At 63.5% G+C, this 57,017-nt stretch carries 47 protein-coding genes and 3 pseudogenes (1 of these 50 cut by a window edge); 14 read left to right on the plus strand and 36 right to left on the minus strand.

The genetic code is table 11. From position 1 onward, the window contains the following. On the minus strand, positions 1-2,909 hold the 5' portion of the coding sequence (locus HFRIS_RS14295; protein WP_006464102.1) for an efflux RND transporter permease subunit. Its footprint begins 235 nt before the window's first position; 2,909 of the gene's 3,144 nt are visible here — the first part of the coding sequence; the start codon lies at positions 2,907-2,909; its stop codon lies off the left edge, out of view. After that, positions 2,906-4,018, minus strand: coding sequence for an efflux RND transporter periplasmic adaptor subunit (locus tag HFRIS_RS14300; RefSeq protein ID WP_051110923.1), 1,113 nt, complete (start codon positions 4,016-4,018; stop codon positions 2,906-2,908). The genes HFRIS_RS14295 and HFRIS_RS14300 overlap by 4 nt, the downstream gene beginning before the upstream one ends. A gap of 185 nt (positions 4,019-4,203) precedes the next feature. Here HFRIS_RS14300 and HFRIS_RS14305 point away from each other — a divergent pair, with 185 nt between their 5' ends. Further along, positions 4,204-4,914, plus strand: a complete 711-nt coding sequence (locus HFRIS_RS14305; protein WP_039875822.1) for a TetR/AcrR family transcriptional regulator — start codon at positions 4,204-4,206, stop codon at positions 4,912-4,914. Between the two features lie 49 nt (positions 4,915-4,963). On the opposite strand, the gene HFRIS_RS14310 is transcribed toward HFRIS_RS14305, so the two are convergent. The 3 genes and pseudogenes from HFRIS_RS14310 to HFRIS_RS14320 form a co-directional block, all read right to left on the minus strand. Beyond that, positions 4,964-6,145 carry an acetate/propionate family kinase gene (locus HFRIS_RS14310; protein ID WP_006464107.1) on the minus strand — a complete coding sequence of 394 codons (1,182 nt, stop codon included), beginning with the start codon at positions 6,143-6,145 and terminating at the stop codon, positions 4,964-4,966. Next, positions 6,142-7,059, minus strand: a pseudogene (locus HFRIS_RS14315) (bifunctional enoyl-CoA hydratase/phosphate acetyltransferase); the annotation flags it as partial. The pseudogene HFRIS_RS14315 and the gene HFRIS_RS14310, both read right to left, overlap by 4 nt. Before the next feature lie 211 nt (positions 7,060-7,270). Then, entirely contained in the window at positions 7,271-9,283 is a 2,013-nt protein-coding gene (locus tag HFRIS_RS14320) for a putative bifunctional diguanylate cyclase/phosphodiesterase (RefSeq protein ID WP_006464109.1), read from the minus strand. Positions 9,284-9,488: 205 nt separating this feature from the next. Here HFRIS_RS14320 and HFRIS_RS25570 point away from each other — a divergent pair, with 205 nt between their 5' ends. Next, positions 9,489-9,683: a hypothetical protein gene (locus HFRIS_RS25570; RefSeq protein ID WP_006464110.1), complete on the plus strand. Its 195-nt coding sequence runs from the start codon at positions 9,489-9,491 to the stop codon at positions 9,681-9,683. Between the two features lie 160 nt (positions 9,684-9,843). After that, complete coding sequence (locus HFRIS_RS14330) at positions 9,844-11,004, plus strand: GGDEF domain-containing protein (protein ID WP_006464111.1); 1,161 nt, start codon at positions 9,844-9,846, stop codon at positions 11,002-11,004. An 84-nt stretch (positions 11,005-11,088) separates the two neighbouring features. Here HFRIS_RS14330 and HFRIS_RS14335 read toward each other — a convergent pair whose 3' ends face one another. Next, on the minus strand, positions 11,089-12,363 hold the full coding sequence (locus HFRIS_RS14335; RefSeq protein ID WP_006464112.1) for an NAD(P)/FAD-dependent oxidoreductase: 1,275 nt from the start codon (positions 12,361-12,363) through the stop codon (positions 11,089-11,091). A 334-nt stretch (positions 12,364-12,697) separates the two neighbouring features. Here HFRIS_RS14335 and HFRIS_RS14340 point away from each other — a divergent pair, with 334 nt between their 5' ends. Genes HFRIS_RS14340 through HFRIS_RS14355 form a run of 4 tightly spaced genes read left to right on the plus strand, consistent with a single transcriptional unit; the run spans position 12,698 to position 16,363 of the window. After that, entirely contained in the window at positions 12,698-13,363 is a 666-nt protein-coding gene (locus tag HFRIS_RS14340; RefSeq protein ID WP_006464113.1) for a haloacid dehalogenase type II, read from the plus strand. A gap of 48 nt (positions 13,364-13,411) precedes the next feature. Beyond that, entirely contained in the window at positions 13,412-14,479 is a 1,068-nt protein-coding gene (locus tag HFRIS_RS14345) for a phosphotransferase (protein ID WP_152486698.1), read from the plus strand. After that, positions 14,476-15,831, plus strand: a complete 1,356-nt coding sequence (locus HFRIS_RS14350; protein WP_006464115.1) for an aspartate aminotransferase family protein — start codon at positions 14,476-14,478, stop codon at positions 15,829-15,831. Before HFRIS_RS14345 ends, HFRIS_RS14350 begins: the two co-directional genes overlap by 4 nt. 28 nt (positions 15,832-15,859) lie before the next feature. Then, positions 15,860-16,363, plus strand: a complete 504-nt coding sequence (locus HFRIS_RS14355) for an Lrp/AsnC family transcriptional regulator (RefSeq protein WP_006464116.1) — start codon at positions 15,860-15,862, stop codon at positions 16,361-16,363. A 37-nt stretch (positions 16,364-16,400) separates the two neighbouring features. On the opposite strand, the gene HFRIS_RS14360 is transcribed toward HFRIS_RS14355, so the two are convergent. From HFRIS_RS14360 to HFRIS_RS14390, 8 genes and pseudogenes are all read right to left on the minus strand, one after another. Continuing rightward, positions 16,401-17,165, minus strand: coding sequence for an enoyl-CoA hydratase (locus tag HFRIS_RS14360; RefSeq protein ID WP_006464117.1), 765 nt, complete (start codon positions 17,163-17,165; stop codon positions 16,401-16,403). Between the two features lie 119 nt (positions 17,166-17,284). Continuing rightward, positions 17,285-18,481, minus strand: a complete 1,197-nt coding sequence (locus HFRIS_RS14365; RefSeq protein ID WP_006464118.1) for an acetyl-CoA C-acyltransferase — start codon at positions 18,479-18,481, stop codon at positions 17,285-17,287. Between the two features lie 29 nt (positions 18,482-18,510). After that, positions 18,511-19,035, minus strand: a pseudogene (locus HFRIS_RS25695) (endonuclease domain-containing protein). After that, on the minus strand, positions 18,927-21,314 hold the full coding sequence (locus HFRIS_RS14370) for a 3-hydroxyacyl-CoA dehydrogenase/enoyl-CoA hydratase family protein (protein WP_006464119.1): 2,388 nt from the start codon (positions 21,312-21,314) through the stop codon (positions 18,927-18,929). The pseudogene HFRIS_RS25695 and the gene HFRIS_RS14370 overlap by 109 nt, the downstream one beginning before the upstream one ends. Before the next feature lie 215 nt (positions 21,315-21,529). Next, complete coding sequence (locus HFRIS_RS14375) at positions 21,530-23,320, minus strand: acyl-CoA dehydrogenase C-terminal domain-containing protein (RefSeq protein ID WP_006464120.1); 1,791 nt, start codon at positions 23,318-23,320, stop codon at positions 21,530-21,532. Between the two features lie 18 nt (positions 23,321-23,338). Continuing rightward, positions 23,339-24,058: a TetR/AcrR family transcriptional regulator gene (locus tag HFRIS_RS14380; protein WP_006464121.1), complete on the minus strand. Its 720-nt coding sequence runs from the start codon at positions 24,056-24,058 to the stop codon at positions 23,339-23,341. 216 nt (positions 24,059-24,274) lie between these two features. Beyond that, positions 24,275-24,736, minus strand: coding sequence for a hypothetical protein (locus tag HFRIS_RS14385; protein WP_039875871.1), 462 nt, complete (start codon positions 24,734-24,736; stop codon positions 24,275-24,277). A gap of 97 nt (positions 24,737-24,833) precedes the next feature. Then, positions 24,834-25,208, minus strand: coding sequence for an RNA-binding S4 domain-containing protein (locus HFRIS_RS14390; RefSeq protein ID WP_006464123.1), 375 nt, complete (start codon positions 25,206-25,208; stop codon positions 24,834-24,836). A gap of 327 nt (positions 25,209-25,535) precedes the next feature. Here HFRIS_RS14390 and HFRIS_RS25830 point away from each other — a divergent pair. The 3 genes and pseudogenes from HFRIS_RS25830 to HFRIS_RS24840 all read left to right on the plus strand — a co-directional run. Next, positions 25,536-25,805: pseudogene (locus tag HFRIS_RS25830) on the plus strand (phage late control D family protein); the annotation flags it as partial. A gap of 80 nt (positions 25,806-25,885) precedes the next feature. Further along, positions 25,886-26,347, plus strand: coding sequence for a hypothetical protein (locus HFRIS_RS25835; RefSeq protein WP_338033743.1), 462 nt, complete (start codon positions 25,886-25,888; stop codon positions 26,345-26,347). Positions 26,348-26,454: 107 nt separating this feature from the next. Next, positions 26,455-27,465, plus strand: coding sequence for an SEL1-like repeat protein (locus tag HFRIS_RS24840; RefSeq protein WP_244436299.1), 1,011 nt, complete (start codon positions 26,455-26,457; stop codon positions 27,463-27,465). A 114-nt stretch (positions 27,466-27,579) separates the two neighbouring features. Here the strand turns inward: HFRIS_RS24840 and HFRIS_RS14415 are convergent, their stop codons facing one another. The 17 genes from HFRIS_RS14415 to lptM all read right to left on the minus strand — a co-directional run bounded on the left by HFRIS_RS14415 (position 27,580) and on the right by lptM (position 47,531). Beyond that, positions 27,580-28,755, minus strand: coding sequence for an acetyl-CoA C-acetyltransferase (locus tag HFRIS_RS14415; RefSeq protein WP_006464126.1), 1,176 nt, complete (start codon positions 28,753-28,755; stop codon positions 27,580-27,582). Between the two features lie 148 nt (positions 28,756-28,903). Beyond that, complete coding sequence (locus HFRIS_RS14420; RefSeq protein ID WP_006464127.1) at positions 28,904-30,067, minus strand: phospholipase D-like domain-containing protein; 1,164 nt, start codon at positions 30,065-30,067, stop codon at positions 28,904-28,906. Positions 30,068-30,069: 2 nt separating this feature from the next. Further along, complete coding sequence (locus HFRIS_RS14425) at positions 30,070-30,867, minus strand: endonuclease/exonuclease/phosphatase family protein (protein WP_006464128.1); 798 nt, start codon at positions 30,865-30,867, stop codon at positions 30,070-30,072. 54 nt (positions 30,868-30,921) lie between these two features. Further along, positions 30,922-31,425 carry a dihydroneopterin triphosphate diphosphatase gene (gene nudB / locus HFRIS_RS14430; protein WP_006464129.1) on the minus strand — a complete coding sequence of 168 codons (504 nt, stop codon included), beginning with the start codon at positions 31,423-31,425 and terminating at the stop codon, positions 30,922-30,924. Positions 31,426-31,476: 51 nt separating this feature from the next. Next, entirely contained in the window at positions 31,477-32,382 is a 906-nt protein-coding gene (locus HFRIS_RS14435; RefSeq protein WP_006464130.1) for a LysR substrate-binding domain-containing protein, read from the minus strand. Between the two features lie 143 nt (positions 32,383-32,525). Then, positions 32,526-33,755 (minus strand): metal-dependent hydrolase family protein, encoded by a 1,230-nt coding sequence (locus tag HFRIS_RS14440; RefSeq protein WP_006464131.1) that lies wholly within the window; start codon positions 33,753-33,755, stop codon positions 32,526-32,528. 8 nt (positions 33,756-33,763) lie between these two features. After that, a complete protein-coding gene (locus HFRIS_RS14445; protein ID WP_039875837.1) occupies positions 33,764-35,065 on the minus strand; it encodes an MFS transporter in 1,302 nt (433 codons plus the stop codon). 425 nt (positions 35,066-35,490) lie between these two features. Next, the gene (gene aspS / locus HFRIS_RS14450; protein ID WP_039875839.1) at positions 35,491-37,296 is read right to left on the minus strand and encodes an aspartate--tRNA ligase; all 1,806 of its coding nucleotides are present in this window, start codon (positions 37,294-37,296) and stop codon (positions 35,491-35,493) included. 98 nt (positions 37,297-37,394) lie between these two features. Then, a complete protein-coding gene (locus tag HFRIS_RS14455) occupies positions 37,395-38,030 on the minus strand; it encodes a DUF502 domain-containing protein (protein WP_006464134.1) in 636 nt (211 codons plus the stop codon). A gap of 18 nt (positions 38,031-38,048) precedes the next feature. Next, a complete protein-coding gene (locus tag HFRIS_RS14460) occupies positions 38,049-38,417 on the minus strand; it encodes an FmdB family zinc ribbon protein (RefSeq protein WP_006464135.1) in 369 nt (122 codons plus the stop codon). A gap of 180 nt (positions 38,418-38,597) precedes the next feature. Then, positions 38,598-39,992, minus strand: coding sequence for an alpha,alpha-trehalose-phosphate synthase (UDP-forming) (gene otsA, locus HFRIS_RS14465; RefSeq protein WP_006464136.1), 1,395 nt, complete (start codon positions 39,990-39,992; stop codon positions 38,598-38,600). Then, complete coding sequence (locus tag HFRIS_RS14470) at positions 39,992-41,881, minus strand: glycoside hydrolase family 15 protein (protein ID WP_006464137.1); 1,890 nt, start codon at positions 41,879-41,881, stop codon at positions 39,992-39,994. Before HFRIS_RS14470 ends, otsA begins: the two co-directional genes overlap by 1 nt. Positions 41,882-41,956: 75 nt before the next feature. Next, entirely contained in the window at positions 41,957-42,703 is a 747-nt protein-coding gene (gene otsB, locus HFRIS_RS14475) for a trehalose-phosphatase (RefSeq protein WP_006464138.1), read from the minus strand. Between the two features lie 198 nt (positions 42,704-42,901). Continuing rightward, a complete protein-coding gene (locus HFRIS_RS14480; protein WP_006464139.1) occupies positions 42,902-44,359 on the minus strand; it encodes a high affinity choline transporter 1 in 1,458 nt (485 codons plus the stop codon). A gap of 273 nt (positions 44,360-44,632) precedes the next feature. Continuing rightward, positions 44,633-45,547: a hypothetical protein gene (locus HFRIS_RS14485; RefSeq protein ID WP_006464140.1), complete on the minus strand. Its 915-nt coding sequence runs from the start codon at positions 45,545-45,547 to the stop codon at positions 44,633-44,635. A 319-nt stretch (positions 45,548-45,866) separates the two neighbouring features. Then, entirely contained in the window at positions 45,867-47,168 is a 1,302-nt protein-coding gene (lysA, locus tag HFRIS_RS14490) for a diaminopimelate decarboxylase (RefSeq protein ID WP_006464141.1), read from the minus strand. 132 nt (positions 47,169-47,300) lie between these two features. Continuing rightward, the gene (gene lptM / locus HFRIS_RS24845; RefSeq protein ID WP_039875843.1) at positions 47,301-47,531 is read right to left on the minus strand and encodes an LPS translocon maturation chaperone LptM; all 231 of its coding nucleotides are present in this window, start codon (positions 47,529-47,531) and stop codon (positions 47,301-47,303) included. Between the two features lie 49 nt (positions 47,532-47,580). Between lptM and cyaY the strand changes: the two genes are divergently transcribed. From cyaY to HFRIS_RS14510, 3 genes are all read left to right on the plus strand, one after another. Next, on the plus strand, positions 47,581-47,913 hold the full coding sequence (gene cyaY, locus HFRIS_RS14500; protein WP_006464143.1) for an iron donor protein CyaY: 333 nt from the start codon (positions 47,581-47,583) through the stop codon (positions 47,911-47,913). Between the two features lie 142 nt (positions 47,914-48,055). Continuing rightward, positions 48,056-48,523, plus strand: a complete 468-nt coding sequence (gene gspG / locus HFRIS_RS14505; protein WP_006464144.1) for a type II secretion system major pseudopilin GspG — start codon at positions 48,056-48,058, stop codon at positions 48,521-48,523. 210 nt (positions 48,524-48,733) lie between these two features. Beyond that, complete coding sequence (locus HFRIS_RS14510; protein WP_006464145.1) at positions 48,734-50,884, plus strand: TonB-dependent receptor; 2,151 nt, start codon at positions 48,734-48,736, stop codon at positions 50,882-50,884. A gap of 21 nt (positions 50,885-50,905) precedes the next feature. Here HFRIS_RS14510 and HFRIS_RS14515 read toward each other — a convergent pair whose 3' ends face one another. After that, the gene (locus HFRIS_RS14515; protein WP_006464146.1) at positions 50,906-52,441 is read right to left on the minus strand and encodes a tetratricopeptide repeat protein; all 1,536 of its coding nucleotides are present in this window, start codon (positions 52,439-52,441) and stop codon (positions 50,906-50,908) included. A gap of 213 nt (positions 52,442-52,654) precedes the next feature. Between HFRIS_RS14515 and HFRIS_RS25280 the strand changes: the two genes are divergently transcribed. Next, positions 52,655-52,972, plus strand: coding sequence for a hypothetical protein (locus HFRIS_RS25280; protein ID WP_152486699.1), 318 nt, complete (start codon positions 52,655-52,657; stop codon positions 52,970-52,972). 101 nt (positions 52,973-53,073) lie between these two features. On the opposite strand, the gene HFRIS_RS14520 is transcribed toward HFRIS_RS25280, so the two are convergent. The 4 genes from HFRIS_RS14520 to hslV all read right to left on the minus strand — a co-directional run bounded on the left by HFRIS_RS14520 (position 53,074) and on the right by hslV (position 56,754). Further along, positions 53,074-54,258, minus strand: a complete 1,185-nt coding sequence (locus tag HFRIS_RS14520; RefSeq protein ID WP_006464147.1) for a porin — start codon at positions 54,256-54,258, stop codon at positions 53,074-53,076. Positions 54,259-54,554: 296 nt separating this feature from the next. Further along, positions 54,555-54,755, minus strand: a complete 201-nt coding sequence (locus HFRIS_RS14525) for a hypothetical protein (RefSeq protein WP_039875846.1) — start codon at positions 54,753-54,755, stop codon at positions 54,555-54,557. A 29-nt stretch (positions 54,756-54,784) separates the two neighbouring features. Then, positions 54,785-56,128 carry an ATP-dependent protease ATPase subunit HslU gene (gene hslU, locus HFRIS_RS14530; RefSeq protein ID WP_006464148.1) on the minus strand — a complete coding sequence of 448 codons (1,344 nt, stop codon included), beginning with the start codon at positions 56,126-56,128 and terminating at the stop codon, positions 54,785-54,787. A gap of 89 nt (positions 56,129-56,217) precedes the next feature. Further along, the gene (gene hslV / locus HFRIS_RS14535) at positions 56,218-56,754 is read right to left on the minus strand and encodes an ATP-dependent protease subunit HslV (protein WP_006464149.1); all 537 of its coding nucleotides are present in this window, start codon (positions 56,752-56,754) and stop codon (positions 56,218-56,220) included. Positions 56,755-57,017: the final 263 nt, after the last annotated feature.

The raw sequence follows: 57,017 nt of genomic DNA on the forward strand, positions 1-57,017 counted from the left end.
CCGACGATGGCGTCGAAGCGGCCACGGCCGGCAGCGATGTCCTGCTCGATCTGGTCCACCAGGATCACCGAGTTGCGCATGATGATGCCCAGCATGGCGATGGTCCCCAGCATGGCGACGAAGCCGAAGGGCTGGCCGAACAGCAGCAACGCACCGACCACGCCGATCAGACCCAGCGGGGCGGTCATCACCACCATCAGGGTACGGCCGAAGCTTTGCAGCTGCACCATGAGCAACAGCAGTACGGCGATGAACATCAGCGGCATCTGTGCCGAGATCGAGGACTGCGCCTTGGCGTTTTCTTCCACCGGGCCGCCGACGTCGATACGGTAGCCCACCGGCAGCTCGGCGCGCAGCGCGTCGAGCTTCTGGTTGACATCGTTGGTCACGTCGATACCCTGCACGCCTGCTCGCACATCGGCCAGCACGGTGATGGTGGGCTGGCGATTGCGTTCCCAGATGACGCCGTATTCCAGCGTGTTGTGGAACTTGCCCAGGGTCGCCAGCGGCACCGGGCCGTTAGGGGTGGGCATGGACAGCGTGGCCAGGCGCGAGGGGTCGACGCGTTCGCTGCGCGGCGCGCGCAGATCGACGCTGATGAGCTTGTCGCGCTCGCGGTACTGGGTGATGGTGTAGCCCGACAGTTGCATGGCCAGGAAGTTGGAAATCTGCTGGCTGCTCAGGCCGAGCTCACCGGCGCGTTTCTGGTCGATCTCGAAGGAGACCGAACGCTGCGCCGGTTCATCCCAGTCGAACTGGATGTTGGTGGCACGGGTCTCCTTGCGCATTTCGGCGGCAACCTGTTCGGCGATGGCGCGCACCTTGGGAATCTGCTCGCCACTGATGCGGAACTGCACCGGGAAGCCGACCGGCGGACCGTTTTCCAGGCGCGTCATGCGGGTGCGCACGCCGCTGAACTGCTTGCGCAGCGGCTCTTCCAGCGCCTTTGCCAGGGCTTCCCGATCTTCCACCGACTTGGCGGTGACCACGAACTGGGCAAAGTTGGGGCTGGCCAGTTGCTGGTCCAGCGGCAGGTAGAAGCGCGGTGCACCGACACCGACGAAGCTGATGTAGTGATCGATCTGCGGCCGGTCCTTGAGCAGGGCTTCCATGCGGATGGCTTCGCGCTGGGTGGCCTCGAAGGAGGCGCGCTCGGGCAGGTGCATGTCGATCAGCAGTTCGGGCCGGTCGGAGCTGGGGAAGAACTGTTGCGGCACCAGCGCGAAGGCGGCCAGCGAACCGATGAAGAGCAGTGTGGTGGCGATCACCACGCGGCCACGGAAGGCCACGCACCAGGACACCGAGCGCCGCAGCAGGGTGTAGATGCGGGTCTGGTAGATGGGGTGATCGTGGTCTTCCTCGTCATGGCCGGCATGTGGATTGGCGGCGATCTGTTCGTCAGTGAGCGCACCCGGCTTTTCCTTGAGCATGTGGTAGCCCAGCAGCGGGATCAGCACCACCGCCGCCAGCCACGACAGCAGCAGCGCGATGGCCGAGACTTCGAAGATGGAACGGGTGTATTCGCCGGTCCCGGACTTGGCCAGGGCGATCGGCAGGAAGCCGGCCACCGTCACCAGGGTGCCGGTGAGCATCGGGAAAGCGGTGCTGGTGTAGGCGAAGGCGGCGGCGCGGCGGCGGTTCCAGCCCTGCTCCAGCTTCACCGCCATCATCTCGACGGCGATGATGGCGTCATCCACCAGCAGGCCCAATGCCAGCACCAGGGTGCCCAGCGAGACCTTGTGCAGGCCGATGTCGAACATGTACATGAACAGTGAGGTCACCGCCAGCACGATGGGAATCGAGATCACCACCACCATGCCGGTGCGGATGCCCAACGAGACCAGGCTCACCACCAGCACGATGGCGACAGCCTCGGCCACGGCTTCGAGGAAATCGTCGACCGATTTTTCCACGGCGTGCGGCATGCTGGAGACCGCCGTCAGGGTCAGGCCGGCCGGCAGGCGCTTGCGCAATTCTTCGGTACGCTCATCCAGGGCCTTGCCCAGGCGGATGACGTCGCCACCGGGCTGCATGGTCACGCCGATGCCCAGCACCGGCTGGCCGTTGGCGCGCATTTCCTGTTCCTGGGGTTCGTCGTAGCCACGGTGGATGGTGGCGATGTCACCCAGCCGGAAATTGCGGTTGTTGAGGTGGATGACCTTGTCTTCCAGTGCCCGCAGGTTGTCGAACTGGCCGGTAGGACGCACATAGACGCGGTCGTTGCCGGTGGTGATCAGGCCGCCCGGCACCACGGCGTTCTGGCCGCCGATGGCATCGGCCAGTTGCTGCGGGCTGATGCCCAGGCGCGTCATGCGGGCATTGCCGATGTCGATGTAGATGTGTTCCTGGCGCTCGCCGAAGTAATCGATCTTGGCCACACCCGGCACGTGCAACAGTTCGCCGCGCAACTGGTCGGCATAGTCGCGCAGTTGTGCGGGCGTGAAGCCGTCGCCGGCCAGTGCATAGATGTTGGTGTAGACGTCGCCGAATTCGTCATTGAAGTAAGGTCCCTTGACGCCTTGCGGCAGGGTGGCGGCGACGTCGCCGACCTTCTTGCGTACCTGGTACCAGGTCTGCGGCACCTGCGAAGCGGGCGCGGTGTCCTTGATGGTGAAGAACAGCTGCGACTGGCCGGCACGGGAATAGCTGCGCAGGAAGTCCACATCCGGCGTTTCCTGCAGCTTGCGGGCGATGCGGTCGGTAATCTGCTCCTGTACCTGACGCGCGGTGGCACCGGGCCAGTCGGTCTGGATCACCATGACCTTGAAGGTGAAGGGCGGGTCTTCGGACTGCGAGAGCCGGTTATAGGAGCCCATGCCCAGCAGCGTCACCAGCGCCAGGATGAAGGTCACCAGCGCCTGGTGCTGCAGCGTCCAGGCGGAGAGATTGAAACGGCCGGGCGCGCTCATAGGGCGAAGTCCTCGGCGTGCAGCGGGGCGACCGGCTTGACCTTCTCGCCTGCGGTCAGGGTATGGACGCCCTGCACCACCACCTTGTCAGCCGCGGCCACGCCCTGCGACAGCGAAATGCTGCGCTCGCCATAGGCCGATACCGTCACCGGACGCAGTTCCAGCTTGCCTTCGCCGCCGACGATCCAGACCGCCGGCTTGCCGCCTTGATGGAACAGCGCAGTCGCCGGCAGCAGCAATACCTTGGCCTGGCCGGAGGGAACGGCGGGCGTGATCACGACATCGCCGGTCATGCCCAGGCGCACGCTGGCGTCGGGTTGTTCCAGGGTGACCTTGACGCGGTAGGTGCGGCTCTGCAGGTCGGCGGCGGGACTGACTTCGCGCACCTTGCCCTTGAAGGTCTTGCCCGGCAACGCGGCCAGGGTGACGGTAGCGGGCTGGCCAGGTTGCAGGCCGGCCAGTTGGCGGTCGGCGACATCGGTGACCACATCCACCGCGCCCGACCAGGCCAGCGAATAGACCGGCTGACCGGGGTTGAGCACGTCACCGGTATTGGCCTGTTCGGCGCTGATGACACCGTCATGCTGGGCCACCAGGGTGGTGTAGTCGCGCTGGTTGCCGGCCACCGAGGCACGTGCCTGGGCCGCCTGGAACTGCGCCAGTGCAGCGGCGCGGGCATCCTGGCTCTGTTCCAGTTGCTGGGCGCTGATCAGCTGTTCGCGGGCCTGGGCGGTATCGCGCTGCAACTGTTTCTCGGCGGCGTCCAGGTGCTGGCGTGCCGAGGCCAGTTCGGCGCGGGCGGAGGCGGCATTCTGATCGGCATCCGACGGGTCCAGGCGGGCCAGCACCTGGCCCTTGCGCACCACGTCGCCCAGGTGCACGCGGCGCTCCACCAGCTGGCCGGCGACACGGAAGGACATCGAGGTCACATAGCGCGACTGCACCTCGGCCGGGAGATGCAAAGGCTGTCCGCCGTCCCGTTCCTGCGGCTGCAGGATCACCACTTCGCGCGGGGCGTCGGCCACCGGCGCCGGCTTGCTGCAGGCCGACAGGGTCAGTACCAGGGCCGCCGCGGCCAGGCCGAGCGGTACGCGCCGGGGTAGAGACAGATGCAGGGGAAGGACACGGGGACGCGGATCGGGCTTCACAGCTTTCCTTTCAGGAAGGTAGGGTCGGATCGCCGGGCGCTCCGCATCCTCGAGGGTGGTCTTTACAAAAGTTCAGCGATTCTAATGCAGATATGAATTCAGATGCAATCCTGTATTTGAATACAACAGTGTTAGAATCCTGCCCCATGACACGCGAACCAAGCCCACCACGCCAACGACTGAGCCGCGAACAAAGTCGCGAGCAGACCCGCGCAAGGCTGCTGGAGGCGGCGCACGCGGTCTTCATGCAAAAGGGATATGCGCTTACCAGCGTGGAGGATATCAGCACGGCGGCGGGCTACTCGCGGGGCGCGTTCTATTCCAACTTCGACGACAAGACCGAGCTGTTCTTCGAGTTGCTCCGGCGCGAGGGCGAGAGCATCGACCGTGGCTTCCAGCGCCTGCTCGATGGTGGAGTGACCGATCCCGATGCCCTGCGCGATGCGCTGGCCGAGCAGTATTCGGCGCTCTATCGCGACGACAAGTGCAGCCTGCTGTGGATGGAGGCGCGCATCGTGGCCCTGCGCGACGAGAAGTTCCGCCTGCAGCTCGATGTCTACCTGGAAGAGCGTTACCGCCAGATCACCTGTTTCGTGCAGGCCTATTGCGACCTGACCGGGGTCACCCCCGCCGCACCGGCGCGCGAGATCGCCATCGGCCTGATGGCGCTGTGCGAGGGCGTCAGTTTCTCCTACCGCTGTGTGCCGCACATCGTGGACGGCAAGACCGCCGAGTCGGTACTGGCGTGGTTCATGAAGGCCTCAGTGGCGGTGACCGCCACCACGGCCGCTCCATCCGCTGTCGCTGCAAAGAAGCCGCCCCGTCCCCGCAAGAAAGCAGCAGCGGCCGGCGACTAGCGCGCCGTCGCTGTCGACGCCATTGGCTCCGCGCCTTGCGCGAACACCCTCATCGCTCCTTCCCCATCAGCAGTCTGGCCGCGTCGTCGGCAATGACCTGTTCCTCATTGGTCGGGATCACCAGCACCCGCAGGCGGCTGGCCTGGCTGCTGATGCATTCCAGATGCTGTTCATTGGCGGCCGGGTCCAGCCTGATGCCCAGCCAGCCAAGCCGGCGGCAGATGGCGGTGCGCATGCGGGCGTCATGCTCGCCGATGCCGGCGGTGAAGACCAGTGCATCCATGCCGCCCAGGGTGGTGGCCAGCCGTGCCGCCTCGCCGGCGCAGCGCAACGCGAACAGCTCCAATGCTTCACGGGCCGGGATGGACTCGCTCTGCTGCAGCGTGCGCACATCGGCGCTCACGCCGGATACCCCCAGCAGGCCGCTCTGGTGATACAGCAGGTCTTCCAGCGCGGCCGGGGTCATCCCCTGCTGCAACAGGTACAGCAACACGCCGGGATCAAGCGCACCGCAACGCGTGCCCATGGGGACGCCTTCCAGCGTGGAGAAACCGGTGCTGGCATCGACACTGCGACCGTTCTGGAGCGCACACAGACTGGCGCCATTGCCCAGGTGCGCGACCACCACGTTGCCGTGTGCCTCGGGCAGGCCGCGCCGACGCAGCTCATCGGCGATATAGCTGTAGGAAATACCGTGGAAACCGTAACGCAGCACACCTTCGTCATGCAGCTTGCGTGGCAGGGCAAAGCGGCGCGCCAGCGCGTCCTGGGTGGCGTGGAACGCGGTGTCGAAGGTGGCGGTCTGCGGCAATCCGGGACGCAAACGCTCGATGGCGCGGATCAGCCGCAGGTTCTGGGGCTGGTGCAAAGGGGCCAGCGGCGCCAGGGCTTCCAGCGTGGCTTCGATGGCGGGGTCCAGCAGCACCGGGCGCGACAGGTGCAGGCCGCCATGCACCACGCGATGCCCGACCGCGCACAGGGCGCCCTGCTCATGGCCGACTTCCAGCTGGTGCAGCACTTCTTCCAGCACCTTGTCCATCGATGCTATCGGGTCGGCCTTGATCTCGATGGCCGAACGTACGCCATCGATCTCCAGACGCAATTGCAGCGGCGTCAGGTGCAGGTCCAGTTGCCCCTGCCCGATCTTGGTGGCGCGGGCCTGGTCGAGGCGAAACACGCCCAGCTTGATCGAAGACGAGCCTGCATTGAAGGTGAGCAGCCAGCGGTTCATGCGTCCTCCTGAGGGGATACCTGCACGGCGGCCCGTGCCGCCACCAGCCGGGCCAGCGCGGACGATGCCAGGCGCACCCGCAGGCTGTCGGCGCGACTGGTGAGAATCACGGGCACGCGTGCGCCCAGCACCAGGCCTGCGGCATCGGCCTGCGCCAGGTAGATCAGTTGCTTGGCCAGCATGTTGCCGGCCTCCAGGTCCGGCACCAGCAGGATGTCCACACTGCCGGCCACCGGTGAGGCTATCCCCTTGATGGTGGCGGCCTCCAGGCTGATGGCATTGTCAAAGGCCAGCGGGCCATCCACCAGCGCGCCGGTGATCTGGTGGCGCGTCGCCATCACCGTCAGCGCGGCGGCATCCAGTGTGGAGGGCATGGCCGGATTGACGGTCTCCACCGCCGCCAGCACCGCCACATGGGGACGGGGCACGCCCATCACGTGCAGCAGGTCGATGGCGTTCTGGCAGATGTCGCGCTTGTGCGCCAGCGTGGGCGCGATGTTGATGGCGGCGTCGGTGATGACCAGCGGTTTGGAATAGGTGGGGATGGCCATCGCGTACACGTGGCTGATGCGACGTTCGGTACGCAGGCCGGAGCCGGCGGCGACGACCGCGCCCAGCAATTCGTCGCTGTGCAGGCTGCCCTTCATCAGGGCGCCCACCCTGCCCTGCACGGCCAGCTCGACGGCGCGGGCAGCGGCCGCATGGCTGTGCTCGACCGCTTCGATAGGCAAACCCTGCAGCGACAGGCCGGCCTGCTCGGCGATGCGACGTATCCTGGCTTCGGGGCCGACCAGCATTGGCTCGAGCAGGCCTTCATCACGCGCTTCCAGCGCCCCTTGCAAGGCCTCGACCGAACAGGGATGGACCACGGCGACCCGCATGGGCCGGGCACCGAGGGCGTCGCGGATGAGTTGGTCGTAGCGCTGCGCAGGCGAGGCCTGGGCGGGTGGGAACATGGCATTCTCCGGGAGGCTGGGCATGCGCGGGCATGCTTGTTGTGTCGCAGCATAGCCGCCCCGGGGTGGGAGCGGCGCCCTGATCGGACAAAGCTTGATCTGCTTCAAGTTTGTCAGCGCCGCGTCATCACGGCGCATGGAGCCACAGGGGGATTGGGGGATTCCGTGCCTACACCTGCGCCAGGGCACTGACCATGCGGCGCGCCTGGTCCGCCGGCATCGGGCGGGAGAAATAGAAACCCTGCATGGCATGGCACTGCAGGGCTTGCAGGGTGCGCAGGTCGTCCTCGCTCTCGACGCCCTCGGCCACCACCTGGAAGCCGAAAGACCCCGACAACTGCAGCACCGCGGCCACCAGCGCCTGGTTTTCGGTCTGCTCGGTCAGGCCGGTGACGAAGCTGCGGTCGATCTTCACGCGCGATACGCGCATCTGGCGCAGGAAGCCCAGCGAGGAATAACCCACGCCAAAGTCATCGATGGCGATGCTCACGCCCTGCATCGCCAGCGCCACCAGGCTCTGGCTGGCGGCCTGCAGGTCCAGGGCGGTTTCTTCGGTGATCTCGATTTCCAGCATCCGGGCCGGCAGCTGGCGCGACTTCAGCATCTCCGTCACCAGTTCATCGACACTGATGCGCTCCATCTCGCGTGGCGAAATGTTCATCGATACCCGCAGGTCCGGGCGTCCGCTGGCCTGCAGGAAGGCGATCATGGCCCCGGTCTCGCCGATGATGAAGCGCAGCAACTCCTCCGACAGGCCGGCCAGCGCGGCGATCTCGATCAGGTCGGGCGGCGCGATGGCGCCGTGGCGCGGATGACGCCAGCGCAGCAGGGCTTCGAAGCCATCCAGGGTGCGACCATCATGCTGGATGATGGGCTGGAACCAGACCTCCAGCTGGCGGCGCGCCAGGGCATCGGCCAGGTCGCGCTCGACGTCGCGCTTCATCTGCAGGTGTGCGTTGAGGTCGTCGTTGAACACATGGAACTGGTTGCGGCCACGGCGCTTGGCCTCGTACATGGCGGCATCGGAGCAGACCAGCATCTCGTTGATGTCATCGCTGCGGGTGATGGTGATGCCCAGGCTCAGGCCGATGTGCCGGTGCGCCAGACGGGCGAAGGGCTGGCGGATGGCGGCGATGAGCCGCCGGGCCAGCTGTTCCGGCGGTTCAGCCTGCGGCGCCAGCGGGTACAGGATCACGAACTCGTCGCCCCCCAGGCGTGCCAGGGTGGCGGTCTCGGGCACGCTGGCCTGCAGCCGCCGTGCCACCTCGACCAGCACCTGGTCGCCGGCATCGTGGCCGTAGGCATCGTTGATCACCTTGAAACCATCCAGGTCGAGGAACATCATGCACAAGGCATGCTCCTGCCGCGCCACCATGCGCGGCGCCACTTCCATGAAACCGGCGCGACCCAGCAGACCGGTCAGCAGGTCATGCTCGGCCTGATATTGCATCTTCTGTGCGAAGCGGTGCAGGTCCTGGTGGGCCACTTCCAGCGCCTGCTTGGCGGTGGTGGCCTCGTTCTTCAGCGCGCTGGCGTGCGAGACCAGGCCTTCGCTGACCTTGGAGCCCCGGATCAGCGCGGCCAGGTAGAGCAGCACCGCTGCGGCCAGTGCCATGCGGGTGGCGCTGGTCTCGATGGTGGCCAGGCAAAAGATGATGGACAGCAGCGGCGGCGTGATGAAGCAGATCGGAATGCGAGCAAATGCGAAGCCGTGGGTCACCGCGCCGGCCGTGATGCCGCATACGCAGGTGAGATAGAAAAGAGTCTCGGGCGTGGTATAGCCTGCGCACAGCAGCGGGACGCCGGCCCACACGATGCCCGACATCAGGGCCAGGAGGCAGTGCAGTCGGAGGTTGAGTTCGGTGACGCGATCGCCATCGCCGACAGTGCGAGCACCCAGCAACGGCAGCGCCGCTGCCAGACGCTCCACCGGGATGCGGCAGGCCAGGATGCGCAACACATTGACCAGCCCCGAGCAGGCCAGCCAGATCAGGGCAATGGAGAGCTTGCCCGAGCGCCAGGCCACGAAGGTCGAGATCACGCCCAGCAGCATGTTGACCGGCATGGACAGCAGCACGGTCTGGCGCAGCGCCATCAGCTGATCGGAACGGATCAGTTGCCGCAGGGACACGGCATGGGCCGGGTCAGTGTAAGAGGCTTGCGAGTTCTGCTGGTGTGACATGGTGTTCCTGTTGCGTCCTGGAATTGCCGCCTGACAAGGCTGGTCCGGCATAACCACCGGATGGGAAGCATAGTACGCGAGCCGGACCGTATTATCCAAGCGACAAGAAGAATTCTCATCAAAACCTGCCCCGGTTGCGTTGCATCAACGAGGCATTTGCCCAAAACGGACAAGCTGGCCCTTCCGCAACCCCGAGGAAAACAAAATGAGCCACACGAGCACAGACAATGGAAACTGGTTATCGGCCGAGCAGGCCGTGTTGCCGGACGGTACCGAACGCGAAAACCTGCCGCTGGTGAAGAAGAAGCTGCCGCTGTTCTCGCCCCAGCAGATCCCGGGCGGTGACGAACTGCCGCCCCCCTCCCCCACGGCGACCGGGCCATCGACCGAGCCGGCCTGACCGGCGCCCCCGGGGACGGGGCCGCCATGGAGGTGACACGGCCAGGATGCGGGACGACGGCTACAATAGCGGCTGTTCCTGCCCTTCCCACCGTTTGCACCGTTTGCACCGTTTGCACCGCTCGCATCGTTCGTACTGCCTGCCGGTGCCGTATCACCCCATGGCTCTCGATCCCTCCACCCTGCTTATCCTCACCATCGCCCTGGCGGCGGCCGCTGCTCTCTACCTGGCGGTGGAATGGGGCGTAGTGCGCGAACGCTCGCTCCTGCTCTGGAGCAGCGGCTTCGCCATCATCGCCCTCGGTTCCTTCCTGGCATTGCTGCGCTCGCGCGGCTACCTGCTCATCGGCATCTGGTTCGCCAATGGCATGCTGATCGCCGCGCACGCCTGCTTCCTGGCCGGCGTGGCATGGTTTACCCGCACCCGGCTCTCGCACCGCTGGTGGCTACTCACACTGCTGTGGCTGGTGATGTTGTGCCTGCCTGCGCAACCCTGGTGGTCACGGGTGATGCTGGGCGTGCAGTCGTTGATGATCGCCGCCGTCACGCTGCGCGCCAGTCACCTGTTGCGACCGCATGGCGCATCGCTCAGCGTGGGCGCGGTGCAATTGCGGTATGTGCTGCTGGCGCATGGCCTGTTCTATGTCGCCAAGGCAATCGTCGCCATCGTGCCAGGCACCCTGCTGGACCTGGCGGCCTTTGGCGGCGCGGTGATCCGGATATCGCTGATCGAAGGCGCGATGGCGATCATGCTGATCGCGCTGTCGATGACCGGCACCGAGCGGTACCGTCGCGAACAGCACATCGGCCAGCTGGCGGCCCGCGATCCCCTGACCGGCCTGCTCAACCGCCGCGCCCTCAAGACCAGCGCCCCCGCGCTGCTGGCGCAGGCCAACGTCCAGCATCCCGGCGCAGTGCTGCTGATCGACATCGACAACTTCAAGCAGGTCAACGACCTGCACGGCCATGCTGCCGGTGACCAGCTGCTCGAAGCCTTGAGCATGCTGCTGCACGAGGTTTTGCCGGAGGCTGCACTGGCGGCGCGCCTGGGCGGGGATGAATTTGTGATCCTGCTGCAGGATGCCCGCACCGATCAGGTCACCCGTCTGGGGGAAAGCCTGCGACAGGGCTTTGCCCACGTCGCCGGCAAGAGCTTCCCCACACCCGACCCCGTCAGCCTGAGCGTGGGTGGCAGCGTCTTCGAGACTCCGCCGGCCGACCTGGAAAGCCTGCTGGCGCACACCGACGTGGCACTGTACGACGCCAAGCGGGCCGGCCGTGATCGGGTCGTGGTGGGGCTGGTCGGAACGCCAGAGGTCTAGGCCTGCATTGGCCGGCTGCAAGCGCTGGTGCAGGCGCTTGACCACCGCGCAGCACATCCTGTCCGGCCGCCGCCCCGCTCGCGCTCATCGCAGCCGGTCTTTGAGCCGATACCACGCCCCCACGAAGGGCAGGAACCAAGGCTTACCGAAGTGGCCGGGAATGGCTGGCCAGGCAAAATCCTTCCAGGGATTGAGATCGACATGCCCCTCCATGATCTCCGCCATCATCGTTCCCATCAGCGTCGCCATGTGAGTGCCATGACCGCTGTAGCCCATGGAATAGAACACGCCTTCGCGCTGGCCGGCACGCGGTAGCCTGTCGGCGGTCATGTCGACCATCCCGCCCCAGCAATAGTCGATACGCGTCCCGGCGAGTCCGGGAAAGACAGTGAGCATCTGCTGGCGCAGGATATCGCCACTGCGCGCATCGGAACGCGGATTGGAGGCGGCAAAGCGCGCACGGCCACCAAATAGCAGGCGCTTGTCCGGCGTGACGCGGAAATAATTCACGAAGTTCTTGGTGTCGGTATACATGCGGCGCGTCGGCACCAGTCCATCCAGCAACGACAGCGGGAGTGGTTCAGTGACGATCAAGAACGCGCCGACAGGTACGATGCGACGGCGGACCCAACCGAACGGACCGATTTGCGAGATACCGCTGGCCAGCAACACCTGCCGGGCACGTAAAGGACCACGCGCGGTGCGCACGAGATAGCTGCCGGATTGCCGTTGAAGACCAAGCACCGGCGTGTGTTCGAGATACACGGCACCATGGCGCTGTGCCGCATGCGCCAGGCCGCGTACATAGCGCCCCACATGCATGCCCGCGCTTTTTTCGAGAAGCAGCCCGCCGTGGTAGCAATCGCTACCCAACTCGTCACGCAGTTGTGCAGGGGTCAACAGCCGGGTCTGCGGATCGACGCTGGCGGCCAGCAATTCCTGGCTGCGCGCCAGCTTGTCGTAATGCTCTGGCTTGGCGGCCAGCTTGAGCTTGCCGTGACGGGCGAAGTCGCAATCGATGGACTCCTGCCTGACAAGCCTTTCGACCGTATCGACGCCGGCATCGAAGGCTCGATAAATCCGGTCGGCCAGTTCGCTGCCCAGGCGCTGCGATAGTGCCGCGTAGTCCTGGGCGAAGCCGTTGTTGCACATGCCGCCATTGCGCCCGGAGGCAGCGCCGCCGACGATGTCGGCGTCGCACACCACCACCTGAGCTCCCTTGCGTGAAAGCGCCAGCGCTGCGGACGATCCGGTGATGCCGCCACCAACCACCAGCACGTCGCAGCCGCCCTCGGGCAGTGCATCGGTCTGGCTCATGAAGGGCGGCGATGTGTCCAGCCAGTACGACTTCAGTTGCATCATGGGCTCCCACCAATATCGATCAGGACGAGGGAACAGGACCGTGACCCTCCCTCGGAAAAGATTATGGAACCGCAGTTTGCCACTGGGATTAATGCAAATTTAATTCTTCATTAAATCTGCATTAAGGCCGGTACAGGCAAGAAAGCAGGTTGCCAGGCCAAGAGGTGCAGCGCGTCTGGCACCCGGCCCGAACGCATGGCCCCGATCCAAGGAAAATGCCGGAAAGCCCAGGATTAAAAGTAGAAGCTGCTCCGATCGCCCGGCAATAAGAGATTTTTCTCTTGGCCGGGCGGCCATACTTTCTCCATCGACCACGAAGGAGATTGATCCAATGATTTTCAAGCCGAAGTTCATCAGTTTCGATTGCTACGGAACACTCATCAATTTTGAAATGGGCCCCACGGCCAGATCGCTGTTCTCCGATCGTGTCAGCGAGCAACGCATGCCGGGCTTTCTGGAAAGCTTCCGTTTCTATCGCCTGGACGAAGTGCTAGGTGCCTGGAAGCCCTTCTTCGATGTCGCGGAAAACGCCATCCAGCGGGCCTGCCACGCGCACGACGTGGAATATCGCACCAGCGATGCGCAGTCGCTCTACGCGGCCGTTCCCACCTGGCAGCCGCATCCGCACGTGGTCGAAACACTGGAGAAGATCGCACCGCATATCCCGCTGGTGATCTTGTCCAATTCGATGACCGACCTGATCCCGCACAGCGTGGCACATCTGAAAGCCCCCTTCCATGCGGTCTACACCGCAGAGGAAGCACAGGCCTACAAGCCACGCGGCCAGGCGTTTGAATACATGTTCGATCAACTCGGCTGCGGACCGGAAGAGATGGTGCATTGCTCCTCCAGCTTCCGCTACGACCTGATGACGGCCGCCGACCTGGGCTTCATGGCCAAGGCCTTCATCGACCGCAACCATGAACCCGGCTTCGATGGCTATGGCGTCAATCGCCTGACCGACTTTCGTCAGCTTGCTGGGCTGGTCGGTCTTTGATCGCTATCGCTACCGCTACCCACCCTGGCGCAACTCCAAGCGAGACCCATGATGCATCAGCAAGCTCTTGATCAAACTGCAGCATTGAGCACGGCCGCGCCGGCGATACCCCTCTCCACGCTGCACAAGCTCGCCTCTGGCCTCTACGGCATCGACGGGGAGGTCACCGTGCTGGCTGGCGAACGTGACCAGAACTGCCGCATCGACGGCCAAGATGGACTGCGCCATGTGCTCAAGATCAGCAATCCTTCCGAAGAACCCGCGGTGGTGGATTTCCAGATTGCCGCGCTTGAGCACATTGCGGTCGTCGCACCCGAACTTCCGATCCCGCGGGTAGTGCGCACGCTGGGTGGGCGAACCTCCGAACGCATTCGCCTTGATGATGGCAACGTCTGTACGGTACGCATGCTGACCTACCTGGACGGCGTGCAGATCAAGGAGACCATTCGCACAGCTGGTCAGCGGCGCGCCATGGGCAGCGGTTTGGCGAAACTGAACCTGGCCTTGCGCGACTTCTCGCATCCGGGCGCGCATCATGACCTGCTATGGAATGTATCGACCGCGCACCGCCTGGCGGCCAAGATGGAAGGCCTGATCGATCCAGGCCGCCGTCTGTTGGCACAGCGCTTCATGACTCGCTTCGAACAGGACGTGCTGCCTCTCCTGCCACAGGTGCGCACGCAGGTCATCCACAATGACTACCATCTCTACAACGTCCTGGTGGCGCCCCAGGAACAGGAGCACATCACCGGCATCATCGATTTCGGCGACATGCTGCATGCGCCATTGGTGGGCGAGGTGGGTACCGCAGCGGCGTTCCACATGACGGGCAACACCGATCCTTTCGAAGGTCCGGCACAGTTCGTGGGCGCCTATCACGCTCTGCTGCCGCTCACCGATCCCGAGCAGGAGATCGTCACCGACCTGATGGCCACGCGCCACCTGATCACGGCGCTGATCTCGGAGTGGCGTGCAGTACGCTACCCCCATAACCGGGCCTACATCATGCGCCACAACCCGGCAGCCTGGGAGGCACTGGGGCAACTGGCCGACCTCTCGCGCCAGGACGCACGCGACCGCCTGCTTTCAGAAATCCGCAACAGGAGAATCCCATGAAGAGCACAACCGACCTGAACATGGTCAACGCCTATATCCCCGGTCGGACCGACGTCGGCCCCGTGACCGAGGCCCTGATCAAACGCCGTGACGCGCTGCTGGGTCCGGCCTATCGCCTGATGTACGAGCATCCGCTGCAGATCGTGCGCGGCGAGGGTGTCTGGCTGATTGATCCGCAGGGACGCCGTTACCTCGACGTCTACAACAACGTGACCTCCCTTGGGCATTGCCACCCTGCAGTCACCGAGGCGATCTGCCAGCAGGTGCAAACCCTGGCGACCAATACCCGCTATCTGCATGAAACCATCCTGGAACTGGCCGAAAGGCTTCTCGCCACCGTACCGGAAACGGCACTGGCACACCTGATGCTGACCTGCACCGGTAGCGAAGCCAATGATCTGGCCTATCGCATCGCCAAAGTGCGCACCGGCGGCACCGGGGTGATCGTGACCGATACCGCCTATCACGGCATCACCGACGCCGTCTCGCAGTTCTCCCCCTCGCTGGGCGCCACGGTCAACCTTGGTCCGCATGTACGGTTGGTGCCGGCGCCGCGTGGTTATCACGCTCAAGGGCAGGATCTGGGCGAACGCTTTGCACGCGATGTGGAGGCAGCCATTGCCGACCTGCAACGCCACGGTATGCAGCCAGCAGCACTGATCGTCGACTCACTCTTTACCAGCGATGGGATCCTGCCCGGCCCGGCAGGCTTCCTCAGGGGAGCGGTACAGGCCATTCAGCGCGCCGGCGGCCTCTTCATCGCCGACGAGGTGCAACCTGGCTTTGGTCGCACCGGTGAGCACATGTGGGGCTTCCAGCGCCACGGCGTGGTGCCGGACATCGTGACCATGGGCAAGCCGATGGGCAACGGGCAACCGGTTGCAGGTCTGCTGGCCACGGCCGACGCGTTGCAGGACTTCGGCCAGCGCTCGCGTTACTTCAATACCTTCGGTGGCAATACCGTGTCCTGCGCAGCGGCACTTGCAGTACTCAAGACCATAGAACGCGAGGGCCTGATCGCCCATGCGCACGAGGCAGGATCGATCTTGCTTGACGGCATCGCCGCCTTGGCAGAACGTCATGAGGCGATTGGCGACGTGCGCGGCGCGGGCATGTTCGTCGGCGTGGAACTGGTCTCCGATCGCCGCTCGCGTACACCAGACCGCAGCCTTACCAGCGAGGTGGTCAACCGGATGCGCGACAAGGGCGTGCTGCTCAGCGCCTGCGCGATGGGACATAACGTATTGAAGATACGACCGCCGCTGGTATTGACGAAGGATCAGGCCGGCATGGTGATCGATGCGCTGGACGAATCGCTGATGCAAGCCAGGACCGGCTCGGCCAGCCGTTGACAGCGAGCTGCGGTGATAAGATCTCCCCATGCGTCCCACAGAACCAATCGACCGCACTGACATCAAGATTCTCGAACACCTGCTGCGCGAGGGGCGTTGTTCGAACGTGGAACTGGCCGAAGCGGTCAACCTGAGCCCCAGCCCTTGTCTGACCCGCACCAAACGCATGGAAGAAAGTGGTGTCATCGCAGGTTACGGCGCACAGATCGCGCTGGAGAAACTGGGCAGCCATGTCGTGGTGTTTTCCGAGATTACACTCGGCAGCCATCGCCCGGCCGACTTCCGCAAGTTCGAGCAAGGTGCGGCCAGATATGCGGAGATCGTCGAGTGCTACAACGTCAGCGGGGGCTACGATTATCTGCTCAAGATCATCTCCCCCACGGTGTCCTTGTTCCAGGAGTTGATGGAGAGACTCCTGGAGGACGAGATCGGCATTGAAAAGTTCGCCAGCCGCATCGTGCTGCGCCATCCTTATGGGCAGCGCAGCGATCCGGTGGCTGTGATTGCGACGGGAAAGAGCAGCTGGAAGTAGCGACGCACCATCCGAGGACAGCCCGCCGCCAGCTGGCTCAGGAAAACCGGCTGAAGTCCGGCTTGCGCTTCTCGAAGAAGGCGGTGAAGGCCTCCTTGGCTTCCGGCTCGGTGAGCATGCGTGCGAAGTGTTCGATCTCGGTCACCATCTGCTGCTCGGTGGCGGTGACGCGGTTCTTCTTCATCAATTGCTTGGTCACGCGGATCGAAGCGGCCGGCAAGGCGGCCAGCTTGGCAGCCTGCTTTTGCGCATAGGGCAGCAATTCTTCCAGCGGCAGGACGCGATTGACGAAGCCCATCTGCGCGGCCTCGTCGGCACCGAAGGCTTCGCCCAGCAGGAGCTTCTCGGCAGCACGCTGATAGCCAGCGATATGCGGCAGCAACAGTGAAGAGGCGGCTTCCGGGCAGAGCCCCAGTTGGGTGAAGGGCATCGAGAATTTGGCATTGTCCGCCGCATAGACCAGGTCGCAATGCATGAGCAGGGTGGTGCCGATACCGACCGCCACACCCGAGACCGCCGCCACGATGGGCTTGCTGGCATGGCTGATCTGCCAGAGGAACTGGAACACCGGCGCGTCCTGGGTCTTGGGCGGGTTCTTCAGGAAGTCTTCCAGATCATTGCCGGCCGAGAAGGCCTGTGGCTTGCCGGTGAAGAGGATGGCGCGCACGGCGCTGTCGGTCTCGGCTTCCTTCAGGGCATCGGCCAGTTGCTGGTACATGGCGGCGGTGATGGCGTTCTTCTTGTCTTCACGGTCGAAATGGATGCTCAGGATGCCATCGGCCTTGCTCAGTTGGATATCCATCTGCGCGGTCTCCTTGAATTTTATAAATGATTTAGCTTGTTTGAAGCTCAAGCAGGAACCAATGAAAAAGCCGCACGGCGTGAGCAGTGCGGCTTTTCATCAGCGCTTGTGCATGCAGATCAGACGCGTTCGAAGATGCCCGCCGCACCCATGCCGGTACCCACGCACATGGTCACCATGCCGTACTTCAGGTTCTTGCGGCGCAGTGCATGGATGGTGGTGGCCGCACGGATGGCGCCAGTGGCGCCCAGCGGGTGACCCAGGGCAATCGCACCGCCCATGGGGTTGACCTTGCTCGGGTCCAGGCCGAGATCACCGATGACGGCCAGCGCCTGGGCGGCGAAGGCTTCGTTCAGTTCGATCCAGTCGATCTGGTCCTGGGTCAGGCCGCCGGCCTTCAGCGCTGCCGGAATCGCTTCCTTGGGACCGATGCCCATGATCTCCGGCGGCACGCCACGCACGGCGAAGGAGACGAAGCGCGCCAGCGGGGTCAGGTTGAACTGCTTGAGGATCTTCTCGGAGACGATGATCAGCGCGCCGGCGCCGTCGGAAGTCTGCGAGCTGTTGCCGGCGGTGACGCTGCCCTTGGCGGCGAAGACCGGCTTCAATTTGGCCAGCGCGGCCAGGTTGGAATCGGCACGCGGACCTTCGTCCAGGCTGACGGTGCGGGTCTTGATGTCGATCTCGCCGGTACCCAGGTTGGGGAAGCGTTCGACGATCTCGAACGCGGTCATCTCGTCGTTGAATTCGCCAGCCTGCTGGGCAGCGATGGCCTTCTGGTGCGAGGCCAGCGCGAATTCATCCTGCGCTTCGCGCGAGACCTTCCACTGCTGTGCCACCTTCTCGGCGGTCAGGCCCATGCCGTAGGCCATGCCGACGTTCTCATCCTTGAAGGCATTGATGTTGATGGAGGGGTGGAAACCCATCATCGGCACCATCGACATCGACTCGGCACCGGCGGCGATCATGACATCGGCTTCGCCGACGCGGATGCGGTCGGCAGCCATGGCGATGGCGGTGATACCGGAGGCGCAGTAACGGTTGATGGTGACGCCGCCGATGGTATTGGGCAGCCCGGCCAGCAATACGGCGTTACGCGCCATGTTCAGACCTTGCGCACCTTCGGGGAAGGAGCAGCCGACAATGGCGTCCTCGATCAGCTTGGGGTCCAGGCCGGGCACCTGCGCCACGGCGGACTGGATGGCGCGCACCAGCAGGTCGTCCGGACGGGTGTTCTTGAACATGCCACGCGGCGCCTTGCCGATGGGGGTGCGGGTGGCGGCGACGATGTAGGCGTCTTGCAGTTGTTTGCTCATTCAAAATCTCCTTGGACTCTCCCTCCCCCTCAAGGGGAGGGCTGGGGTGGGGATGGGTTCAATGCATTCCAGATTGCCTGAACGACCACATCCGTCTCATTCAATACTTCGTTATTCCAAAAGCGTAGAACCGTGAAGCCTGCCTGATCCAATTTCGCAGTCCGGTTCTCGTCATCCTGATTGCCGACATGCTGCGCGCCATCTACTTCAATCACCAGGCGCCGTTCCAGACAGACAAAATCGAGTACGTAATTTTCAAAGGGGTGCTAACGGCGAAATTTCACTTCAAGCTGCTGGCCGCGTAGACGATGCCAGAGCCTTTGCTCGGCTTCGGTCATGGTCTTGCGCAGCTGCTTGGCTGCAAGTTTCGTGAAGTCGTTGGTCTGGCCTTGCATTTCAACCCATCCCCACCCCAACCCTCCCCTTGAAGGGGAGGGAGCGTTCTTTAATTGCGTACGGGCTTGCCGGTTTGCATCATGCCCATGATGCGTTCCTGGGTCTTGGGATGGTTGAGCAACTCCATGAAGAACTTGCGCTCGATGTCGAGCAGCCATTGTTCGTTGACGATGCTGCCCTCTTCCACTTCGCCACCGGCGACGGTCTCGGCGATCATCTTGCCCAGCTTGAAGTCGTGGGCCGAGATGAAGCCGCCGTCCCGCATGTTGACCAGCTGCGCCATGATGGTGGCCAGGCCGTTGCGGCCGATCACCGGCACCTGCGGCGGCAGTTGCGGACGATAGCCGGCGTCGAACAGCGCGCGCGCTTCCACCTTGGCCACATGCAGCAATTCATACGGGTTGAAGACGATCACGTCATCCTCGCGCAGGTAACCCAGCTTGCGGGCTTCCAGCGCCGACTTGGAGACGTTGGCAGTGGCCGCGGCCAGCATGTATTCCTTCAGGAACTGCAGGATGTCGTTGCCCTTGGCTTCCTTGGCGGCACGCACAGCCGCTTCCTTCAGGCCGCCACCGGCCGGGATCAGGCCCACGCCGACTTCCACCAGGCCGATGTAGGACTCGATGGAGACCACACGCTTGGCGGTATGCAGCAACAGTTCGCAACCACCGCCCAGGGCCAGGCCGGCGACAGCTGCGATCACCGGCACGCTGGCGTACTTCAGGCGCTGGTGCGCCTGCTGCAGCTGGTGCACCACCGGTTCGATGGCCTTGACGCCACCGGACATGAACAGCGGCAGCATCGACTGCAAATCGGCACCGGCCGAGAAGGCGCCGCCTTCGGCCGCATCCGGGTGCCAGATCACCAGGCCCTTGAAGTTCTGCTCGGCTTCGGTGACGGCCTTGTTCATGCCGTCGATGACACCCTGGCCGATCACGTGCATCTTGGTCTTGAAGGACAGGATCAGGACATCGTCGTTCTGATGCCAGATGCGCACCGATTCGTCTTCGAAGAAGGTGGTGCCGGCGCTCTTGCCGTCGGCGGCGCCTTCGCCCACCAGCGGGGCGCGGAAGGCCTGGCGCTGGTAGACCGGCAGTTCGGAACGGGCCACATCGGCCTTCTTCGAGGGCGACCAGGAACCCTTCTCCGAGTGCACGCCATCGCGGCCATCGAAGACCCAGTCCGGCAGCGGGGCATTGGACAGCGCTTTGCCGGCATCGATATCTTCCTTCACCCATTGCGCAATCTGCTTCCAGCCGGCGGCCTGCCAGGTCTCGAAGGGACCGACGCTCCAGCCGAAGCCCCAGCGCATGGCGAAGTCCAGGTCGCGGGCGTTGTCGGCCACCGATTCCAGGTGCACGGCGATGTAATGGAAGGCGTCACGGAAGATGGCCCACAGGAATTGGCCCTGAGGATTGGTCGAATCATGCAGCGCCTTCATGCGCTTGACCGGATCCTTTTCCTTGAGGATGCGGGCGATGATGTCATCGGCCTTGGCACCACCCGCCACGTAATCGCCCTTGGCCGGGTCGATGCGCAGGATGTCCTTGCCCACCTTCTTGTAGAAACCGGCACCGCTCTTCTGGCCCAGTGCTCCCTGCTCGACCAGCTTGGCCAGCAGCGGCGGGGTGGCATAGGAAGAGAAGAAGGGATCATCCTTCAGGTTGTCCTGCATGGTGCGGATGACGTGGCCCATGGTATCCAGACCCACCACGTCGGCGGTGCGGAAGGTGCCGGACTTGGCGCGGCCCAGCTTGGCGCCGGTCAGGTCATCGACCACGTCCACCGAGAGACCGTATTTGTCGGCTTCGATGATGGTGGCGAGGATGCCGAATACGCCCACGCGGTTGGCCACGAAGTTGGGGGTATCGAAAGCGCGTACCACGCCCTTGCCCAAGGTGGTGGTGAGGAAGGCTTCCAGCTGGTCGAGGATGTGCGGTTCGGTAGACTGGGTCGGGATCAGTTCGACCAGATGCATGTAGCGCGGCGGATTGAAGAAGTGCACACCGCAGAAGCGCGCCTTCAGGCCGGCATCAAAACCTTCAGACAGTGCATTGATCGACAGGCCCGAGGTGTTGGAGGCAAAGATGGCCTTGGGGCCGATGTGCGGAGCGACCTTCTTGTAGAGGTCATGCTTCCAGTCCATGCGCTCGGCGATGGCTTCGATGATGAGGTCGCAGCCTTCCAGCACGGCCAGGTCATCCTCGTAGTTGGCGACCTGGATCAGGGCCGCGTCGTCCTTGTTGCCCAGCGGGGCCGGGCTGAGTTTCTTCAGGTTTTCGATGGCGCGTTGCACGATGCCGTTCTTCGGGCCTTCCTTGGCCGGCAGGTCGAACAGCACGACTGGCACGCGGGCATTGATGCAGTGGGCGGCAATCTGGGCACCCATGACGCCGGCGCCGAGCACGGCCACTTTTTTGACGATGAAATTGGACACGCAAATCTCCTTTGCTGGTGCTGCAAACATGAAACATGAATTCGGGGCCTGGCAGGCTGCCGCACCGCCGGTGCGAGCGACTACTGTACGCCTTCCGGCAGAAGGTCACAGCATGCCTTGCAGGGGTGACACCGACATGACGCCATGCCGGGCCACATTGCGGTAGATCAACGCCGCCGCGGGACAACAGACCCGGCGGCGGCGTGGTGTTGCGGTCAGAACAACTCGGCGTCCAGGGCCATCAGGTTGGCCGCGCCGGAACGGGCCTGGCGGATCAGCATGGCGGTCTCCGGCAGCAGGCGGGCGAAGTAGAAGCGCGCCGTGGCCAGCTTGGCGGTGTAGAAGGCGTCACCGCTGCCCTGCTTCTCCAGCGCGATCTTGGCCATGCGCGCAAACAGATAGGAGAACACCAGGTGGCCCACCACGCGCAGGTAAGGCACGGCGGCGGCACCGGCTTCGTCCTGGTTGGCGAAGGACTTCATGCCGATTTCCATGGTCAGCTTGCTCACCTTGTCGCCGATGTCGGCCAGCGGGGTGATGAATTCGGACATGGACTCATCGGTGCCATGCTCTTCCACGAAGGCCTGGATTTGTGCGCCGAACTTCTTCAGCTTGGCGCCGTTGTCCATCAGGATCTTGCGGCCCAGCAGGTCCAGCGACTGGATGGTGTTGGTGCCTTCGTAGATCATGTTGATTCGGGCATCGCGCACGTATTGCTCCATGCCCCACTCGGCGATGTAGCCATGGCCGCCATAGACCTGCAGGCACTCGGAGGTCGCCGTCCAGGCATTGTCGGTCAGGAAGGCCTTCACCACCGGGGTCAGCAGGGCCACGATATCGGCAGAGTCCTTGCGGACCTGTTCGTCGGGGTGGCTCAGTTCCTTGTCCAGTTCCAGAGCGACATAGGAGGTGAAGGCGCGACCACCTTCGGCGAAGGCCTTGGCGGTCAGCAGCATGCGGCGCACGTCGGGGTGCACGATGATCGGGTCGGCCGGCTTGTCGGCGGCCTTGATGCCGGACAGGCTGCGCATCTGCAGGCGGTCCTTGGCATAGACCAGGGCGTTCTGGTAGGCCACTTCGGTCAGGCCCAGGCCCTGCATGCCCACACCGAGGCGGGCCGCGTTCATGAACACGAACATGGCTTGCAGACCCTTGTGCGGCTGGCCGATCAACCAGCCGGTGGCGCCGTCCAGGTTCATCTGGCAGGTGGCGTTGCCGTGGATGCCCATCTTTTCTTCAATGGCACCGCAGAAGATGGGATTACGCGCACCCAGCGAACCATCGGCGTTGGGCAGGAACTTCGGTACCAGGAACAGGGAAATGCCCTTGGAGCCTTCCGGAGCATCCGGCAGGCGTGCCAGCACCAGGTGGATGATGTTGGCGGAGACGTCGTTTTCGCCGGCCGAGATGAATATCTTGTTGCCGGTGATCTTGTAGGCGCCGTCGGCCTGCGGTTCTGCCTTGCTGCGCAGCAGGCCCAGGTCGGTACCGCAATGCGCTTCGGTCAGGCACATGGTGCCGGTCCACTCGCCCGAGACCAGCTTGGGCAGGTAGAGCTGCTTCTGTTCTTCCGAACCGTGCGCGTGCAGGCACTCGTAGGCGCCGTGCGACAGGCCGGGGTACATGGTCCAGGCCTGGTTGGACGAGTTCAGCATCTCGTAGAAGGAATTGTTGATCGTCAGCGGCAGGCCCTGGCCACCGAATTCGGGATCACAGGACAGCGCCGCCCACCCGGCTTCCACGTACTGCCGGTAGGCCTGCTTGAAACCCTTGGGCGTGGTGACGGCCTTGGTCTCGCGATCGAAATGGCAACCCTCGCGGTCGCCCGAATGGTTCAGCGGGAACAATACTTGCGAAGCGAACTTGCCGCCCTCTTCCAGCACCTGGTCCACCAGCTCGCGGTTGGTGTCGGCATGCGGTGGCAGTTCTTTGAACACTTCCTCGACATTGAGCAGCTCGTGCAGCACGAATTGCATGTCGCGCAAGGGGGCGTTGTATTGGGGCATGAATGTCTCCGGACGGGTTTAGGCTGCCTTCCTGGCAGCCGATTTTGAATTCTTGGCGGGGGTGGCACCGTTGCTGGTGCTGTTGCTGGCACTGTCGCTGCCTTGCGGGCGGTAGCTGTCGATCAGGCGGCGGAAGCTGGCCTCGGCACGCTCCACGCTGCCGGGAATGTGCAGGAAGCGCGCATCGTGGTGCAGGGCCAGGATCAGGCCATACATTTCATAGACCATCTGGCTGACCTCGATGTCGGGCCGCAGATGGCCGGCTTCCATGGCCTGCTTGATGCAGCGCTCCAGCGCATCGCGCCAGGCCTGGACCATGGCCACCAGGTGATCGCGGATGGCACCGGGACGGTCGTCGTATTCGACCGCGCCGCTGATGTAGATGCAACCCAGCGCGATTTCCACCGTGACCTGCTTGATCCAGCGCGCGAACATCCCTTCCAGGCGCGGCAGGCCGCGTGGTTCCTTGATGGAGGGATAGAACACATCCTGCTCGAAGCGGTTGTGATACAGCCGCACGACCTCGATCTGCAAGTCCTCGCGGGAGCCGAAATGGGCGAAGACGCCGGATTTGCTCATCTTCATCTTTTCGGCCAGCAAGCCGATGGTCAGCCCTTCCAGGCCGTCACGGCTGGCCAGTTCCAGCGCCACATCCAGGATGGCGGCACGGGTCTGCTCACCCTTGCGCAGATACTTGGGCCGGGTGGGCGCGGTGGTCACCTTGCTTGTCTCAGTCATCGTTATCTCTTTGATATCCGTCGTCAGGTCGCGACGGGAAGGAACCGGTTCGGCGGGTGCGGCTCGGCGGCCGCTGTCTTGAACCCTGTCTGCGCGACGTGAATAAACCTTCACGCAGAATTTATTCGAACGATCGTACTATTATTCATCGCGCTGCAAAAGTCAAACAAAAATTCAGCGCGGCTTGCAAGGGCGATTTTGCTGCCCGGCAAGCCCTCAGGAAGCCCCGGGCGGGGCGCTGGTGGCACCCAGCAGGTCGTGGGCGTCCAGCAGGGCATAGACGATGGTGGGGTTGTTTTCCAGGCACTTGCGAATGGCCGCCGGGATGGTATCGCGGGTCTTGCGGCACAGCCCTGGCTGTTCGGCCAGGTGGATCTGCAGGCCGCGCACGGTGCGCACTTCGTTGGGACCGGGACTGATATGCAGACGGATGCCGAGATTCTTGCGCATGAGACTGCCCACATGCAGCAGTTCGTCATAGGTCGTCACCCGGGTGATGCGTTCGATCAGGCGCTTTTCTTCCTCGCGGGTCAGCCACAGCACGCGCGCCTCGGGCGCATGCAGGCACTCCAGCAGCGCTTCGCGCTGGCAATCGCAGGCACCGGGCGGGCATTCCTTGCGGAGCGGCCGCGCCACCGGCATCGGCTGTGCGGATTCGGAGGGGACTACCTGGGACATCTGCACCTTCACACCTACGTTGGAGAAAAGACAGGCCATGGACAGCGGCCCTTATCTTACAACGAGCTTGTGGCGCGGTGGCGGCCGCCCTGCCGGGTCAGGACGAGGAACGATCCAGCAGCCGACGGTCGCGCTTGGTGGGACGGCCCTTGATTTCAGCCGAGGGTTCGCGGAACAGGCGATGGCGTTCGGCCTGGGTCGCACGACGCTGGACGCTCTCCTCCGTCTCCTGATAGAGCGTGGCCGCGACCGCCGCCGAACCGCGTTTGTCGGCGATGCCGATGACCAGTACTTCCCATTCGGTGGCGCCGTTGTCGATATCCAGGCGGTCCCCAGGCTTGACGCTGTGAGCCGGCTTGGTGCGCTCGCCGTTGAGCCTGATGCGGCCACGATCCACGGCTTCAGTGGCCAGCGAACGCGTCTTGAAGAAGCGTGCGGCCCAGCACCATTTGTCGATGCGGGTGGTGTCCATGTAGCAGATAAGGAGAAATTGCGAGCAGTAATTATCGATATTTTTTGGGAAAAGAACACAAGAAAATCGGGAAATCCGGCCTTTCTTTCGTGAGCGCCTTCCCGACCAGGCGCGTCTACTTATGCTGTGCGGTTTGCTCAACCTGCCGCCATCGAGTCCGACTCAGCCATGATAGACCCACGATCCGCCCTCTCCGCAGCCTTTGCCAAGACCATCCTCTCCCGGGAAAACCGGCCGATACGATTGCGCTGGAGCCAGCGCGAAACCCATTTCGAAGAGTTGCTGCTGGTGCAGCGCGTCGAGATCCGCGAAGCCATGTTCGAAGGCATGCACGGACATCTGACCTGCATCTCGATCGACCCCGATCTTCCCCTGCACGAATTGCTCGGTCAGCCGCTCGGCATCGAGATGGTCAACGACCGTGGTGGCCTGCATCACATCAACGGGATCATCACCGAGGCCCGCGCCGGGCAGGCAGACGGTGCGCTGCGCGTCTACCATCTGACACTACGCGATGCGATGTCGATCATGGATGGGCGGATCAACAGCCGCATCTTCCGTCGCAAGAGCGTCCCCGACATCCTCCACATCCTGCTGCGCGAATGGCGTCTACGCAGCCCCGCGCTGGCCCATGCCTTCTCATTCGATCTCCATCGGCTCGACCAGCGACGTTACCCATGCGCTACGAGATCGGCGAAGCCTTCGACAAGATCCCTGAAGGGCTCACCAAGGATGATGGCGTGTTCCGCTTCCACTATCTCGGCACCCCGGTTCCTCAAGCACCGGAGGCCAAGTACGCTCCCGACTGGCGTGTCCCCCAAGGCGTGATGCGCGAAGTTCCGATGCCTGCTCGCGAGTTGCACTCCACCGGCCTGCTCCCCGCTCCCGCCACCGGCATCTGGCACGGTAGCGTCGATCCGGCTCACCCCCTGGCCAAGGTCTTCAACCAGTGGTACCGCCAAAGCTATGTCGAGGAAGGGCAGGCCTTTCCCGATCCACGTGACCGTGGGCTGGATATCTCTCCGAAAGATATCCAATGGCGGTGGCTCGATCAGGCCAATCGACCACAACCATCGGGGCGCAAAGAAATTACGATCCGTAACTTTTCTTATCTCGAAGCAATTAAGAAAGGTGCCTGAGGGATCAGGATTTGACAGGCACGCGCCGAGGGAGTGACGGAAATCTTTCGCCAATTGTTGGGTGAGCGGACTGCCAGCCTTCGATCAACTTAGAACGCCAAACACTAATGCTTTTGAATACGCCCAAAATCTCTTCTTGGATGACGCTGTCTGCCTTCGCTATTTCAACGGCACTGATACCCGCATGCAGTCTGAGCAACCTTCCTCGCAACATGACCCTAAAGACATTTGACCCCCATCGCGAAGAGTTCACCTGTAACTACGAGAAATCTGCCGAACCGGCGCTCAACCAAGAGGCGGAGGCCTGGTTTAGAAAAGGCTTGGCGCTCACCAGCTTTGACCTTTGGCCTGATGATCGGGAGTTCAGTAAGGCGGCAGCCCTCTGGAGTAAGGCGAGCGAAAAGGGACATTGGCAAGCCACACTCAACTTGGCAAGTCTTTATATCAGCGGAAATGGCGTCGTCAAAGATACCGAGCGTGCTGTTCAACTTGTTGAGGAGGCTATCCCCGACGGCTTTGTCCTTCCTGATGAGCCGCAGGGTGGCCATCTGGTCCAGCATCTACACACCGATGCCGTCATGGGTGGTTATTGGCTTGCCCAACTGCGCAAGCCCGTCACACCCAGACAAGTCGCATGGAATGCTGCGCAGGTACCCATGCGCTACGAGATCGGCGAAGCCTTCGACAAGACCCCTGAAGGACTCACCAAGGATGACGGAGTTTTCCGCTTCCACTATCTCGGCACCCCGGTTCCTCAAGCACCTGAAGCCAAGTACGCTCCCGACTGGCGTGTCCCCCAAGGCGTGATGCGCGAAGTTCCGGTGCCTGCTCGCGAGTTGCACTCCACCGGCCTGCTCCCCGCTCCCGCCACCGGCATCTGGCACGGTAGCGTCGATCCGGGTCACCCCCTGGCCAAGGTCTTCAACCAGTGGTACCGCCAGAGCTATGTCGAGGAAGGACAGGCTTTTCCAGACCCGCGTGATCGTGGGCTGGATATCTCTCCGAAAGATATCCAATGGCGGTGGCTCGATCAGGCCAATCGACCACAACCATCGGGGCGCAAAGAAATCACGATCCGTAACTTCTCTCAAGTCGAGACTACTCAAACAAACTCTTGATTATTCGATATTGGAGTGATCGCCAGCCATATGAAAAAAAGCGCCGGCTCGCAAGCCGGCGCTTCTTCATATTTCCTCGAGACAACAGTTATCGCGTCAAGACTATCCTCGGATTCAACGCTCCACCGCCAGCGCCACACCCATACCGCCGCCGATACAGAGGCTGGCCAGGCCCTTCTTGGCGTCCCGGCGCACCATCTCGTGCAGCAGGGTCACCAGCACGCGGCAGCCGGAGGCGCCGATAGGGTGGCCCAGGGCGATCGCGCCGCCGTTGACGTTGATCTTGCTGGTGTCCCAGCCCATCTGCTTGTTCACGGCGATGGCCTGGGCGGCAAAGGCTTCGTTGATTTCCATCAGGTCCAGGTCCTGCGGGGTCCAGCCGGCCTTCTTCAGGGTCAGCTGCGACGCGGGGACCGGGCCCATGCCCATGATGCTGGGGTCCAGGCCGGCCGAGGAGTAGGCCTTGATCCTGGCCAGCACCGGCAGACCCAGTTCGGCCGCCAGCTTGGCGGAGGTGACCACCACCGCGGCCGCGCCGTCGTTGATGCCGGAAGCATTGCCGGCGGTCACGGTGCCGGCCTTGTCGAAGGCCGGGCGCAGGCCGGCCAGGGCTTCGGCGGTGACGCCGTGCTTGACGAATTCGTCCGTGTCGAAAACCACGGTTTCCTTCTTGCCCTTGATCTCGATGGGGACGATCTCATCCTTGAACTTGCCGGCCTTTTGCGCGGCTTCGGCCTTGTTTTGCGAGGCGGCGGCGAAGGCGTCCTGTTCTTCGCGGCTGATCTCGAACTTCTTGGCGACGTTCTCTGCCGTGATGCCCATGTGGTACTGGTTGTAGACGTCCCACAGACCGTCGACGATCATGGTGTCGGTCAGCTTGGCATCGCCCATGCGGAAGCCGTCACGCGAGTTGTTCAACACGTGGGGCGAGGCGCTCATGTTTTCCTGGCCGCCGGCGATGACGATCTGGGCGTCGCCGCAACGGATGGCCTGGGCCGCCAGTTGCACCGCCTTCAGGCCGCTGCCGCAGACCTTGCCCACCACGAAGGCAGGGACCATGTCTGGCAGGCCGGACTTGATGACCGACTGGCGCGCCGGGTTCTGTCCCAGACCGGCCGTCAGCACCTGGCCGAGGATGACTTCGCTGATCGCTTCGGGCTTGATGCCGGTCTTGGCCAGCAGGGCCTTGATGACTTGCGCACCCAGATCGGCTGCTGCGATCTTCGACAAGGCACCGCCGAATTTGCCGATCGCCGTTCTCTGTGCTGCGACAATGACCACATCATCCATAACTCGCTCCTTTTATTGAAATGGCAGGAAGCCGCGCGCGGCTGCCTGTCGAAAACCGGGATGGTCATCCTATCCCATTTCAGCTGCGAATGCGATACGGTGAATCTTCGGTAAATCAAGCCAGGGCGAGATAGAGGCAGGGCCTCCCTCAGGCATCTTTTCCGAGGGTGATGATGTGGATGACCGTCCGATAGAGGAGGAAGGCCGCGCCATAGGCGGCGCGCTTGTACCAGGGCACATGCAGAAAGTCCGACAGGTGCACCACCCGGCCCAGGGCGGCGCCGGCTTCGATCTCCTGGCGCAGGTAGCCGGCGAAGGCCGGGTCCTGGACCACCACGTTGGCTTCCTGGTTCACGAACAGGGACAGGCCATCATAGTTGCTGGAGCCGACCGTGGCCCACTTGTCGTCCACCACGGCCACCTTGGCGTGCAGCTCGGTATGGGTGTATTCCACGATGCGCACGCCGGCACGCAAGAGCTTGGGATAGAAGGAATGCGCCACCGCATCCTGCATCAGGAACTGCCCCACGCCCAGCAGCAAGGTCACCTTGACGCCGCGCATGGCCGCCTCTTCCAGGGCGCGCCGCATCTTGCGGCCGGGTGCGAAATAGGGATTGGCGAGGAATGCGCTCTCGCGGGCGCGCCCCAGGGCCTGCAGATAGGCGCGCTGGATGGTGCGGCGGTTGCGGAAGTTGTCGCGCACCACCAGCGCGGCCTGGGTCTGGTCATGTACCGGGCCGCTATGGCCATGGCGCAGACGCCTGAAATTGCGCCAGCGCGCCTTCAGTTTCATGCGGCCCACGCGCAGCCACTGGGCCTGCACTTCCCGGTAGATATCCTGCACCAGCGGTCCGACGATGCTGACGGCAAAATCCCAGCGCGGCGCCGGCAGCGGCATCGCATGGTCGCGGTCGGAGACCATGTCGTCATTGATGTTGAGTCCGCCGACGAAGGCCACCTGGCGGTCCACCACGCACAGCTTGCGATGACTGCGCGCCACGCCGCGCCGGAACCAGGGATTGAAGGACCGATGCTGCACGCCGACGGCACTCAGGGCGAGGCGCAATTTGTTAGTGTTTTCGCGACCGGTGCCAAGCCAGTCGTTGATGACATACACCACCACGCCACGCCCGGCGGCGCGTTGCAGCGCCTCGCAGACCAGCACGCCGGTATCGTCGAGCGAAAAAATATAAGTTTCGAGGTAGATCTCGACCCGGGCCGCATCAATGGCGGTGATCAGGGCCGGATAGAAACCCGCGCCACTGTGCAGCAAGGCAATCTGGTTGCCGTCGGAAAAGGCGAGGTGGCGCAAGATCAGGCCAGGTGCAGTTCGGTGACGATGGGCGCGTGGTCGGACAGGCGCGCCCACGGTCCATCCTTGAGCACCTGCGCCGTTTCCACGCGGAAACCACGGACATAGATGCGGTCCAGTCGCAGCCACGGCATCATGGCCGGGAAGGTGCGGGCCGGGCGGATCGGTGCCGACAGGCCACCCAGCCGGCGCAGGCCCTGCATGACGCCTCGGGCGTTCGGTTGCGGCTGGTCGAACACCTCGACCACGCCCAGGTTCTGGTACAGCGTGCGGCTGAGCTGGTTGGTCCAGTCATTGAAGTCGCCGGCGATCACCAGCGGCGCGTCCGGTGGCGAGGACGTACTGACCGCCTGCATCAGTGCATCGGTCTGGCGGCGACGTCCACCGGCGAACAGGCCCAGGTGGATCACGTAGCAATGGACGTCCACGCCTTCCACCGGCACCACGCAGTGCAGGATGCCGCGCGATTCATAGGCATGGTCGGAGACGTCCTGGTTGCGGATGGAGGCGATTTCGAAGCGGGAGATCAGGGCGTTGCCATGGTGCCCATGGTCGTACACGGCATTCATGCCGTAGGCCGCGTGGTGGGTGTCGCCGGCCAGATATTCGTGCTGGCCCTGCTGCGGCCAGTTGGCGGCGTGGCGCAGGGCATTGAGGTCATGCCGGCCCTGTACTTCCTGCAGGAACAGGATGTCCGGGTCCAGTTGCGCCAGCGCCTGCTTGAGCGCCAGGATGCGCGGCCGTCCGGCAAAGGAGGTCACGCCCTTGTGGATGTTGTATGTGGCAATGCGCAGCTTCATCGATGCAACCTTTCTCTTCTTCTTGTCCGGTTCCGTCCTGGCGCTGCTGTCGGGCTAGTCGGCCAGGTAGCTGGGCAATTGCAGGATTGCCTCCGCATTGGACGGCGAGAAACAGCGGTCGGCCGCTTCGCGGTAAGGCAGCCAGGCGTAGCGTGTGTGTTCGCGCGGGGCGAGCGTCACCGGGATGTCACGCGGCACCAGCAGGCCGAAGACATGCTCGGTGTTCCTGGTCACGCCGGGCGCATAGCGGTGCCGCCAGACCGGATAGATGTCATAGATGTTGGAAAGTTGCCAGTCGCGCAGATGCGCACGCGGCACGCGGTTTCCGCCATCACCGCTGGATTCTACGCCGGCGTCGGCGACGATGATGCCGGTTTCTTCCTGCACTTCGCGTCGGGCAGTCTCCGACAGCTCTTCATCGGGATAGTCCTTGGAACCGGTCACCGATTGCCAGAAACCGGGCTGGTCGGTGCGTTCGATCAGCAATACGTGGTGGTCGGCGCTGTGGATCACCACCAGCACCGATTCGGGAATCTTGTAGGGCTTGGCTTGCGTCATGGGGCTGTCCGGGCTGCAGCAAAGCCTCCATTGTATCGGGACGGCGCCGACTCAGAGCAGGGACGCTTCGCTCTCGGCCACCAGCCAGCTGCGAAAGGCACGCGCAGCAGCGTGCTCAATACGGTCGCGCGGCCAGACGGCGTAATAGCCGCCCCCCAGGCTGGCGCTGGCCTCGCAGGCGCGCACCAGCAGCTCCTGTTCCATACAGGCATCGATCATGTGGCGCCAGGCCAGCACGATGCCCTGCCCTTCCATGGCCAGCTGCAACAGCACGGGGTATTGGTTGGACAGGATCTGGTGCTCGATGCGGACATCGGGCATGCCGTTGTGGGCCATCCAGTTTTGCCAGGACATCCATTGCCGCTGGCCATCTTCCAGCATCAGCAGAGTCTCGTGGCGCAGCTCGGCCGGGCTCAGGGTGCGGCCGTCCAGATAGGCGGGCGAACAGACCGGGAACACCTCTTCGTCATACAGCCGACGCGCCGCCATCCCTGAGGGTGGGCCGTCGCGCAGGAAGTAGATGCCCATGTCGAAGTCGGTCTCGGAGAGCTGCGCCAGACTGTCGTTGACGATCAGGCGCAGGTGGCAATCCGGGTGCAGCGCCCGAAAGCGCGCCAGCCGGGGCGTGAGCCACAGCACGGCCACGCCCTGCGAACAGGCCACCGTCAACTCCTGGTGGCCCTTGCGCTTCATGATGTCTTCGGTGGCCTCGGCACAATCGACCAGCAGGCGCTGCACCAGGGCGGCGTAGCGCTGGCCGCTTACCGTCAGGCGCAATGCACGAGGTTCGCGCAGGAACAGCTTCTTGCCCAGGAAGCGCTCCAGCTGGGCGATCTGACGGCTGATGGCGCTTTGTGTGAGGTGCAGTTCAGCGGCGGCACGCGTAAAGCTGCCGTGCCGCATGGCGGCTTCGAAGGCGATCAGTGACGGCAGGGGAGGAAGGGGTGATATACGCATGGTCGGCGCTCCGGCTCGGTTCTTTCAACAGACCATGATGGTAGAGCGAAAAGCATGCCCGCCGCTGCTTTCCTGATGGCGATCGGGAAAGCAGCGGCGCAGGCAGGGCAGCAGCCGTGATGGCCGCCGTGCGGATCGAACGATCAGCGACTGCGGTGGATGTGGCCGGACTGCATGACCAGCGACAGGTGCTCGCCCTGCCCGGTCAGGAGCGTGATGTCCTGCAGCGGATTGCCGTCGACCACGATCAGGTCGGCCAGCGCGCCGGCGCGCACGGTTCCCAGTTCACCTTCGCGCTGCAGGATGGCGGCGGCAATCGAGGTTGCCGAGCGGATGGTTTCCAGGTTGCCCAGGATCTCGGCGCGGATCAGGAATTCGGTCGATTGATCCTGGTGCATCTCGCCCAGCAGGTCGGAGCCGAAGCCCATCTGCACGCCATGTTCGGCATAGATGCGCAGCGAGTCACGACCGGCCTGACGCACCGATTCGATCTTGGCCACCGAATCCGGCGGCAAGCCCAGGCGGGCGCCGTCGCGGGCCAGCGAATCGTAGGTGACCAGTGTCGGCACGACGAAGGCACCATGCTCGCGCATCACGCGGGCGGCATCGGCATCGACCAGGTTGCCATGCTCGATGGTGCGCACGCCGCACCGCACGGCGCGCGAGATGGCGCGACCGGTGTAGGCATGTGCCATCACATAGGTCTGAGCGGCCTCGGCCTCGGCCACGATGGCGCGGATTTCATCCTCGCTGTATTGCGTGTTGCCGATAGGATCGGTGGGCGATGCCACGCCGCCGGAGGCCATGATCTTGATCTGAGTCGCGCCCTTCTGCAGTTCTTCGCGGGCGGCCAGACGCACTGCGTCCACGCCATCCGCCACACGGGCGATGGCACCGGCGCGGAAGGCGCAGGAGCAAGGCTCCAGCACATCGGAACGTGGACGGAAGTCACCGTGACCACCGGTCTGCGACAGCGCCTTGCCGGAGGGGAAGATGCGCGGACCCGGCACCAGGCCGATGGCAATGGCTTGCGCCAGGCCCCAGTCGGCGCCACCGGCATCACGCACGCTGGTGAACCCGCGATTCAACATCGCCTCGACGATGGGCAACGCGCGGATGGAGGTCAGCGAACCCGGCTGCAGGGCATTCAAGCCCAGGTTGGCCAGCGAGGCCAGCACGTGCACGTGGCAATCGATCAGGCCCGGCATCACGGTCTTGCCGGCCACATCGATCACGCGTGCGCCCGGGACATCCAGCGGCGTGGCGGAGACATCGATGATGCGATCTTTTTCGATCAGGACATCATGGCGCGGGAACAGGCTGCCGAGCGCTGGATCGAGGACGTTACCGCCCTTCAGGAGAATCTTGGTCATGGCGAAAATCAATGTTGTTGCAGATACTGCGGCTCACGCACGAAGCGGGTGCCGACAAAGCTGATGGCGGCCGCGATCATCACGTAGAAGGCCGGTGCCATGGTGCTGCCGGTGGCGGCGATCAGCCAGGTGATGAAGAACGAGGCAAAGCCGCCGAAGATGGTCACGGCCAGGTTGTAGGCTACCGACAGGCCGGTGGAGAGCACCTTGGCCGGGAACAGTTCCGAGAACGCCGCCAGGATGGGGCCGGTGTAGGCCGCAATCAGGGTGCCGAAGACCAGCTGGAAAATCAGCAGCGTCGACAGGCTGGGCGCGCTGTTGATGTAGGCGAACATGGGATAGGCCAGCACCAGGATCAGCGCGGCCGAACCGGAGAGCAGCGGACGACGGCCGATGCGATCCGCCATGCGACCGACGATGGGCGCCAAGACCATGATGCAGAGTCCACCCACCATGCCGGCGATGAAGCCGGTGGTCTGCGGCAGCTTCAGGACCTTCACCGAATAGGTCGGCATGTAGAACAGCAAGACATAGGTACAGACCGTCCACAGGATCACCATGGAGAAGCTGGCCGAGGTCTCGCGCGGGAAGTTGCGGATCACTTCCTTCAGGGGCGAGTCGGTCTTGTCCTTTTCTTCGAGGAAGGTCGGGGTCTCTTCGAGGTGGTTACGGATGTAGTAGCCGACCGGGCCGATGATGATGCCCAGCAGGAAGGGCAGGCGCCAGCCCCAGCTGGACAGCGCTTCCGGGCTCAGGCTGGAGGTGACGAAGGTACCGACGGCGGCGCCCAGCAGCACGGCCACGCCGATGCTGGCCTGGATCCAGCTGGAATAGAAAGCGCGTTCGCGCTCAGGTGCATATTCGGTCAGGAAGGCGGTGGCGCTGCCCATTTCGCCGCCGGCCGAGAAGCCCTGCAGCAGACGTGCAACGACGATGATCAGCGGCGCGAACAGGCCGATGCTTTCATAGGTCGGCGCCAGGCCGATCATGGTGGTACCCACCGCCATCAACAGGATGGTCACTGACAGCGCTGCCTTGCGGCCCACGCGGTCGGCGTAGATGCCCAGCAGGATGCCACCCACCGGGCGCATGAAGAAACCGACGCCGAAGGTGGCCACGGCCAGCAGCAAGGAAGTGAGGTCATTGCCGGTCGGGAAGAACAGTTTGGCGATGATCACCGCGAAGAAGCTGTAGACGGTGAAGTCGAACCATTCCAGGCCATTGCCGATGACGGTGGCGATGATGGCGCGGCGGCGCTGGTGATTGCTGACCAGCGGCATCCCGCTGGCTGGTAATGTCGTTCCTTGCATGCTTTCCCCTCATGTCGGACGTTGAATATCCGGCCGATGATAGGGTGCGAGGGGGCCTGGCGGAAATGATATCTGTGCATGCCGCCATGCTTGCAGCGCATGCATGGATTCAGGTTCCGGGAAATGTAGACTCAAGAACCACAAGCGGGTCCTCACGTGAATCCATCTGGAACCGTTCGGACTGAGTAGGCCCTTCAGGGCCGTATCGAAGACGCTCCTGCGAGGGTCGGCGAGCAGGCAAAGGCGTGCCTTCGATACGCGGCGATGCCGCTACTCAGGAAGAACGGACGTCGGGTCGCAGCGACGACCGGAATCCCGCCTGATGTTACGCAAGAATAAAATTTATATTATTTATAAAAATAAAAAAGCGCGTGCATTCCTGCACGCGCTTTTCGATGGGTTTATCGAGAAAATCGATAAATCGATCAGGCCTTCACAGCCGGCTCCGTATTGCGCAGGCGGATGTGCAGCTCGCGCAGTTGCTTCTCGTCCACCGCCGAAGGGGCGTGGGTCAGCAGGCACTGGGCGCGCTGGGTCTTGGGGAAGGCGATCACGTCGCGGATCGACTCGGCGCCAGCCATCATGGTGACCAGGCGGTCCAGGCCGAAGGCGATGCCGCCGTGCGGGGGCGCGCCGTATTGCAGCGCGTCCAGCAGGAAGCCGAACTTCAGGCGGGCTTCTTCGTCATCGATCTTCAGGGCGCGGAACACCTTGCTCTGCACGTCGGCGCGGTGGATACGCACCGAACCGCCGCCCAGTTCCCAACCGTTCAGGACCAGGTCATAGGCCTTGGCGATGGCCGCTGCAGGATTGGTCGAGATGAAGTCTTCGTGGCCATCCTTGGGCGAGGTGAACGGGTGGTGCAGGGCGACCCAGCGCTGGCCGTCTTCGTCGTATTCGAACATGGGGAAGTCGACCACCCACAGCGGGCGCCAGGCGTCGTCGAACAGGCCGTTCTTCTTGCCGAAATCGCTGTGGCCGATCTTCACGCGCAGCGCGCCGATGGCATCGTTGACCACCTTGGCCTTGTCGGCGCCGAAGAAGATCAGGTCGCCGTCCTGGGCGCCGGTCTTTTCGATGATGGCGTTCAGGGCCGTATCATGGATGTTCTTGACAATGGGCGACTGCAGGCCGTCACGGCCCTTGGCCTTTTCGTTGACCTTGATGTAGGCCAGACCCTTGGCGCCGTAGATGGCGACGAACTGGGTGTAGGCGTCGATTTCCGAACGCGGCATTTCGGCACCGCCCGGCACGCGCAGGCCGACCACGCGGCCGCCTTCGCTGTTGGCGGCACCCGAGAAGACCTTGAAGTCGACGTCCTTCATGACGTCGGTCAGCTCGGTGAATTCCAGCTTGACGCGCATGTCCGGCTTGTCCGAACCATACATGCCCATGGCGGTGGCGAAGTCCATCACCGGGAACGGGTCAGGCAGGTCGATGTCCAGGGCGTTCTTGAAGACCAGGCGGATCATGCCTTCGAACAGGTCACGGATTTCCTGTTCGTTCAGGAAGGAGGTTTCGCAGTCGATCTGGGTGAATTCGGGCTGACGGTCGGCGCGCAGGTCTTCGTCGCGGAAGCACTTGGTGATCTGGTAGTAGCGGTCGAAGTTGGCGACCATCAGCAGCTGCTTGAACAGCTGCGGCGACTGCGGCAGGGCGAAGAATTCACCGGCGTTCACGCGCGAGGGCACCAGGTAGTCGCGGGCGCCTTCCGGGGTGGACTTGGTCAGCATCGGGGTTTCGATGTCGATGAAGCCCTGGCCATCCAGGAACTTGCGCACTTCCATGGCGACCTTGTAGCGCAGGCGCAGGTTGTTCTGCATCTGCGGACGGCGCAAGTCCAGCACGCGGTGGGTCAGGCGGGTGGTCTCGGACAGGCTGTCGTCATCCAGCTGGAACGGGGGCGTCACCGACGGGTTCAGCACTTCCAGCTCGTGGCACAGCACTTCGATCTTGCCCGACTTCAGGTTGGCGTTGGTGGTGCCTTCAGGACGGTTGCGTACCAGGCCGGTGATGCGCAGGCAGAACTCGTTGCGCACCGATTCGGCGTTCTTGAAGACATCGGCGCGGTCCGGGTCGCACACCACCTGGACCAGGCCTTCGCGGTCGCGCAGGTCGATGAAGATCACGCCGCCGTGATCGCGGCGACGGTGCACCCAGCCGCAGAGGCTAACGGTTTGGCCGAGCAGTGCCTCGGTAGTGAGGCCACAGTATTGGGTTCGCATGGACATGGTTGTGATTCCGTTGACAGTGTTCTTGTTGGATTCGTGAGAGAAGACGCTAAGGGCGAAGGCGGGGCTGGCCGGGCCGCGTGGCACCGGCCGCCCCGTCAATTCTTCGGCGCCGCGGCGTCGGTGATGATCTTCTTGTCGGCCGCCATCTCGGGGGCGACCACGCCCATCGAGACGACATACTTCAGGGCTGCATCGACCGACATGTCGAGTTCGATGGCATCGGCACGCGGCAGCATCAGGAAGAAACCGGAGGTCGGGTTGGGCGTGGTGGGAACGTAGACGCTGATGAAGTCACCGGCCAGGTGGTTCTTCACCTCGCCACCCGGGGCGCCGGTCAGGAAGGCGATGGTCCACGAACCCTGGCGCGGATACTGGATCAGCACGGCCTTGCGGAAGGCATTGCCGGAGGGCGAAAAGAGCGTATCGGAGACCTGCTTGACGCTGGAATAGATCGACTTCACCACCGGAATGCGGGTCAGGAAACCTTCCCACACCAGCACCAGGCGACGCCCGATGAAGTTGCGCGCGGCCAGGCCGGTCAGGAACACGATCAGCAAGGTCAGGATCGCCCCCAGGCCGGGGATGTTGTGGCCCAGCCAGTGCTGCGGGCGCCAGGCCTCGGGCAGCAGCAGCAGTGACTGGTCCATGGTGCTGATGATCAGGTTCAGTACCCATAGCGTGATGGCCAGGGGAACCAGGATCAGCAGACCCGTGATGAAGTATTTGCGCATGGGGGAAGGAAGGCCTCGTTAGCTTGCGCTGGGGGTAGATGGCGCAGCAGGCGCCGGCGCTGCCGCTGGTGCTGGCGTGGCGGCCGCCGGGGCCGATGTGGCCGCGGGTGCTGAAGCAGCCGCGTCACCTGCTGCGGCCGGAGCCTCGCTGGCGCCGGCAATGCCGGTGCCGGTGGCGCCCTTGCTGTTGGCGCTACCACTGCCGTTGCCGCGGAAATCGGTGACATACCAGCCGGAACCCTTCAACTGGAAGCCGGCTGCAGTGAGCTGCTTCCTGAAGCTGTCCTGGTGGCAGGAGGGGCAAACGGTCAACGCATCGTCGGAGATCTTCTGCAAGACATCCTTGGCAAAACCACACGCTTCGCAGCGATACGCGTAAATGGGCATGACTAACTCCGCAAAAAACTTCCAAAACCCTGAATTATAAAGGCTTTTGGCGGAGTTTTAGTGAACCGGCCAGCGGCGGCGATGCTGGCGCGCGACGGCATGCCCCGCCGCGCCGGCAAAGTGTTTGCTTTTGGGAAAGTTTCGGGGCCTGCCCTCCCCCTACCCTGCCCCGGTGGGCAGTCAGCCTTCGACGGGAGCGGCGCGGCTGCTGCGCAGGGTGTCGAGGAATTCGCGGCACCACCAGTGAACGTCGAACTGGCGGATGTTTTCCATCAAGGCAGCATGGCGCTCGCGCCGCTCGGACTGCGACATCTGCAAGGCCTGCTGGATCACCTGGGCCGCCCCGTGGGTGTCGTAGGGGTTGATGATGAGCGCCTGCTTCATCTGCTCGGCCGCGCCGGCAAAGCGCGACAACACCAGCACGCCGGGGTCGTCCTCGTCCTGGGCGGCGACGAATTCCTTGGCCACCAGGTTCATGCCATCGCGCAAGGGCGTGACCAACGCGACCGCGCAGGCGCGGTACAGGCCCGGCAGGCGGCGGCGGGCCACGGTGCGGTGGATGTAGCGGATCGGCATCCAGTCAAAGTCGCCGAAATCGCCGTTGATGGAGCCGCACAGGCTTTCCAGCTCGCGCTGGATGTCGCCATAGGCTTCCACGTCTTCGCGGCTGGGCGAGGCGATCTGCAGCAGGGTGGCGCTGTGACGGTTTTCCGGATACAGGCGCAGCAGTTCGCGGAAGGCCCGGATGCGCTGCGGCAGGCCCTTGGAATAATCCAGCCGGTCCACCCCGATCAGCAGGCGGCGGCGCGAATATTCGGCCTTGGTACTTTCATAGGTGTCGCGCGCTTCCTTGGCCTGGCCCAGGCGCTGGAATTCGGCCACGTCGATGCCGATCGGGAAGGCATTGGCATGCACCGTGCGGTTGAAGGCGCGGAACTGGTTGGGGCCGACCGGCTCGGCCGTGGCTTCGGCCTGCACATACTGCGCGAAGTGCTGCAGGTCGGCGTGATTCTGGAAGCCCACCAGATCGTAGGCGAACAGCGCCCGCATCAGCCATTCGTGGGAGGGAATGGCGGTCAGGATGGGCGGCGGCGGCAGCGGGATGTGCAGGAAGAAGCCGATGCGCGCCTCGCAGCCCATGGCGCGCAACTCGGCGGCCAGCGGGATGAGGTGGTAGTCGTGGATCCAGACGATGTCATCGCGCTTCAACAGCGGGAACAGCTTGCGCGCAAACAGCTGGTTCACGCGCCGATAGCCGCCCAGATGGCCGGCCTCGAAGTGCGCCAGGTCGAGCCGGTAGTGGAACACCGGCCACAGCACGCCGTTGGCATAGCCACGGTAGTAGGCGTCGTGGTCTTCCTGCGACAGGTCCAGCTCGGCCAGGGTCACGCTACCGGCCTGGTTCACGCGCAGCTCGCCCTCGCCGGGCGTGCCGTTCTCGACCACCTTGCCGCTCCAGCCGAACCACAGGCCGCCGGTCTTCTTCAGGGTTTCGCCCAGCGCCACCGCCAGGCCGCCAGCGGCGGGCTTGCGGGGATCGGCCAGGCGATTGGATACAACAACGAGTCGCGACATCAGATCACCGCCTCCCATGACGCCGACAGGCGCATTGCACAGTTGATGATGCCCACCATCGAATAGGTCTGCGGGAAATTGCCCCACATCTGGCGCGTGACCGGATGGGTGTCCTCGGACAGCAGGCCCAGGTGGTTGCGGGCATCCAGCATGGCCTGGAAGATTTCACGGGCCTGCTCCTTGCGGCCGATGCGGGCCAGCGCATCAATACGCCAGAAGGTGCAGATATTGAAGGCGGTCTCGGGCCGGCCGAAGTCGTCCGGCGCTTCGTAGCGGCGCATGTAGGGGCCATCGCAGAGCGACTTTTCCAGGGCTTCGACGGTGGAAATGAAGCGCTTGTCGGTCGGCGCAATCAGGCCCACCTCCACCATCAGCAACACGCTGGCATCGAGATCACGGCCACCGAAGCTTTCGGCATAGGCCTGGCGCTGCTCGTTCCAGGCTTCGGTGAGGATACGGTCGCCGATTTCCTTGGCCCGGTCGCCCCAATAGCGGGCCCGCTCGGGCAGGTCGACCCGCGCGGCGATCTTGGCCAGGCGATCACACGCGGCCCAGCTCATCAATGCTGATGATGTATGGATGCGCGAGCGGGTACGCAGCTCCCACATGCCGGCATCAGGCTGGCTGTAAACCTCGTAGGCGCGTTCGCCGACGGCTTCCAGATGCTGGAAATGCTCGGCCCCGGCGCGATGATGCAGACGCATGTCGTGGAAGGCCTGGGCCGCGCCCAGCACGATATTGCCGTAGACATCATGCTGGAAGTGTTCGTAGGCCTGGTTGCCCACGCGAACCGGCTGGTGGTGCTGGTAGCCCGGCAGATGGTCCAGGATCTGCTCGGGCAGCGCTTCTTCCAGCCCGATGCCATACAGCGGCTGCACATGGCCGCCGCCGGAGCGCACCACCACGTTGGTCAGCCAGCGCAGGTAGTCTTCCATGGTCCCCAGTTCGGACAGGCTGTTCAGGGCGCGCACCACGAAGAAGGCGTCGCGCAGCCAGCAATAGCGATAGTCCCAGTTGCGCTGGCTGCCCGGCGCCTCGGGCACGCTGGTGGTCATGGCGGCGATGATGGCGCCGGTGTCCTCAAAGACCGAGAGCTTCAGGGTGATGGCCGCACGGATCACCGCATCCTGCCACTCCAGCGGCGTGGCCAGGGCGCGGCTCCAGTTGCGCCAGTAGGCGGTGGTTTCCTGTTCGAAATCGCGCGCGGTGTCGTTGATGCCGCCGTGCAGGGTTTCGTCCGGGCCCAGGATGAAGTTATAGGGGCGGCTGACCACGAAGGCGGTCTCGTCGACGATGTAGCTGATCGGCGCATCGGTGTTCAGGCGCAGGGTCTGCTCGGGACCGACATAGCGGATGTGGTTGCTGCCGCGGGTCTGCGCGGGGATATCACGGCCCCAGTCGAAGCGCGGACGCAACACCACCCGCATGCGCGGCGCGCCGGAGAGCGGATGGATGCGGCGCACCAGCTGCAGCGGGCGGAAGAAGCGGCCACGGCTCTGGAAGCGCGGCGCCAGGTCGGTGATTTCGATGCCCTGCCCCAGCGTATCGTAGAGCCGGGTGCGCAGCACGGCGGTATTGGGTTCGTACCACTGCTCGCTGTGGGAGAAATTCTCCAGCTGGAAGGCCCACAGCGCGCCATTGTCGGTGGGGTCCAGCAGGGCATTGAAGACCGGGTCGCCATCGAAACGCGGCAGGCAGCACCAGACGATGCGGCCCATCTTGTCCACCAGCGCCGAGAAGGCACAGTTGCCGATCACCCCCAGGTCCAGCGAGGAGGTGGAGGGCATGTCGTGCGCCTGGGCGGCCAGGTGCGGCTGTTCGGAATGCTGGGTCTGCGAGTGCGGTTGCGGCTGCGCTTCCTGTTGTGGGTCGGGGCTGGGCTGGCTCATGGTTCCTCGTGCTCTGTTCTGTGGGTCAGATTTCTTGATGGAAGGCGATGATGGGCGCGTGCTGCGCCCGGGCGGTCATCCGCTGAGGCTGCGTGCGGGGATGGCCTCTCGCAGCAAGGCCAGCACCGCGGCCGGATCGGCCAGCCGCTGCTGCGCCTGACTGGGGCCGGTACCGACCTTGATGCCCAGGCCGCCATAGGTCTCGGCCTGGGCGATGGCGAAGCCGGCTTCATCGGTCACGTCGTCACCGATGAAGACCGGGCGACGCCCGCGGAAAGGCGCTTCATGCAGGAACGCCGCCACCGCGTCACCCTTGTTGATGTGGGGCTTGGCCTCCACCACCATCTTGCCGTGCAGCATGGAAAAGCCGGGTTCGTGGCGCAGGGCGTCCATCATGGTTTCCACGCAGCGCTGCTCCAGGTGGGCGGCGTGCCGGTAGTGCAGCGCCAGCGCGCCGCGCTTGAGTTCCAGCTGCAGACCGGGATTGCCCTGCACCAGCGGCAGCAGGCGCTCGCGCAGGTGATGCGCGTCCGGCACCGGCTGCTGGAGGATGCGGCCATCGGCGGTACGCCGTTCGGCGCCATGCACGCCCGCGGCCGGCAGGCGCAACGGCGCCAGGAAGAAGTCGAGTTGGTCCAGGGGGCGGCCGCTGACGATGGCCAGCGCGCCGTCCGATTCTTGTTGTAGTCGCTGCAACAGCGTGATCAGTTCCGGCGGCACCACGATCTCTTCGGGTTGTGGCGCCAGTTCGACCAGGGTGCCGTCGAAATCCAGAAACAACGCATCGGCAGCAAAATCGTAGGGGCGAGTTTGCTCAGTCATGTCATTTCAGGTTGATGGAAAGCAAATAAGTTCCGATAACCTCTCGAATTATTACTATTTTGACATCGAATTAATTCGAAAAGCCCGGCCGTAGACTCACTTTGACAGCACGGTTTGCATCAGTTCTTGCCGGCCGCGCAAAAAGAAAAACGGTCGCGCGGCAGAGCCGGGCGACCGTTTCAGGCTGGCAAGAAGAACTCAGGACTGGACCGTTCCCTCGGCCGGTACCACGGCGATGGGGGCCACCGGTGCCAGCACCTGGGGCATGAGCGATCCGACCACCATGCCGCCGATGGAGAACAGCAGGCCGGCCAGTTGCGGCGGCCAGAGGCCTTCCGGAGCGGTGTATTCCAGCGTGATCCAGGACACCAGGCCCAGCACCATGGCCATCAATGCACCCTGGCGGGTGGCGCGCTGCCAGTAGACGCCGAAGGCCAGGGGCACGAAGGCCGCCACCAAGGTGACCTTGTAGGCGTTCTCGACCATTTCATAGATGCTGGACTGGCTGTTCAGCGCCAGCGCGGTAACACCGATGGTGAAGACCAGCACCACGGCGCGCATGGTGAAGAGGAATTCACGGTCGTTCTTCCAGGGACGAATTTCCTTGAGCACGTTTTCGGTGAAGGTCACCGAGGGGGCCAGGAGGGTCGCGCTGGCGCAGCTCTTGATGGCCGACAACAGGGCGCCGAAGAACATCACCTGGGCGAAGACCGGCATCTTTTCCATGATCAGGGTCGGCAGGACCAGCTGGGAATCGGTCTCCAGCAGGCGCGAGACCATGGCGGGGTCGATCAGCGTGGCCGAGTAGGCCAGGAAGATGGGGATGAAGACGAAGAAGAAATAGATCACGCCGCCCAGGATGGAGGCATTGCGGGCCACGTTTTCGTTCTTGGACGACATCACCCGCTGGAACACGTCCTGCTGCGGGATCGAGCCCAGCATCATGGTGATCCAGGCGGCGAAGAACCACAGCACGTCCTTGAGCTCGGCGGCCGGCCAGAAATTGAACTTGCCGGCCTCGGCCGCATGCCCGATCACCACGCCGGGACCGCCGACCATGCCCGAGACTTCGTAGCCGATGTAGAGCATGCCGACCACCACGATGATCATCTGCAGGAAGTCGGTGATGGCCACGGCCCACATGCCGCCCATGAGGGTATAGATCAGCACGCTGCCGGCACCGATGATCATGCCCCAGTGCATGGGGATGTAGCCGCCCGAGACGACGTTGAAGACCAGGCCCAGGGCCTTGATCTGCGCGGCCACCCAGCCCAGGTAGGAAATGACGATACAGATCGTCACCAGCATCTCGGCAGCGCGGCCGAAGCGCTTCTTGTAGTAGTCGCCGATGGTCAGAAGATTCATCCGGTACAGGCGCTTGGCGAAGAAGACGCCGACCAGGATCAGGCACAGCGAAGAGCCGAAGGGATCGGCCACGATGCCGCCCAGGCCCTCCTTGAGGAAGGTGGAAGACACCCCCAGCACCGCTTCCGAACCGAACCAGGTCGCAAACACGGTCGCGGTCACCACCGACATCGGCAGCGAGCGGCCGGCGACGGCATAGTCCTTCGAACTCTTGACGTATCGGGTGGCATACAGACCGATGGCCACCGAGATGACCCAGTAGAGGACGACGAACCAGAGCAGTGCATTCATGCCTTTTTCCTTGCAGGGAAGGGAAGAAAAACGCGCATTATAGCGGCAAGTCAACGGCAAAAACCGTTCGCAAAACCGCTTGCGGCAAGACTTTTCATCTGTCGTGGGGGGACCACAGGCGGGCTTGCCGTCATGCGCCGACGGCCTTCAGGCAAGCAAGAATTGCTCCCGGCTGGGCGCGCCCCGTGAGGGCGGTACCGGCCGGGCCGTATCTGACAATCCAGACAATCCGGAAAGGGGGATGGGAGAAAGAGGTGCTGCAGCGGCGCCGGCTCAGGCGCCTTCGTTATTGCGCTCGTAGGAGGGGCAGCCATTCTTGCCCCACTTGCCGTCGCATAGCTTCCACAGGCAGCTTTCGCGGGCGAACAGCGACAGCGCGCTGCATTGCTTGACCTGCTCTGCCAGGGATGGCGCAGCCGGAGTCGCCACCGCTGGCGGTGGGGTGACCGCCGCCTGGGCACGCTCGGCCTGGGCGCGGGCATTGGCCAGTTGTGCCTCGGCTTCGCGCCGGCGTTGTTCGCGCAGGGCCAGGGCGGCATCCTCGCGGCGATGACGGGCCTCGGCGGCGGCGCGCTTCTGTGCCAGCAGACGCGCCTTTTCATCGGCTTCCTGCTGCAACTGGGCGATGGCGTCAGGTCCGGGTGCCTCCAGGCTGGCCGCTGCGCTGCTTTCTTCGACAGCCGGCTGGGCTGCGGCAGCAGGTGCTACCGGCGCGGGCCGGGAAAAGCTCGGCAATTGCGTCAGCATCGGCTTGAGCGAGCGTTGCGGCCATTGCGCACCCAGCCACAGGGCCAGGCCGATGATGGCTAGCGTCAACAGCGAGACCAGCAGGGCGCCACGGGTGGAGGCTGCCACCTGCGGTTCGCTGCGCGGGCCGCTGGGCGCCGGGCGGCGGCTCGCCTCGGGCTGCTCCTGTGCCACGCGTTCGGTGCGCATCGTGGCTTCCTCGCCGGCGGCGGTCACCACGGCGGCCGTGACGGCAGCTGCAGCCACGGCGGCGGCGGTGATATGCGAGGCGCGGACTTCGAGCTCCTCGACGCTGGGCGCGCTTGATGCTGGGCTTGATGCTGCGGATGATGATGCGGTGGATGTGGAGGCGCCAGGATGCGCAGGCGCCAGGTCGCCTTCGGCGCCCTCGCCGTGCACCCGCTTGTCGCGATCTCCCTCTGTGCGTTCCAGGACTTGCATGGAATTCCCCTGTGTTGCGCTACCGACCACCGTCCCGGTGGCATGGTCTTCTCCCTGTCGTCCTGTGGCCTGTTGGCTTGCCTGGTCTCCGGTGGCGCGTTGCTGCTCGCGCGCCAGGCTTGTCGAGATGCGTTATTTGTTCTTTGGACGGACGGCTATTTTGCGCCCAAATTTCTGAAAGGCAAAACAAAAATGCGGCTCTGCAAAAAATATCTGAGGCCCAGCACCGGCGCGTATTGCCGGCCGATCAATAAACGCTGTTGAAAAGGAAACGGCAGCCGCGTTTCCGGGGCTGCCGCTTATTGGAACGACAACAAACTCAGTCGACGATCTTTTCCAGCGCAAACAGATCGGCCGGCTGCTCGCGCTGGCGGACCAGATGCACCTGCGTGCCATCGACCAGCACCTCGGCGGCGCGGCCGCGGGTGTTGTAGTTGGAGGCCATGGTCATGCCGTAGGCGCCGGCCGACATCAGGGCCAGCAGGTCGCCTTCGCCAATGGCCAGCTCACGCGAGCGTGCCAGCCAGTCACCGGATTCGCAGACCGGACCGACCACATCATAGATGCGTGCCTGGCCGGCATTTTCCTTGACGGTCTTCACGCCGTGCCAGGCTTCATACATGGCCGGGCGCATCAGATCATTCATGGCGGCGTCGACCACGGCGAAATTCTTGCCTTCGCCATGCTTGAGGTATTGCACCTCGGTCAGCAGCAGGCCGGCATTGCCGACTACCGAACGGCCGGGTTCGAACATGACCTGGATCGGACGGCCGTCGTACTTGCTGGCGCGCCAGGCGTCGACCCGGGCGAACACGCGGGCCAGGTAGTCGCCGATGGCCACCGGTTGCTCGTCGTCGTAGCGGATGCCGATGCCACCGCCGATGTCGAGGTGATGGATGTGAATGCCCTCGGCTTCCAGCGTGTCGACCATGTCGATGACCTTGTCCAGCGCTTCCAGCAGCGGCGAGTCGTCCAGCAATTGCGAACCGATGTGGCAATCGATGCCGACCACCTCGATATTGGGCAGGGCGGCGGCGGCACGGTAGCAGTTCAGCGCATCTTCATAGGCCACGCCAAACTTGTTTTCCTTCAGGCCGGTGGAGATGTAGGGGTGGGTCTTGGCATCCACATTCGGGTTCACCCGCAACGAGATGCGGGCGCGCTTGCCCAGGGCGCCGGCCACTTCGTTCAGGCGCGCCACCTCGGGGATGGATTCGACGTTGAAGCAGAGGATGTCATGTTCCAGGGCCAGCTTCATCTCGTCGCGGCCCTTGCCGACGCCCGAGAAGATCACCTTGCGGGCATCGCCGCCGGCAGCCACCACGCGCAGCAGCTCACCGCCGGAGACGATGTCGAAGCCCGAACCCAGACGGCCCAGGAGGTTCAGCACCGCCAGGTTGGAGTTGGACTTGACCGAATAGCACACCAGCGCCCCACCCCTTGCATCATTGGCACCTTCGGCACGACCGGCCTTGCGGCAGGCGTCGGCATAGGCCGTGAAGTTCTCGACCAGGGCAGCCTTGGAATAGACGTAGAGCGGCGTACCGAACTGCTCGGCCAGCGCCTGCAGCGAAACCTGTTCGGCGTGCAGAGCGCCATTGCGGTAGGAAAAGTGGGACATGGATATCCGGGAAATCTGAAATCTGAACTGTTGGGGAATCCGGCGCCGACCGCGCTGGACGGGTTCGGCACCGCTTTGCGGCTATTTTGCGATATTGCCTGCGCGGCCCTCGGGGTCACGCAGCGGGAAGGCCTATTTGGCGGGGGCGTCAGTTGCCGCCGGGGTCACGTCGCCACCCTGCTGCGCGCCAGCCTTGGTGTCCGGCTGCGGGGCCGCCGGTTTGGGCTGGGTATGCGCAAACGGGTCGGGCGGCACCTTGGGCATGTACAGCGGACCTTTCTGGCCGCAGCCGGCCAGCATCAGGACGGCGGCACAAAGGGCCAGGGAAGCTGCACGACGGACGGGAGAATAGTGTGACTTCACGATAAAATGTCGGATTACATCGAAATCTTAGAATGCCTTGGAGTGTAGCATGACCGAATCGGAATTCCTGGACCTGGCTGATGCCACCCTCAACGCCATCGAAACGGCGCTGGAAGACGCCTGCGACGCCAGCGAGCTGGACGTGGAATGCAGCCGCAGCGGCAATGTGCTGGAGATCGAGTGCATCGGCAATGGCTCCAAGATCATCATCAACAGCCAGGCCCCGATGCAGGAAATGTGGCTGGCAGCCCGTTCCGGCGGCTTCCACTACAAATTCGACGGCCAGCACTGGCTCAACAGCCGTGATGGCAGCGAGTTTTATGCCACGTTGTCAGAAGTGGTCAGCAGTCAGGCCGGCGTGCCGGTGACCCTGCAGCCCTGATGACCGGCCAGTGCCGGGCCGCCGCCGTCGGTATCGGCAGTGGGCGGCACCTCGCTCGTCTGTGCGCAAGCCGGTGTTGCGCAGCGTTGAGTTCCTATCGTCTCCTTGTCCCCTTGCTCCCTTGACCAAGCCAGCCGCTTCCATGCGCCGTTCTTCCCTGCCCTCGCGGCAACATCCTGCTTTCCTGTTCCTGCAGCGCGGCCTGGCGCGCCTGCGCTGGATCCTGGTATTGACCGTGCTGGCGGTGGCCGCCGCCCTGGCACTGCCGCCGCTGGTGGCACGCTTCAACCATGACCACAGCCCGCAAGCCATGGCCGCCGAAAAGGATATGCAGGCCATCGCCAGCGGCCTGGACCGCTATCGCCAGGACAATGGCCGCTACCCCACCACCCAGCAGGGCATGCTGGCGCTGGTGATCAAGCCCACGCGGGCACCGGTGCCGGCCAACTGGGCCATCGGCGGCTACGTCGACCGCCTGCCACGCGACCCCTGGGGCAATTCCTACCAGTACGAGGCCGACGACGATGGCACCAGCTATTCCTTGTATTCCTTCGGCCAGGCCGGCCCGGATGGCGGTGCCGACGGCGAACAGGCGATCCACCTGCACTGAAGCCGAGCGCCCTCGCGCTTGGCCCTCTCCCCCGATTCCTTGACTTACACGATGTAACCCTGCCCTCGCGGGCGGGCGCACTGGCCTTGTCATTCCCATTTGATGGGAGCGCATGGCAAGTATGCAGCTTTCTATTTACATCTTCTTACAATCGTCATTTAATACGAATAATAATTATTCCTATTAATTGACCTTATTGTGAAGAATAAAATGAATTTCCGCCTGCATCCCTTGCACCTGGCCGTCCTGGCCACCTGCTCCCTTTCCTCCCTGTCCTCCCTGGCCTGGGCGCAGGAATCCGCTTCCTCCCTGCCCGCCATCGAAGTCAGCGGTGCCCGCACCAATGACGGCTATGTGGCGCCGACCGCGGTCAGCGGCACCAAGAGCGAAGCTCCGCTGCGCGACGTGCCGCAGACCATCAACGTGGTGCCGGCCCAGGTGATCCGCGACCAGAATGCGGCCTCGCTGCAGGATGTCCTGAAGAACGTGCCCGGGCTGGGCCTGTCCACCGGCGACGGCCAGCGCGACCAGGTGTTCATCCGCGGCTTTACCGCCATCGGGGACCAGTTCGTGGATGGCTTCCGCGATGACGCGCTGTATTTCCGCGACCTGTCCAATGTGGAAAATGTGGAAGTGATCAAGGGTCCGGCCGCCGTGCTGTATGGCCGCGGCTCCTCGGGTGGCCTGATCAACCGCGTGACCAAGAAGCCGGGCGTGGATATCAGCGACGTCGGCATCACCGCCAACAGCACCGCCGGTCGGCGCGCCGAGCTGGACCTGGGACGCGCTGCCGGCGACGGCGCGCTGTCCTGGCGCCTGACCGGCGCCGTGGAACGTGGCGACAGCTATCGCGCCCAGCAATTCATCGACCGCAAGGCCATCGCGCCCTCCCTGGCCCTGCGCTTCTCGGCCGATACCAAATTGCTGCTGCAGGCCGACTACCTGGAAGACCGGCGCGTCATGGACTTCGGCATCCCGTCCTATCGTGGACGTCCGGTGGCGGTGGACCCCGGCACCTACTTCGGTGCGCGCAATGCCCGCGACGCCGACTTCGTGCAGTCACGCGTGGCGTCCACCACGGCGACCTTCACGCACCGTTTCAACGACGAGTTTTCCTTCCGCAACGGCCTGCGCTATTACGATTACCACCTCAACCGCAACAACACCAACATCAACGGCAACGTCAACGAAACCAACGGCACCATGGCCCTGAACCATGCCAAGCTGGTGCGTGATGAAAACGGCTGGTTCAACCAGAGCGAGCTGACGCAGAAGCTGACGCTGGGCCAGACCCGTCATGAAATCCTCTATGGGGTGGAGGTGGGCAGCCAGAGCAAGGACGCCGCTACCTACGGCGGCGTGGCCGTGGCAGGTGGCACCTCGGGCGTGGCGCCGGTCTCGATCTTCAATCCGGTGCTGCCGCTGGTCAATCCTGACCGGGTGGCCGCGCCATCGCTGACCTACGGCACCTATGACACCTTTGCCGCCTATCTGCAGGACAGCATCACCCTCAATGCGCAGTGGAAGGCACTAGTCGGTCTGCGCCACGACAGCTTCCGCCAGCAGGCCAGGCTGGTGTCGGCCGCCGGCGTGCCCAGCAACCTGTCGCGCACCGATACCGCCTACAGTCCGCGTGCCGGCCTGGTGTGGCAACCCAGCGAGACGCAATCCTATTACCTCTCGTGGAGCCGCTCCTTCCAGCCCTCGGGTGAGAACTTCGCGCTGGCCACCAACAACGCCGACCTGGCACCGGAAAACACGCGCAATACGGAAGTCGGCGCCAAATATGATTTCTGGGAAGGTCGCGCCAGCGCCACCGTGTCGGTGTTCCGCCTGGAGCGCGACAACATCAAGTCGACCCTGCCCAACAATACGATCGTGCCGGTCGGCAAGCAGCGCACCGATGGCGCCGAATTCACCTTCAGTGCCGACCTCAAGCAGGGCTGGAAGCTGCTGGCCGGATACGCCTACCTGGATGCGGTGATCACCGAGTCATCCTCCTTCGACACCAGCGTCACGGCGGCCGGCAGTGTACCCTTCAAGGGCAAGAATGCCACCCTGACGCCGCGTCACAGCGCCAACCTGTGGCTGACCAAGGAACTGGGCGAGGGCTTCATCGTCGGCGGTGGCGCCAATGCCGTGGGGGCGCGCTTTGCCAACCCGGGCAATACCGTCACCCTGCCCGGCTACGTGACCGCCGATGCGATGGCGGCCTACCGCACGGCCCGCTATGAGCTGCAACTGAACGTCGGCAATATCTTCAACACCGGCTACATCATCTCCGGCCACGGCAGCAGCCCCAACCTGAGCCTGCCGGGCGCCCCGCGCAACGTAGCGCTGAGCCTGCGCTACCACATGTAGGCATAGCGCCGGCACATCGCCTCAGGCGGCTTCGGGAAAGGCAGTACGCAGGCGGTACTGGCGCTGACGATAATTGCCTTCCGGGCCGCTGAAGCCGCAGTCGACGTCGCCGAACAGGCGACTGACGCGGTTGATCGCAGCGCGCTGCGCCTCGCTTTGCACCGCGATCAGGCGCCGCTTGCTGCGGGCATGATGGGCACAGATGTCGACCACCAGACAGTGGCCGTAATCGGCCTGCTTGATGTCGATGAGCAGCGCTTCCGGCTTGGTCAGGCCGAAGATGGCCGCCAGTTCGATGCGGGCACTCAGGAAGGGGTTGCTGTTGCGCAGCCGCTCGCTCAACTGCGCACGCGCCTGCACCGCCCAGTCCTGCGCATCTTCCTGCGCCTGGAACGGCAGCAGCGCCTCGGCCGATTCCGCATCGCCGCGGGCGGCAGCCTGTTGCCACCAGTACAGGGCCTTGATGTCATGCATGGGGTCGTCGCGGCGATTGCGCCAGAAGATGTGCGCCAGCTCCGCCTGCGCCTCGGTCAGGCCGGCCTCGGCCGCCTTTTCCAGATATTGCTGCGCCACCTGCAGATTGCGCTGCGAATAGATGGAACGCGAATAGATGCGTGCCAGCGCATGCCAGGCGGGCGCACTGCCGCCTTCTCCCGCCAGCACCAGCCAGTGCAGGGCTTTCTTGAAGTTGGCCAGGCCCTGTTCCATGAACACGCGCTGTCCCTGGCGGTCGATCTTGGCGCACAGCAGGCCCAGTTCCAGCCGCGCCTCGTTCTCGCCGGCCACGGCGGCCAGTTCGAACAGGCGCATCAATTCCTGCAGATCGGGTTGCGCCGCACGCGCCCGCCATTGGCCGTAGCGCAGCAGCAGCGTGGCCTCCTCGGGGCTCAACTGCACCAGGCCGGTGGCATCGGATTCCTTCTCCAGCTGGCCGACGGCAGCGCTATTGCGCTCCGTCAGTCGCTGCACCAGTGGCCGTGCGCCACGTGCAAAGGCCTCGCCCTCCCCCTGTTGCCAGGCCTTGTCGAGCAGGGCGTACTGGGCCTGCTCGATACCGGCGCGGGCGGCTTCCTGCATCAGCCTTTCTTCGACTGCCGAGGAGGCCGCACCCGGCACCACCGGTTGGCCGTGACGCTGCATCTGCTGCGCCAGCAGCCACTGGGCCTGGTGATCATCGCGACTGGCCAGCAGGGAGAGCGCGGCAATGGCGCGCGCATGGGCATTGCTGTCGAACTGATCGGTATGCTCCAGCACCAGCCGGGCAAAGATCAGGCCGGCTTGCGGTACGCCGGCCTCGAAGGCCTTTTCGTACCAGACCGCGGCCTCCTGGGGCGAGGACAGGTCCTTGACCTGCTCATAGGTGATGTTGCGGCCGATGATCATCCAGGCATCGTCCACGCCTTGCTGCGCGGCGCGGCGCAGCCAATAGAACGCAGTGCCCTTGCTGCGCGGCAGACCGCTGCCGCCATTGAGATAACGTCGACCCAGAGCCAGTTGTGCGCGCGATTCTCCGGCACGGGCCGCCTTGATGACTGCCAGCTCTTCTCTTGTGGCCATGTTGCTTCCTTTCTGTTGCGCTTGCTGTTGCGCTTGCGACTGCAAACAAAATCCGGGGAAAAGAAATCCCCTCCGGCGCAGAAAGCTGCGTCGGTTCCGTATGCATCAAAAACTTAGAAATTGATGCCGCTATCAGAGCGTGAAGGGTGATGCTGCAAGTGACCCGTCGTCAGACATGAGGTCGGGAGGTGATTCCTGCAAGCATCAAAATGTATGGCGAATATTAGAGCAGTGCGGCGCGGAAAAGTGCGCAAACAGGAAGGCTTATTACGCTTTCTTTACAGTCATCAAGATCGGCCACCAGTCAGGGTTTCGTCAGGATTTAGCGATGTAAAGGCGAGTATTTTGCGACACAACAAACGGGGTTTCCGGGCCGCCTGCAGCCCTCCTGAGGAAAGCGAAACCGAGTCGAATGCGAAGCAAACATCAGGTTTTTACGACCTGATTTTTATTGTTGCAAAATGTAAGAAACAGAAACAGAAAACTAACAAAAGCGAAATCGTCGAAAAGCATGAAAAAAGCGCCGCATGAAACTCATGCGGCGCCTTTATTACTGCTATTACTGCGATTACTGCTAGTCCGATTGTGGATCGGGCAGGCGTCGTCAAAGTCGACGACGCTGCTCATTCACATTAGAACTTGTGGCGGATACCCACGGCGACGGCGCCTTGGTTGCCATCGTTACCGGTGCTGTCGGAGACGCCCGGATTGACCAGATCGCTAGCCTTGGTGTAAGCCAGGAAGGCGTACAGGTCGGTACGCTTGGACAGCCAGTAGTCGGTACCCAGGCTGACCTGGGTCAGCTTGGCCTTGGTGCCCACGCCGTCGAAGGTAGCACGGGTGTGGTCCACGGCCGCCAGCAGCTTCAGCGATGGGGTCAAGGAATAAGCGGTACCGATTTCGTAGATGTCAGCCTTGTTGGAACGGGCCAGCGTACGGTTGGTCACGGTGGTCAGCGAACCCACGCCGATGGCGGTGAGGTTGGCCTGGGTGTTCAGGTCTTGCTTCACGCGCGAGTAGTTACCGTACACGCGTGCCGGACCGAACTGGTACGACGCTGCCACGTTCAGGACCTTCTGAGCGGAGCTGCCAGCGGTGCCCGGCAGAGTGTTGATGCTGGGGGTGGTCGAGGTCGTCGGGATCAGCGAAACGTCAGACGGGGTCGAACCAGCCTTGGACTGGTAGTAGTTGATGCCCAGACCCAGAGGACCGTTGTCGTACTTGCCGCCAACGCCGAAGGATTGACCGGCGGAGGTCTGGCCAGCGGTTTCGCCGAAGCCGTACATCAGGTTACCGGTGAAGCCGCTCAGGTTGGTCGTGGTGTAGCTGATCGAGTTGTTGGTACGGGTGCCTTGCAGGCGATCCAGACCGGAACCGGAGTTGTTGACCCAGCCACCGAAGTCTTGCACGGCGGTGTAAGCCGAGATGGTGTCAGCGAAGTCGGTTTGACGACCCAGCAGGACGGTACCGAAGTTACCAGCCAGACCGACCACCGACTTGCGGCGGAACAGGTTGGAACCGGTGGTGGCGTCGGAACCTTGCAGGCCGCCGGTGTCGTTGCTGAAGCCAGCTTCCAGGTTGAAGACTGCGGACAGGCCGCCACCCAGATCTTCAGCACCCTTGAAGCCGATGCGCGAACCTTGGATGATGCCCGAGTTCAGACCGAACTTGGAGCCGGTGCCGCCGTTGGCGGTAGCAACCTTGCTTTGGTAGACAACACCGGTATCGACGATACCGTAGATCGTGACGGAGCTTTGCGCTTGTGCTGCGCCTGCGAACGCGCCCAGAACGGCGAGTGCCAGCAGAGATTTTTTCATGTGACGTCCTTCTCTAAAAATAGTCTTGAGGATCCGCACTTGCAGTCGGATGGACAGACATTAATGCTTCTCGTCGCGCATGACTGCACCTTGGTCGATACAAGTCATTTTTTAGACGGGAGCGAAAGATTGAAATGGCAATTGTTGTATTTTTTTATCGCCTCATCTGGCATTGCGCAGCTGCTTCTCATCTGCAAGCGCACCGCGCCAATGAAAAAAGCGCCAGCATTTCTACCGGCGCTCTCATCAAAATCTAACATTTTGATACATCTTCCCTGCAGCCCTGCAGTGGCTGGTCAATCCTTGTCATTACCGCCCAGTTTGCTCTGCAGTTCGGCCTTCAACTGCTGCCGTTGGGCCGATGCATTCTTGCGATGCGGACCCGCACCACCGGCACGCTGCTGGGCTGCCAAGGCAACCGGATTGCGCGGGCGGGACTGCGACGGTTCGACCCGAAAACTTAGTTTCTGCCGTGTTCCCAATGTCTTGTTGGCCATCGCAAGCTCCCGCGCGTTTTATCCAATTTCTACAGGACGTAGCGCGACATGTCTTCGTCCACCGCGAGCTCACCGAGGCGTTCGTTGACATAGTCACCGTCGATCATGAGCCCGTCCACACCGGCCTCGCCGGCCGTGAAGGAAATTTCTTCCAGCAGTTTTTCCATCACCGTATAGAGCCGTCGGGCACCGATGTTTTCTGTCTTTTCATTGACCGTGTGCGAAATCTCGGCCAGGCGCTTGATGCCGCTGTCGGCAAATTCGATCTTCACGCCTTCGGTGGCCAGCAGGGCTTCGTATTGCTTGGTGAGGCAGGCATCGGTGCCGGTCAGGATGCGTTCGAAATCGGCGATCGACAGCGAATCCAGCTCCACCCGGATCGGGAAGCGACCCTGCAGTTCCGGGATCAGGTCCGACGGCTTGGACAGATGGAAGGCACCGGAGGCGATGAAGAGGATGTGATCCGTCTTGACCATGCCGTACTTGGTATTGACGGTCGTACCTTCCACCAGCGGCAGCAGGTCTCGCTGCACCCCGGCACGCGAGACATCGGCGTTGCCGTTCTGCGAGCGGGTGGCGATCTTGTCGATCTCGTCGAGGAAGACGATACCGTTCTGCTCGACGTTGGTGATGGCCTTCAGCTTGAGCTCTTCATCGTTGACCAGCTTGGCGGCTTCCTCGTCGATCAGCAGCTTCATGGCTTCCTTGATCTTGATCTTGCGCGCCTTCTTGCGCTGGTTGCCCATGCCCGAGAACATTGACTTGATCTGCTCGGTCATTTCTTCCATGCCCGGCGGCGCCATGATTTCCATGGTGGGCGCAGCATCGTTCAATTCCAGTTCGATCTCGCGATCATCCAGCGCGCCTTCGCGCAGACGCTTGCGGAAAGTCTGGCGGGTGGTGTTCTTGTCGTCCTTCTCGCCACTGCTGCCATTCTCGGAGGTGAATCCGAAATCGCGTGCCGGCGGCAGCAGCACGTCCAGGATGCGGTCTTCAGCGGCGTCCTCGGCACGGGTGCGTACCTTGCGGGTTTCGACTTCGCGGGTCTGCTTGATGCCGATGTCGACCAGGTCGCGAATGATGGTATCGACATCACGGCCGACGTAACCGACCTCGGTAAATTTGGTCGCCTCGATCTTGATGAAGGGCGCATCGGCCAGCTTGGCCAGGCGGCGCGCGATCTCGGTCTTGCCCACGCCGGTGGGGCCGATCATGAGGATGTTCTTGGGCGTGATCTCGTGGCGCAGCGGCTCCTCGATCTGCTGGCGACGCCAGCGGTTGCGCAGCGCGATGGCCACCGCGCGCTTGGCGCGGGCCTGGCCGACGACGTGCTTGTCGAGTTCGGAGACGATTTCCTTGGGGGTCATGTTCATGGTGGTGATCTTTTCGCTGTGACGGTTCATCAGGAGAGCGGGCGCGGTGTGATACCGGGGCCGGGGCTTAATCCAGCCTTAATCCAGCCTTAATCCAGCGTCTCGATGATGTGGTTCAGGTTGGTGTAGATGCACAGCTCGCCGGCGATGGTGAGCGATTTCTTGACGATCTCGGCCGGGGTCAGCTCGGTGTTCTCATACAGGGCCTTGGCAGCCGATTGCGCGTAGCTGCCGCCGGAACCGATGGCGCCGATGCCATCGTTGGGTTCCAGCACATCGCCATTGCCGGTGATGACCAGGGTGGTGTCGCGGTCGGCACACAGCAGCATCGCTTCCAGGCGGCGCAGCATGCGGTCGGTACGCCAGTCCTTGGCCAGCTCGACCGAGGCGCGCATGAGGTTGCCCTGGTGTTTTTCCAGCTTGGCTTCGAACAGGTCCAGCAGGGTGAAGGCGTCAGCCGTGCCGCCGGCGAAACCGACCAGGACCTTGCCGTGATAGAGCTTGCGCACCTTGCGCGCACTGCCCTTCATGACGATGTTGCCAAGCGTCACCTGGCCGTCGCCGCCCAGCGCGACCTGGTTGCCGCGACGGACGGAAAGGATGGTGGTGCCGTGAAATTGTTCCATGCTTGCCTCTGTTCAATATATGCGTAGGTGCTGCGGGGCCGGCCTGGCCGCCCCACGTCCTGTCGAGATGGGGCTGGCCGTGCCGATTGCAAGACATTCCGGCCGCGCACCGCCCGCAGGGGGAGCAATATTGTACGCCGGCAAGAAAAACGGGCGCCGGGACACAAGGTCCGGGCGCCCGTCTCAGCGGATGGGATGACTCCGCTACGCTGCGGGTAGGCTTACACCGAGATCGTCATCAGGCTGGCATTGCCGCCGGCGGC

The sequence above is a fragment of the Herbaspirillum frisingense GSF30 genome, assembly GCF_000300975.2.
Classification (GTDB): Bacteria; Pseudomonadota; Gammaproteobacteria; order Burkholderiales; family Burkholderiaceae_D; genus Herbaspirillum; species Herbaspirillum frisingense.

Bases quoted from the DNA above. Each gene is read 5' to 3' on its own strand.
- HFRIS_RS14305 (WP_039875822.1), top strand. From the start codon at position 4,204: ATGACACGCGAACCAAGCCCACCACGCCAACGACTGAGCCGCGAACAA.
- HFRIS_RS14310 (WP_006464107.1), bottom strand. From the start codon at position 6,145: ATGAACCGCTGGCTGCTCACCTTCAATGCAGGCTCGTCTTCGATCAAG.
- HFRIS_RS14320 (WP_006464109.1), bottom strand. From the start codon at position 9,283: ATGTCACACCAGCAGAACTCGCAAGCCTCTTACACTGACCCGGCCCAT.
- HFRIS_RS25570 (WP_006464110.1), top strand. From the start codon at position 9,489: ATGAGCCACACGAGCACAGACAATGGAAACTGGTTATCGGCCGAGCAG.
- HFRIS_RS14330 (WP_006464111.1), top strand. From the start codon at position 9,844: ATGGCTCTCGATCCCTCCACCCTGCTTATCCTCACCATCGCCCTGGCG.
- HFRIS_RS14335 (WP_006464112.1), bottom strand. From the start codon at position 12,363: ATGCAACTGAAGTCGTACTGGCTGGACACATCGCCGCCCTTCATGAGC.
- HFRIS_RS14340 (WP_006464113.1), top strand. From the start codon at position 12,698: ATGATTTTCAAGCCGAAGTTCATCAGTTTCGATTGCTACGGAACACTC.
- HFRIS_RS14345 (WP_152486698.1), top strand. From the start codon at position 13,412: ATGATGCATCAGCAAGCTCTTGATCAAACTGCAGCATTGAGCACGGCC.
- HFRIS_RS14350 (WP_006464115.1), top strand. From the start codon at position 14,476: ATGAAGAGCACAACCGACCTGAACATGGTCAACGCCTATATCCCCGGT.
- HFRIS_RS14355 (WP_006464116.1), top strand. From the start codon at position 15,860: ATGCGTCCCACAGAACCAATCGACCGCACTGACATCAAGATTCTCGAA.
- HFRIS_RS14360 (WP_006464117.1), bottom strand. From the start codon at position 17,165: ATGGATATCCAACTGAGCAAGGCCGATGGCATCCTGAGCATCCATTTC.
- HFRIS_RS14365 (WP_006464118.1), bottom strand. From the start codon at position 18,481: ATGAGCAAACAACTGCAAGACGCCTACATCGTCGCCGCCACCCGCACC.
- HFRIS_RS14375 (WP_006464120.1), bottom strand. From the start codon at position 23,320: ATGCCCCAATACAACGCCCCCTTGCGCGACATGCAATTCGTGCTGCAC.
- HFRIS_RS14380 (WP_006464121.1), bottom strand. From the start codon at position 24,058: ATGACTGAGACAAGCAAGGTGACCACCGCGCCCACCCGGCCCAAGTAT.
- HFRIS_RS14385 (WP_039875871.1), bottom strand. From the start codon at position 24,736: ATGTCCCAGGTAGTCCCCTCCGAATCCGCACAGCCGATGCCGGTGGCG.
- HFRIS_RS14390 (WP_006464123.1), bottom strand. From the start codon at position 25,208: ATGGACACCACCCGCATCGACAAATGGTGCTGGGCCGCACGCTTCTTC.
- HFRIS_RS25835 (WP_338033743.1), top strand. From the start codon at position 25,886: ATGCGCTACGAGATCGGCGAAGCCTTCGACAAGATCCCTGAAGGGCTC.
- HFRIS_RS24840 (WP_244436299.1), top strand. From the start codon at position 26,455: ATGCTTTTGAATACGCCCAAAATCTCTTCTTGGATGACGCTGTCTGCC.
- HFRIS_RS14415 (WP_006464126.1), bottom strand. From the start codon at position 28,755: ATGGATGATGTGGTCATTGTCGCAGCACAGAGAACGGCGATCGGCAAA.
- HFRIS_RS14425 (WP_006464128.1), bottom strand. From the start codon at position 30,867: ATGAAGCTGCGCATTGCCACATACAACATCCACAAGGGCGTGACCTCC.
- nudB (WP_006464129.1), bottom strand. From the start codon at position 31,425: ATGACGCAAGCCAAGCCCTACAAGATTCCCGAATCGGTGCTGGTGGTG.
- HFRIS_RS14435 (WP_006464130.1), bottom strand. From the start codon at position 32,382: ATGCGTATATCACCCCTTCCTCCCCTGCCGTCACTGATCGCCTTCGAA.
- HFRIS_RS14440 (WP_006464131.1), bottom strand. From the start codon at position 33,755: ATGACCAAGATTCTCCTGAAGGGCGGTAACGTCCTCGATCCAGCGCTC.
- HFRIS_RS14445 (WP_039875837.1), bottom strand. From the start codon at position 35,065: ATGCAAGGAACGACATTACCAGCCAGCGGGATGCCGCTGGTCAGCAAT.
- aspS (WP_039875839.1), bottom strand. From the start codon at position 37,296: ATGTCCATGCGAACCCAATACTGTGGCCTCACTACCGAGGCACTGCTC.
- HFRIS_RS14455 (WP_006464134.1), bottom strand. From the start codon at position 38,030: ATGCGCAAATACTTCATCACGGGTCTGCTGATCCTGGTTCCCCTGGCC.
- HFRIS_RS14460 (WP_006464135.1), bottom strand. From the start codon at position 38,417: ATGCCCATTTACGCGTATCGCTGCGAAGCGTGTGGTTTTGCCAAGGAT.
- otsA (WP_006464136.1), bottom strand. From the start codon at position 39,992: ATGTCGCGACTCGTTGTTGTATCCAATCGCCTGGCCGATCCCCGCAAG.
- HFRIS_RS14470 (WP_006464137.1), bottom strand. From the start codon at position 41,881: ATGAGCCAGCCCAGCCCCGACCCACAACAGGAAGCGCAGCCGCAACCG.
- otsB (WP_006464138.1), bottom strand. From the start codon at position 42,703: ATGACTGAGCAAACTCGCCCCTACGATTTTGCTGCCGATGCGTTGTTT.
- HFRIS_RS14480 (WP_006464139.1), bottom strand. From the start codon at position 44,359: ATGAATGCACTGCTCTGGTTCGTCGTCCTCTACTGGGTCATCTCGGTG.
- HFRIS_RS14485 (WP_006464140.1), bottom strand. From the start codon at position 45,547: ATGCAAGTCCTGGAACGCACAGAGGGAGATCGCGACAAGCGGGTGCAC.
- lysA (WP_006464141.1), bottom strand. From the start codon at position 47,168: ATGTCCCACTTTTCCTACCGCAATGGCGCTCTGCACGCCGAACAGGTT.
- cyaY (WP_006464143.1), top strand. From the start codon at position 47,581: ATGACCGAATCGGAATTCCTGGACCTGGCTGATGCCACCCTCAACGCC.
- gspG (WP_006464144.1), top strand. From the start codon at position 48,056: ATGCGCCGTTCTTCCCTGCCCTCGCGGCAACATCCTGCTTTCCTGTTC.
- HFRIS_RS14510 (WP_006464145.1), top strand. From the start codon at position 48,734: ATGAATTTCCGCCTGCATCCCTTGCACCTGGCCGTCCTGGCCACCTGC.
- HFRIS_RS14515 (WP_006464146.1), bottom strand. From the start codon at position 52,441: ATGGCCACAAGAGAAGAGCTGGCAGTCATCAAGGCGGCCCGTGCCGGA.
- HFRIS_RS25280 (WP_152486699.1), top strand. From the start codon at position 52,655: ATGGCGAATATTAGAGCAGTGCGGCGCGGAAAAGTGCGCAAACAGGAA.
- HFRIS_RS14520 (WP_006464147.1), bottom strand. From the start codon at position 54,258: ATGAAAAAATCTCTGCTGGCACTCGCCGTTCTGGGCGCGTTCGCAGGC.
- HFRIS_RS14525 (WP_039875846.1), bottom strand. From the start codon at position 54,755: ATGGCCAACAAGACATTGGGAACACGGCAGAAACTAAGTTTTCGGGTC.
- hslU (WP_006464148.1), bottom strand. From the start codon at position 56,128: ATGAACATGACCCCCAAGGAAATCGTCTCCGAACTCGACAAGCACGTC.
- hslV (WP_006464149.1), bottom strand. From the start codon at position 56,754: ATGGAACAATTTCACGGCACCACCATCCTTTCCGTCCGTCGCGGCAAC.